This is a genomic window from Cryobacterium adonitolivorans (assembly GCF_004402695.1).
GTDB lineage: Bacteria > Actinomycetota > Actinomycetes > Actinomycetales > Microbacteriaceae > Cryobacterium > Cryobacterium adonitolivorans.
This window is the reverse complement of the sequence record NZ_SOFL01000001.1, coordinates 1-57,671: the sequence shown is the minus strand read 5'-3', so window position 1 is coordinate 57,671 and position 57,671 is coordinate 1. Positions and strand designations below refer to the sequence as shown.

At 67.4% G+C, this 57,671-nt stretch carries 49 protein-coding genes, 3 tRNA genes and 1 pseudogene (1 of these 53 running past the window's edge); 31 read left to right on the top strand and 22 right to left on the bottom strand.

Going from position 1 to position 57,671, the window contains the following annotated elements; all coding sequences use genetic code 11:
- Positions 1-258 carry part of the coding region annotated (locus E3O42_RS00260) for a DEAD/DEAH box helicase (protein WP_241984534.1) on the top strand (this coding region is incomplete at its 5' end). The annotated region extends 1,276 nt beyond the left edge of the window, so 258 of the 1,534 annotated nt are shown.
- Positions 259-482: 224 nt separating this feature from the next.
- On the opposite strand, the gene E3O42_RS00255 is transcribed toward E3O42_RS00260, so the two are convergent.
- Positions 483-1,097 carry a substrate-binding domain-containing protein gene (locus E3O42_RS00255; RefSeq protein WP_134451950.1) on the bottom strand — a complete coding sequence of 205 codons (615 nt, stop codon included), beginning with the start codon at positions 1,095-1,097 and terminating at the stop codon, positions 483-485.
- A gap of 191 nt (positions 1,098-1,288) precedes the next feature.
- Here E3O42_RS00255 and E3O42_RS00250 point away from each other — a divergent pair, with 191 nt between their 5' ends.
- From E3O42_RS00250 to E3O42_RS00210, 9 genes are all read left to right on the top strand, one after another.
- Positions 1,289-1,903 (top strand): hypothetical protein, encoded by a 615-nt coding sequence (locus E3O42_RS00250; protein ID WP_134451949.1) that lies wholly within the window; start codon positions 1,289-1,291, stop codon positions 1,901-1,903.
- A gap of 151 nt (positions 1,904-2,054) precedes the next feature.
- The gene (locus E3O42_RS00245; protein ID WP_134451948.1) at positions 2,055-2,717 is read left to right on the top strand and encodes a YcnI family copper-binding membrane protein; all 663 of its coding nucleotides are present in this window, start codon (positions 2,055-2,057) and stop codon (positions 2,715-2,717) included.
- Between the two features lie 8 nt (positions 2,718-2,725).
- Positions 2,726-3,376, top strand: a complete 651-nt coding sequence (locus E3O42_RS00240; protein WP_134451947.1) for a copper resistance CopC family protein — start codon at positions 2,726-2,728, stop codon at positions 3,374-3,376.
- A 216-nt stretch (positions 3,377-3,592) separates the two neighbouring features.
- A complete protein-coding gene (gene recQ, locus E3O42_RS00235; protein ID WP_134451953.1) occupies positions 3,593-5,518 on the top strand; it encodes a DNA helicase RecQ in 1,926 nt (641 codons plus the stop codon).
- Positions 5,519-5,731: 213 nt separating this feature from the next.
- On the top strand, positions 5,732-7,828 hold the full coding sequence (locus E3O42_RS00230) for an acyl-CoA dehydrogenase family protein (RefSeq protein ID WP_134451946.1): 2,097 nt from the start codon (positions 5,732-5,734) through the stop codon (positions 7,826-7,828).
- Positions 7,829-7,992: 164 nt separating this feature from the next.
- Entirely contained in the window at positions 7,993-8,955 is a 963-nt protein-coding gene (locus E3O42_RS00225; RefSeq protein ID WP_134451945.1) for an ABC transporter ATP-binding protein, read from the top strand.
- On the top strand, positions 8,952-9,782 hold the full coding sequence (locus E3O42_RS00220) for an ABC transporter permease (protein WP_134451944.1): 831 nt from the start codon (positions 8,952-8,954) through the stop codon (positions 9,780-9,782). The genes E3O42_RS00225 and E3O42_RS00220 overlap by 4 nt, the downstream gene beginning before the upstream one ends.
- Positions 9,783-9,857: 75 nt before the next feature.
- Complete coding sequence (gene pip / locus E3O42_RS00215) at positions 9,858-10,814, top strand: prolyl aminopeptidase (RefSeq protein WP_134451943.1); 957 nt, start codon at positions 9,858-9,860, stop codon at positions 10,812-10,814.
- A gap of 52 nt (positions 10,815-10,866) precedes the next feature.
- Positions 10,867-11,496 (top strand): hypothetical protein, encoded by a 630-nt coding sequence (locus E3O42_RS00210; RefSeq protein ID WP_134451942.1) that lies wholly within the window; start codon positions 10,867-10,869, stop codon positions 11,494-11,496.
- On the opposite strand, the gene E3O42_RS00205 is transcribed toward E3O42_RS00210, so the two are convergent.
- Genes E3O42_RS00205 through E3O42_RS00190 form a run of 4 tightly spaced genes read right to left on the bottom strand, consistent with a single transcriptional unit; the run spans position 11,445 to position 16,321 of the window.
- The gene (locus E3O42_RS00205) at positions 11,445-12,482 is read right to left on the bottom strand and encodes a glycosyltransferase family protein (RefSeq protein ID WP_134451941.1); all 1,038 of its coding nucleotides are present in this window, start codon (positions 12,480-12,482) and stop codon (positions 11,445-11,447) included. The genes E3O42_RS00210 and E3O42_RS00205 overlap by 52 nt on opposite strands.
- A gap of 53 nt (positions 12,483-12,535) precedes the next feature.
- Positions 12,536-13,498 (bottom strand): glycosyltransferase family protein, encoded by a 963-nt coding sequence (locus E3O42_RS00200; protein ID WP_166787841.1) that lies wholly within the window; start codon positions 13,496-13,498, stop codon positions 12,536-12,538.
- Entirely contained in the window at positions 13,495-14,754 is a 1,260-nt protein-coding gene (locus tag E3O42_RS00195; protein WP_134451939.1) for a DUF1972 domain-containing protein, read from the bottom strand. The genes E3O42_RS00200 and E3O42_RS00195 overlap by 4 nt, the downstream gene beginning before the upstream one ends.
- 1 nt (position 14,755) lies before the next feature.
- Complete coding sequence (locus E3O42_RS00190) at positions 14,756-16,321, bottom strand: sugar transferase (RefSeq protein ID WP_134451938.1); 1,566 nt, start codon at positions 16,319-16,321, stop codon at positions 14,756-14,758.
- 442 nt (positions 16,322-16,763) lie between these two features.
- Here E3O42_RS00190 and E3O42_RS00185 point away from each other — a divergent pair, with 442 nt between their 5' ends.
- From E3O42_RS00185 to E3O42_RS00145, 9 genes are read left to right on the top strand one after another with little or no spacing between them, the layout of a single operon-like run.
- On the top strand, positions 16,764-17,846 hold the full coding sequence (locus E3O42_RS00185) for a Gfo/Idh/MocA family protein (protein ID WP_134451937.1): 1,083 nt from the start codon (positions 16,764-16,766) through the stop codon (positions 17,844-17,846).
- The gene (locus E3O42_RS00180) at positions 17,843-18,838 is read left to right on the top strand and encodes an NAD-dependent epimerase/dehydratase family protein (RefSeq protein WP_134451936.1); all 996 of its coding nucleotides are present in this window, start codon (positions 17,843-17,845) and stop codon (positions 18,836-18,838) included. Before E3O42_RS00185 ends, E3O42_RS00180 begins: the two co-directional genes overlap by 4 nt.
- Positions 18,835-19,986 carry a DegT/DnrJ/EryC1/StrS family aminotransferase gene (locus E3O42_RS00175; RefSeq protein ID WP_134451935.1) on the top strand — a complete coding sequence of 384 codons (1,152 nt, stop codon included), beginning with the start codon at positions 18,835-18,837 and terminating at the stop codon, positions 19,984-19,986. Before E3O42_RS00180 ends, E3O42_RS00175 begins: the two co-directional genes overlap by 4 nt.
- Positions 19,979-20,620, top strand: coding sequence for a NeuD/PglB/VioB family sugar acetyltransferase (locus tag E3O42_RS00170; RefSeq protein WP_134451934.1), 642 nt, complete (start codon positions 19,979-19,981; stop codon positions 20,618-20,620). The genes E3O42_RS00175 and E3O42_RS00170 overlap by 8 nt, the downstream gene beginning before the upstream one ends.
- Entirely contained in the window at positions 20,617-21,771 is a 1,155-nt protein-coding gene (locus E3O42_RS00165; RefSeq protein WP_134451933.1) for a DegT/DnrJ/EryC1/StrS family aminotransferase, read from the top strand. Before E3O42_RS00170 ends, E3O42_RS00165 begins: the two co-directional genes overlap by 4 nt.
- 26 nt (positions 21,772-21,797) lie before the next feature.
- On the top strand, positions 21,798-23,381 hold the full coding sequence (locus E3O42_RS00160; protein WP_241984532.1) for an acyl-CoA ligase (AMP-forming), exosortase A system-associated: 1,584 nt from the start codon (positions 21,798-21,800) through the stop codon (positions 23,379-23,381).
- Positions 23,378-24,604: a pyridoxal-dependent decarboxylase, exosortase A system-associated gene (locus tag E3O42_RS00155; RefSeq protein ID WP_134451931.1), complete on the top strand. Its 1,227-nt coding sequence runs from the start codon at positions 23,378-23,380 to the stop codon at positions 24,602-24,604. The genes E3O42_RS00160 and E3O42_RS00155 overlap by 4 nt, the downstream gene beginning before the upstream one ends.
- 29 nt (positions 24,605-24,633) lie before the next feature.
- Positions 24,634-24,891: an acyl carrier protein gene (locus E3O42_RS00150; protein WP_134451930.1), complete on the top strand. Its 258-nt coding sequence runs from the start codon at positions 24,634-24,636 to the stop codon at positions 24,889-24,891.
- Between the two features lie 25 nt (positions 24,892-24,916).
- On the top strand, positions 24,917-25,909 hold the full coding sequence (locus E3O42_RS00145; protein WP_134451929.1) for a right-handed parallel beta-helix repeat-containing protein: 993 nt from the start codon (positions 24,917-24,919) through the stop codon (positions 25,907-25,909).
- Positions 25,910-25,917: 8 nt separating this feature from the next.
- Here the strand turns inward: E3O42_RS00145 and E3O42_RS00140 are convergent, their stop codons facing one another.
- Positions 25,918-26,784, bottom strand: a complete 867-nt coding sequence (locus E3O42_RS00140) for a hypothetical protein (RefSeq protein WP_174844197.1) — start codon at positions 26,782-26,784, stop codon at positions 25,918-25,920.
- 167 nt (positions 26,785-26,951) lie between these two features.
- On the opposite strand from E3O42_RS00140, the gene E3O42_RS00135 reads away from it, so the two are divergent.
- Entirely contained in the window at positions 26,952-27,605 is a 654-nt protein-coding gene (locus E3O42_RS00135; RefSeq protein WP_134451928.1) for a polysaccharide deacetylase family protein, read from the top strand.
- Positions 27,606-27,611: 6 nt separating this feature from the next.
- Here E3O42_RS00135 and E3O42_RS00130 read toward each other — a convergent pair whose 3' ends face one another.
- Positions 27,612-28,559 (bottom strand): glycosyltransferase family 2 protein, encoded by a 948-nt coding sequence (locus E3O42_RS00130; RefSeq protein WP_134451927.1) that lies wholly within the window; start codon positions 28,557-28,559, stop codon positions 27,612-27,614.
- A gap of 268 nt (positions 28,560-28,827) precedes the next feature.
- Between E3O42_RS00130 and E3O42_RS00125 the strand changes: the two genes are divergently transcribed.
- Genes E3O42_RS00125 through E3O42_RS00115 form a run of 3 tightly spaced genes read left to right on the top strand, consistent with a single transcriptional unit; the run spans position 28,828 to position 37,083 of the window.
- Positions 28,828-34,536 carry a DUF4082 domain-containing protein gene (locus E3O42_RS00125; protein WP_134451926.1) on the top strand — a complete coding sequence of 1,903 codons (5,709 nt, stop codon included), beginning with the start codon at positions 28,828-28,830 and terminating at the stop codon, positions 34,534-34,536.
- A 16-nt stretch (positions 34,537-34,552) separates the two neighbouring features.
- On the top strand, positions 34,553-35,620 hold the full coding sequence (locus E3O42_RS00120) for a glycosyltransferase family 2 protein (RefSeq protein WP_134451925.1): 1,068 nt from the start codon (positions 34,553-34,555) through the stop codon (positions 35,618-35,620).
- Positions 35,617-37,083, top strand: a complete 1,467-nt coding sequence (locus tag E3O42_RS00115; protein ID WP_166787840.1) for an oligosaccharide flippase family protein — start codon at positions 35,617-35,619, stop codon at positions 37,081-37,083. Before E3O42_RS00120 ends, E3O42_RS00115 begins: the two co-directional genes overlap by 4 nt.
- A gap of 94 nt (positions 37,084-37,177) precedes the next feature.
- Here the strand turns inward: E3O42_RS00115 and E3O42_RS00110 are convergent, their stop codons facing one another.
- From E3O42_RS00110 to E3O42_RS00090, 5 genes are all read right to left on the bottom strand, one after another.
- Positions 37,178-38,554 (bottom strand): glycosyltransferase family 4 protein, encoded by a 1,377-nt coding sequence (locus E3O42_RS00110; RefSeq protein WP_134451923.1) that lies wholly within the window; start codon positions 38,552-38,554, stop codon positions 37,178-37,180.
- A gap of 122 nt (positions 38,555-38,676) precedes the next feature.
- A complete protein-coding gene (locus E3O42_RS00105; protein WP_134451922.1) occupies positions 38,677-39,513 on the bottom strand; it encodes a glycosyltransferase family 2 protein in 837 nt (278 codons plus the stop codon).
- 121 nt (positions 39,514-39,634) lie between these two features.
- The gene (locus E3O42_RS00100; RefSeq protein ID WP_134451921.1) at positions 39,635-40,816 is read right to left on the bottom strand and encodes a hypothetical protein; all 1,182 of its coding nucleotides are present in this window, start codon (positions 40,814-40,816) and stop codon (positions 39,635-39,637) included.
- A gap of 151 nt (positions 40,817-40,967) precedes the next feature.
- The gene (locus tag E3O42_RS00095) at positions 40,968-42,323 is read right to left on the bottom strand and encodes an O-antigen ligase family protein (protein ID WP_134451920.1); all 1,356 of its coding nucleotides are present in this window, start codon (positions 42,321-42,323) and stop codon (positions 40,968-40,970) included.
- Positions 42,324-42,326: 3 nt separating this feature from the next.
- Positions 42,327-42,986 carry a hypothetical protein gene (locus E3O42_RS00090; RefSeq protein WP_166787839.1) on the bottom strand — a complete coding sequence of 220 codons (660 nt, stop codon included), beginning with the start codon at positions 42,984-42,986 and terminating at the stop codon, positions 42,327-42,329.
- Between the two features lie 138 nt (positions 42,987-43,124).
- Between E3O42_RS00090 and E3O42_RS00085 the strand changes: the two genes are divergently transcribed.
- The 3 genes from E3O42_RS00085 to E3O42_RS00075 all read left to right on the top strand — a co-directional run bounded on the left by E3O42_RS00085 (position 43,125) and on the right by E3O42_RS00075 (position 45,869).
- Positions 43,125-43,844 (top strand): hypothetical protein, encoded by a 720-nt coding sequence (locus tag E3O42_RS00085; protein WP_134451918.1) that lies wholly within the window; start codon positions 43,125-43,127, stop codon positions 43,842-43,844.
- Between the two features lie 108 nt (positions 43,845-43,952).
- Entirely contained in the window at positions 43,953-45,182 is a 1,230-nt protein-coding gene (locus tag E3O42_RS00080; RefSeq protein WP_134451917.1) for a glycosyltransferase family 1 protein, read from the top strand.
- A gap of 432 nt (positions 45,183-45,614) precedes the next feature.
- Entirely contained in the window at positions 45,615-45,869 is a 255-nt protein-coding gene (locus E3O42_RS00075; protein WP_134451916.1) for a hypothetical protein, read from the top strand.
- Positions 45,870-45,877: 8 nt separating this feature from the next.
- On the opposite strand, the gene E3O42_RS00070 is transcribed toward E3O42_RS00075, so the two are convergent.
- From E3O42_RS00070 to E3O42_RS00050, 5 genes are all read right to left on the bottom strand, one after another.
- A complete protein-coding gene (locus E3O42_RS00070; RefSeq protein WP_134451915.1) occupies positions 45,878-46,894 on the bottom strand; it encodes a TolB-like translocation protein in 1,017 nt (338 codons plus the stop codon).
- Positions 46,891-48,150, bottom strand: coding sequence for an MFS transporter (locus E3O42_RS00065; RefSeq protein WP_134451914.1), 1,260 nt, complete (start codon positions 48,148-48,150; stop codon positions 46,891-46,893). Before E3O42_RS00065 ends, E3O42_RS00070 begins: the two co-directional genes overlap by 4 nt.
- A 164-nt stretch (positions 48,151-48,314) precedes the next feature.
- Positions 48,315-48,968 (bottom strand): hypothetical protein, encoded by a 654-nt coding sequence (locus E3O42_RS00060; RefSeq protein ID WP_134451913.1) that lies wholly within the window; start codon positions 48,966-48,968, stop codon positions 48,315-48,317.
- 1 nt (position 48,969) lies between these two features.
- Complete coding sequence (locus tag E3O42_RS00055; protein ID WP_134451912.1) at positions 48,970-49,593, bottom strand: acyltransferase; 624 nt, start codon at positions 49,591-49,593, stop codon at positions 48,970-48,972.
- A 98-nt stretch (positions 49,594-49,691) separates the two neighbouring features.
- Positions 49,692-50,483, bottom strand: a complete 792-nt coding sequence (locus E3O42_RS00050; RefSeq protein WP_134451911.1) for a transglutaminase-like domain-containing protein — start codon at positions 50,481-50,483, stop codon at positions 49,692-49,694.
- Between the two features lie 179 nt (positions 50,484-50,662).
- Between E3O42_RS00050 and E3O42_RS00045 the strand changes: the two are divergent.
- Positions 50,663-51,076 (top strand): annotated as a pseudogene (locus E3O42_RS00045) (IS1380 family transposase); the annotation flags it as partial.
- Between the two features lie 937 nt (positions 51,077-52,013).
- Here the strand turns inward: E3O42_RS00045 and E3O42_RS00040 are convergent.
- Positions 52,014-52,973 (bottom strand): hypothetical protein, encoded by a 960-nt coding sequence (locus E3O42_RS00040; protein WP_134451909.1) that lies wholly within the window; start codon positions 52,971-52,973, stop codon positions 52,014-52,016.
- Between the two features lie 85 nt (positions 52,974-53,058).
- On the opposite strand from E3O42_RS00040, the gene E3O42_RS00035 reads away from it, so the two are divergent.
- The gene (locus tag E3O42_RS00035) at positions 53,059-53,682 is read left to right on the top strand and encodes a MerR family transcriptional regulator (protein ID WP_166787838.1); all 624 of its coding nucleotides are present in this window, start codon (positions 53,059-53,061) and stop codon (positions 53,680-53,682) included.
- A 172-nt stretch (positions 53,683-53,854) separates the two neighbouring features.
- Here the strand turns inward: E3O42_RS00035 and E3O42_RS00030 are convergent, their stop codons facing one another.
- On the bottom strand, positions 53,855-54,190 hold the full coding sequence (locus tag E3O42_RS00030; RefSeq protein WP_241984531.1) for a hypothetical protein: 336 nt from the start codon (positions 54,188-54,190) through the stop codon (positions 53,855-53,857).
- 87 nt (positions 54,191-54,277) lie between these two features.
- Here E3O42_RS00030 and E3O42_RS18675 point away from each other — a divergent pair, with 87 nt between their 5' ends.
- Positions 54,278-54,406 (top strand): hypothetical protein, encoded by a 129-nt coding sequence (locus E3O42_RS18675; protein ID WP_255454861.1) that lies wholly within the window; start codon positions 54,278-54,280, stop codon positions 54,404-54,406.
- Between the two features lie 264 nt (positions 54,407-54,670).
- Here E3O42_RS18675 and E3O42_RS00025 read toward each other — a convergent pair.
- From E3O42_RS00025 to E3O42_RS00015, 3 genes are all read right to left on the bottom strand, one after another.
- Positions 54,671-54,743: transfer RNA gene (locus E3O42_RS00025), tRNA-Phe, on the bottom strand.
- A 68-nt stretch (positions 54,744-54,811) separates the two neighbouring features.
- Positions 54,812-54,888 (bottom strand) — tRNA-Asp (locus E3O42_RS00020).
- An 84-nt stretch (positions 54,889-54,972) separates the two neighbouring features.
- Positions 54,973-55,045, bottom strand: a tRNA-Glu gene (locus E3O42_RS00015).
- A gap of 316 nt (positions 55,046-55,361) precedes the next feature.
- Between E3O42_RS00015 and E3O42_RS00010 the strand changes: the two genes are divergently transcribed.
- Positions 55,362-56,777: a peptidoglycan DD-metalloendopeptidase family protein gene (locus tag E3O42_RS00010; RefSeq protein WP_134451907.1), complete on the top strand. Its 1,416-nt coding sequence runs from the start codon at positions 55,362-55,364 to the stop codon at positions 56,775-56,777.
- Positions 56,770-57,671: coiled-coil domain-containing protein (locus E3O42_RS00005; RefSeq protein ID WP_134451906.1), on the top strand; the 902-nt coding region annotated here is incomplete at its 3' end. The genes E3O42_RS00010 and E3O42_RS00005, both read left to right, overlap by 8 nt.

Sequence of the window (57,671 nt, the reverse complement as noted above, 5' to 3'; positions counted from 1 at the left end):
ACCGACGTCGCCGCCCGCGGCATCCACGTCGACGACATCGACCTGGTCATCCAGGCCGACATGCCCGACGAGTACAAGACCTACCTGCACCGCGCCGGCCGCACCGGCCGCGCCGGCAAGTCCGGTACCGTCGTCACGCTGATCCCCAAGCAGCGTCGTCGTCGCATGGAAGACCTGCTCGACCGGGCCGAGATCGCCTCCAGCTTCACCACGGCCACGCCGGGTGACGCGTCGATCACCGCTCTGGCGAACCTGTAACATCAGCGAACAACCGGCAGGGCATCCGCTTCGGCGGGTGCCCTGCCGGCATTTAACCGGCGCGCGAATCCGGCGCGCACCGACAGTGGTGCGGTACGGTTTCCTCGTCCGTGTGCTCCCTCACAATTCGGGTTTGTGACAGCGCGCGCACAGGATGTCTGTGGGGCATCCGCGCGGTGCCCCACAGATATCCGCCCGACGGGTCGGCCCGGCGGACGCGCGGCTCAGCGGATGCTGTCGACGGCGTCGGGGTACTCCTCGCAGGCGATCAGGTAGCTCACGAGCAGCAGGGGATACACGCCGGACGTGGAGGTGCGGTCGACATCCACCACCAGGTCATAGGGGTTCTCCCGGGTCTCCAACGGTGACGCATCGATGATGGCCGCAGCGGCCTCGGTGGAATAGTCGACGAACTCGTCGCCCACCTGCAGCGCCGCCACGGACAGGTCGCCGACCCGTGACGCATCCGCGTAGCCGATGGTGCTGCTGCCGTTGGCGACGGCGCTCACGACGCCGGAATTGGCCTGGGCGCCCTCACCGGGATAGGGGTACGCGTCGGCGGGCTCGGTCGGCCAGATCTCCGGCACGTTTTGGTGCAGGTAGTCGGCGAAATTCTTTGCCGTGCCCGAATCATCCGAGCGGTGCACGGCGGAGATCTGTTCGTCGGACAGGGTGGCGTCGGGGTTCAGGGCGACGAGTGCGGGGTCGTTCCACCGTGTGATCGCTCCCGAGAAGATGTTCGCGATCGCAGCCGGATCCAGGCGCAGGTCATCCACGCCGCCGATGAACTGTTCCCGGCCCGATCCGGAGCCCGTTGGGTCGTAGTTGATGGTCGTCACCTGAGCCGTTGGCGGCGCAACCCGACAGGAGCAGGGCGGTCACCGCGACTGACGTGCCGAGGATCATGGCCGGGTGCCTGTGTGTTGCCATCTCGGTTCCCATTCTGCCCGACGGGCGCCGCATGTTCTCCGAGAGGCAGCTGAATGGAGCGGTCCTGATAGATTCAAGGCACCGTAGTAAAGGGAGAATCATGACCACACGCTGGGCGCGATTCGCCCGTGGGTGGATCGTCGCGGCCTTCTCCACCTTTGTTGCCGCGTTGTCGCACACCGTGGGAGTCGGCGCCGTTCCTGGGCTGCTGGCCGTGGTCGTGTCCCTGGCCTTCGCGGGGATCGTCTCCGTCGCCCTGTCCGCCCGCACCCTGTCCACCTGGCGACTGAGCGTGGCGGTGCTGCTGAGCCAGCTGATTTTCCACACACTGTTCTCGTTCGGCAGCGCGGGCGGCGCCCTGGTGACCACGGATGCGGCAACCGCCCACGCGAATCACGCGGGCAGTGTCGCCGTGTCGGCGATGCCGCCCGGCAGCATGTCCGGCGTGGACCACGGGCTGATGATGGCCCTCGCCCACGTCCTCGCCGCCGTCGTGACCGTTGTGGCGCTGCGTTTCGGCGAGCGGGCGTTCTGGGGCCTGTTCAGCACCGCGACGATGGCCCTGAAGACCCTCGTGCGGGTCATCGTGCTCACCCCGATCCCCAACGCCCCCCGCGCTATCGCGGCGTCGTCTGCCGCTCTGCCGCCCCGCGATCTCCTGGTCCTCCTCAGCTCGATGCGGCATCGCGGGCCGCCGGTGCGCGTGTTCGCCTGAGGCTCCGCCCTCAGATTCAGCTCCGCACCTTCTTTTTCGTCGAACGCGAGTGATGATCCCCGTCGTGCCCCGCCGTGCCCTCAGGCACCGCGCAGCCCAGACGATGTTCGAACTGTCGCGTAACGACCATTCACCATCCCAAGGACACACCATGAAGCTCTCCACGCCCGTCTTTGCCGCCACCACCCTCGCCGGTGCGGCACTCCTCGCCCTGTCCGCCCCTCTGGCCGCCAGCGCCCACGTCGATGTCGAACCCTCGTCGACCGCCGCCGGCTCCCACAGCCTGCTCACCTTCTCCCTCGGCCACGGCTGCGACGGGTCGGCCACCACCGGCATCACCGTCGACATCCCCGAGTCCATCACGAGCGTCACACCCACCGTCAACCCGGGCTGGGACGTCACCCCGCTGACCGCGGGCCAGGTCAGCTACACGGCTCTCACCCCGCTGGCCGACGGACTGCGCACCACCTTCGTCCTCAGCCTGCAGATCCCCGCCGATGCCGCCGTCGGCGACACTCTGGCCTTCCCGGTGCTTCAGTCCTGCGAGGTCGGCGAAACCGACTGGTCGGACACCGCTGTGGAGGGCGAGGCCGAGCCGGCCCACCCTGCCCCGTCGTTCACCGTCACCGAGGCCGGCGCAGAGTCCGGCCACGGTCACGGGGCCACCGACGACTCCGCAGCGAAAGGTGCTGCAGCGACCGAAACTGCGGCCGCCGACGACGTCCTGGCGCGGATGCTCGGCATCGGCGGCCTGGTCGTCGGTGCCGTCGGCCTCGTCGTGGCCGTCGCCTCCCGCCGCAAGAACGCGTCCTAGGTCTCCCGGTGGCACCTCTCCACGACAGCCGACGGCCTGCCCGCACCCGAATTCTGAAGGGTGCGGCGCTGGCCGGGGTCGTGTGTGCCCTGGCGACACTGGGCGCCTCGGCCGCCCCGGCGTTCGCGCACAACTCTGTGCTCAGCACGTCACCCGAGGCCGGTTCCGTGGTCACCGAACAGCCCGGGGTCATCACCATCACCACGAATGACAATCTGCTGAACCTCTCGGGCGAGGGCGAGAGTAGCGCCGCCATGCAGGTGAGCGGGCCAGTCAATACGCCGCGGTTCTTCGGCGACGGCTGCACGACGGTATCCGGGCCGAGCCTCGAGGCCGAGGTGCAGCTCGGCCAGCCGGGGTCGTACACAGTGGTGTGGCAGACGGTGTCAACGGACGGCCACTCGATCTCGGACAGCTTCACGTTCACCTGGCAACCCGACGCGACCCAGGTGCTCGCTGAGGGTTCCGCGGCCGCTCCGGAGTGCGCCACCAGCGGCTCGGCTGCTCCGGCACCCGCCGAGACCGATGCGGCTGGCACCGACGCCGCGGAGTCCGACGTTCGTGGCACCGACCTGCTCTGGATCGGCGGAGCCCTCGTGGCGGTCCTCGCCGCGATCGGCGTGACCCTCCTCGTCTTGCGCCGTCCCACGCCGAAATAGCCGCACCACCCACCGCTGGGCGGGCCCGTCTCGTTGCGGGTGCCCGCCGCCGGCGCTCCACAGGGTTGCGCGCCGGCCGGTGGCGTCGGTGGGCGCGGGTAGAGTTGGCGGGTGAGTTGGAACGCCGAGATACCGTGGGATCCTGACGAGTTCGAGCCACCGGACGACTTCGATGCCCCACCGCCCCCAGACCACCACGGTCAGGGTGGCTTCGCCATGCCCGCACCGGGCCCGGCCGGCTCCGGTCCCGTCGACTTCGGCGCCCCCGCCGGCGGCGCGACGCTGCTGGCCCCGCCGCCGCCCAAGCGAGCCACCGCCAAGTTCGCCACCGCCGCCGAGGCGCTACACACGGTCTTCGGCTACGACTCGTTCCGCGGCGAGCAGGCCCAGATCATCGACCAGCTCATCGAGGGCGGCGACGCCGTCGTGCTCATGCCCACCGGTGGAGGTAAGAGCCTCTGCTACCAGATCCCGTCGCTCGTGCGCGAGGGCACCGGTATCGTCATCTCACCGCTGATCGCGCTCATGCAAGACCAGGTGGACGCGCTCACCCTCGTCGGCGTGCGCGCCGCGTTCCTCAACTCCAGCCAGGACTCCGCCGCTCGCAGTCAGGTCGAACGCGACTACCTCGCCGGCAACCTCGACCTGCTCTATGTCGCCCCCGAGCGGTTGTCCAACGAGGCCACCAAACGGTTCCTCGACCGCGGCACCATCGCACTGTTCGCCATCGACGAGGCGCATTGCGTGTCCCAGTGGGGTCACGACTTCCGCCCGGACTACCTCGCGCTGTCCGAGCTCGCCGACCGCTGGCCCGACGTGCCCCGCATCGCGCTCACCGCCACGGCCACCGACGCCACCCACAAGGAACTCACCGAGCGCCTGCAGATGGGGCAAGCCCAGCACTTCGTCGCCAGCTTCGATCGGCCCAACATCCAGTACCGCATCGTGGGCAAGAACGAACCACGCAAACAGTTGCTGAGCTTCATCAAGACCGAGCACCCCACCGACGCGGGCATCGTCTACGCCCTCAGCCGCAAGACTGTCGAGCAGACCGCCGAGTTCCTGCGCGCCAACGGCCTCAACGCGTACCCGTATCACGCCGGGCTCGACCAGGGCCTGCGCGCCCGCACCCAGTCCAGGTTCCTCCGCGAAGAGGGCGTCATCATCGTCGCCACCATCGCGTTCGGCATGGGCATCGACAAGCCGGATGTGCGCTTCGTCGCGCACATCGACCTGCCCAAGTCCGTCGAGGGCTACTACCAGGAGACCGGCCGGGCCGGCCGTGACGGCCTCCCCTCCAACGGCTGGCTCGCCTACGGCCTGCAGGACGTGGTGCAGCAGCGCCGCATGATCGACGAGTCGCCCGGCGACCTCGCCCACCGCCGCAAGATGAGCGCGCACCTGGACGCCATGCTCGCGCTCTGCGAGACCGTGCACTGCCGTCGCGTCAACCTGCTGCGCTACTTCGGCCAGGCCAGCGAACCCTGCGGCAACTGCGACACCTGCCTGCAGCCGCCCGAGGCCTGGGACGGCACCGTACCGGCCCAGAAACTACTCTCCACGATCGTGCGCCTGCTGCGCGAGCGCAACCAGCGTTTCGGCGCCGGCCAGCTTATCGACATCCTGCGCGGCAAGACCACCCCGCGCACCACCCAGCACAGCCACGACCAGCTGGCCACCTGGGGCATCGGCGCCGACCTCACCGACCAGCAGTGGCGCGGTGTCGTGCGGCAGCTCCTCGCCCAGGGCTTCATCGCCACCTCCGGCGAATACGGCACCCTGATCCTCGGCGAGGCCGCCGCCGAGGTCCTCGCCGGGCAGCGCGCCGTGCAGCTCCGCAGCGAACCCGACAAGCCCGTCAAGCGCACCCCCGCCGCCCGCGCCGCCACCGCCAAGGCCGGTCTCGCCGAGCTCAGCCCCGAGCAGGAGACCTTGTTCCAGGCCCTGCGCGCCTGGCGCAGCACCACCTCACGGGAGCAGGGCGTTCCCGCCTACGTGGTCTTCGGCGACGCCACCCTGGTGGCCGTCGCGGCGGCGAAGCCGCGCACGATGGCGGACCTCGACGGCATCACCGGCGTCGGCGCCAAGAAACTCGAATCCTACGGCGAGGCCCTGCTTGAGGTCGTCGCCGCCAACGCCTGACACGACCGCTACGACGGGGGCGACGGAACGCAGCCGTCGCCCCTTTTGTCGGCCTTGGTAGGTTCTGGCACCGCATTGTTGTAGAAGAGCTACAGTCCGAGTGCGCCGCTCCGCGCCCTTCTTTGTAGCCCCGTCACGCACTATTTCCTCACCCGGCGCCCTCGATCTAACGTGGTCGAACACTCGACACTCGCGCCGACGTTAGGACCAATGATGGTTGACACTGCCCAGCGCCCCACCCCCGCCAGGCCGAACGCGGTCGGCACCGACACCGGGCCCGTCCGGGTCGCCGGCGACCCGCTCGCCCCGCGCATCGACCTGACCGCCCTGTCACGCACCCTGCTCGGCACCTGGGCCGACGTGCGGCTGAAGGCACGGAAGCTCACCGCCCGCCCCGACCTGCAGCGCATCGAGGGGCAGTCGATGGCGGACCACCGCCTGCGGGTGCTCGGCCAGCTCAAGATCCTCGCAGACAACGGCCACGTGCACCGTGCGTTCCCGAGCTCGCTCGGCGGCTCCGATGACCACGGCGGCAACATCGCCGGTTTCGAAGAGTTGGTCACCGCCGACCCGAGCCTGCAGATCAAGGCCGGCGTGCAGTGGGGGCTGTTCGGCGCCGCGGTGCTGCACCTGGGCACCACCGTGCACCACGAAACCTGGCTGCCCGACATCATGACCCTCGCCGTGCCCGGTGTCTTCGCGATGACCGAGACCGGCCACGGGTCGGACGTCGCCGCCATCGGCACCACCGCCACCTTCGACGTGGCCACCGGCGAGTTCGTCGTGCACACTCCGTTCCGCGCCGCCTGGAAGGACTACCTCGGCAACGCCGCCATCGACGGCACCGCCGCCGTGGTCTTCGCCCAGCTGATCAGCCTCGGCGTCAACCACGGCGTGCACGCCTTCTACGTGCCGCTCCGCGACGAGACCGGGGTCTTCCTGCCGGGCATCGGCGGCGAGGACGACGGCCTCAAGGGCGGACTGAACGGCATCGACAACGGCCGGCTGCACTTCGACCAGGTGCGCGTCCCGCGCACCAACCTGCTCAACCGGTACGGCGACGTCGCCGCCGACGGCAGCTACAGCAGCCCGATCGGCAGCCCCGGCCGCCGCTTCTTCACCATGCTCGGCACCCTCGTTCAGGGCCGGGTGTCCCTCGACGGCGCCGCCACCCAGGCCGCCGCCCTGGCTCTCACCATCGCCATCCGGTACGGCAGCGAACGCCGCCAGTTCACCGCCGGCAGTGACACCGACGAAGAGGTCATCCTCGACTACCAGCGGCACCAGCGCCGGCTCATCCCGCGCCTGGCCACCGCCTATGCGCAGACCTTCGCCCACGATGAGTTCCTGGTCAAGTTCGACCAGGTCTTCAGTGGCGCCGCCGCGACGGATGTTGACAGGCAAGACCTGGAAACCCTCGCCGCCGCCCTCAAACCGCTCTCCACCTGGAACGCCCTGGACACCATCCAGGAGGCCAGGGAGGCCTGCGGCGGTGCCGGCTTCCTGGCCGAGAACCGGTTCGTCGGGCTGCGCGCCGACCTCGACGTGTACGCCACGTTCGAGGGCGACAACAACGTGCTGCTGCAGCTGGTGGCCAAGCGGCTCCTCACCGACTACAACCGCAAGTTCGCCGGTGCCGACGCCGGGGTGATGGCTCGGTATGTGGTGCAACAGGCCGCTGGACGCGCGTACCACGGCACGGGCCTGCGCACACTCGGGCAGTCCGTCGCCGACTTCGGCTCCACGGCGCGCAGCGTGGGCCAGCTGCGGGAGACCGGCACCCAACGAGCCCTGCTCACCGACCGGGTCGAGACCATGATCGCCGGCATCGCCCAGTCGCTGCGGAACGCCAACAAGTTGCCCAGGAAGGAGGCGGCCGACCTCTTCAATTCCCACCAGAACGAGCTGATCGAGGCGGCCCGCGCCCATGCGGAGCTGCTCCAGTGGGAGGCGTTCACCCGCGCGGTCGAGTCGACCACCCACGCCGGCACCCGGCAGGTGCTCACCTGGCTGCGCGACCTGTTCGGGTTGCGCCTCATCGAGGAGCACGCGGCCTGGTACCTCATCAACGGTCGGCTCTCCGGCAAACGGGCGCTGGCCGTCACGGCCTACATCGACCGCATCATCGCCCGGCTGCGCCCGCACGCGCTCGACCTCGTGGACGCGTTCGGCTACGCCCCCGAACACCTGCGGGCACCAATCGCCACCGGTGCCGAACGCGAACGCCAGGTCGAGGCCCGCGCGTATTACCGCAACCAGCGCGCCACCGGCACCGCCCCCGTCCCCGAAAAGCCGGCCCGCCGCCCCTGACCGGCGGCGTGCCCTGACCGGGGGCGGGTCAGGCCACAGGATGAGGGACGGCGGCCGGTAACCATCCGCTCGACGGATGCGTCCGTGTGGCCCGTCGCCATACTCTCGTCTGTGGGGTCGACGCGGCACGCGTGGTCCCCGCCGCCGACGGGAAGAGGAACCGGATGATTCAGGCACAGTCCCTGACCAAACGCTACGGAAGCAAGACCGCGGTTGATGCCGTCGACTTCACAGTGCAGCCCGGCCGGGTGACCGGGTTCCTGGGACCGAACGGGGCAGGCAAGTCCACCACCATGCGCATGATCGTGGGCCTGGACCGGCCCACCCACGGCTCGGTCACCGTCAACGGCAAGCAGTACCGTGAGCACAAGGCGCCCCTGCGCGAAGTGGGGGTGCTGCTCGACGCCAAGGCCATCCATACCGGACGCAGCGCCTACAACCACCTGCTCGCCATGGCCGCGACCCACTCCATCCCGGCCAGCCGGGTAAAGGAGGTCATCGAGCTGACCGGGCTCGAATCCGTCGCCCGCAAACGAGTCGGCGGCTTCTCGCTCGGCATGGGGCAACGGCTTGGCATCGCCGCGGCGCTGCTCGGCGACCCGGCCACGCTGATCCTCGACGAACCCGTCAACGGGCTCGACCCCGAGGGCGTTCAGTGGGTGCGCCACCTGGTGCGCCACCTCGCTGCCGAGGGTCGCACCGTCATGCTCTCCTCTCACCTGATGAGCGAGATGGCCGTCACCGCTGACCACCTCATCGTGCTCGGCCGCGGCCGGGTTATCGCGGATGCCCCGGTGGCCGAACTGATCGGTGCCGCCACCCGTAAGACGGTGCGGGTGCGCACCCCGTACGCCCCGGAACTCGCCGCTCTGTTCCAGAGCGCCGACATCACCGTCACCGGCACGGGGACCGACCTGCTCGAGATCGTCGGCATCTCCGCCGCCGAAATCGGCAACCTGGCTGCCCGCGCCGGAATCGCCCTGCACGAGCTGACCCCTGTCAGCGCATCCCTCGAGGAGGCATACATGGCCCTCACCCAAAACGACGTGGAGTACCGCACCGGCGGCACACCAGACGACCCCGCCGCCGAACACACGGCCGCCGACCTCCAGGAGAGTGTCCGATGACCACCATTGCCCCGGCACCAGTCCCCGTCCGCGCCTTCGTCCCGACCGGCTCCGGCCTCAGCTTCGGCGGCGAATTGCGCTCGGAGTGGATCAAGCTCCGCACGGTTCGTTCCACCATCTGGTCGTACGCCACGGTCATCGTGATCTCGCTCGGCATGGCCGCACTCATGTCGGCCGCGCTGGACCTCGGCGGCAATCCGGTCCCCGCCGACGCGCAGGCGACCTTCCTCGCCCAGGCCGCTACCTTCGGCGTCTTCTTCGGCCAACTCGTCGTGGCGGTCCTCGGGGTGCTCGCGATCAGCGGCGAATACAGCACAGGCATGATCCGCTCCAGCATCACCGCCACCCCCAGGCGGCTGCCGATGCTCGCGGCGAAGGCCGTCGTGCTCTTCGTCTGCACCTTCGTCGTCGGCCTGGTCAGCACTGTCGGCTCGTCCCTCGTGGCCGCGCCGATCCTGGCCGGCAAGGGCGTCACCGCCAGCCTCGTCGACCCTGACCTGCTGTTGCCGCTGCTCGGCGGGGCGTTGTACCTGGCCCTGGTGTCGGTCTTCGCCCTCGGCGTCGGCGCCATCCTGCGCAGCAGTGCCGGCGGCATCGCCGCGGCGCTCGGCATCGTGCTGCTGTTGCCTATCGTCCTGTCGATGATCCCCGCCACCTGGGCCGCCGACCTGCTGCCCTACCTGCTCTCGAACGCTGGCTTGGCCATCTTCGGCCTCGACCTCGGCTCGGCGGGGCTGGAAGTATGGCAGAACGTGCTCATCGTGCTGGCCTGGGTGGCCGTCTCGCTGGCCGGCGCCGCGGTGCTGCTCAAGCGCCGGGACGCCTGAGGCACCTCTGAGTCTCGCGGCCCATCCGGCGAGGGGTGCGCCGCGAGCTCCCGGCCCGGGCCGTAGGCTCGAGGCATGAGAGAGTTCTACCCCGAGATCGAACCGTATGACACCGGCATGCTCGACGTCGGCGATGGCCACGCCCTCTACTACGAGGTGTCCGGCAATCCGAACGGCAAGCCGGCCGTCTACCTGCACGGCGGGCCGGGCGGCGCCTCCAGCGCCACCCAGCGGCGGGTGTTCGACCCGGAGAAATACCGCATCGTGCTCTTCGACCAGCGCGGCTGCGGCCGCAGCACCCCGCACGCCAGCGCGCCGGATGCCGACCTGACGGCGAACACCACCTGGCACCTGGTCGCCGACATCGAGCATCTCCGTGAGCACCTCGGCATTGACCGGTGGCTGGTCTGCGGCGGCTCCTGGGGCAGCTCCCTGGGCCTGGCCTACGCCGAGGCGCACACGGAAAAGGTCACCGAACTCGTGCTGCGCGGCATCTTCACCCTGCGCCCGATTGAGCTGGACTGGTTCTACGAGGGGGGAGCCGCGGCCATCTACCCGGATCTGTGGGAGGGCTTCATCGCGCCGGTACCCGTCGACGAACGGGGGCGTCTCATCGAGGCGTACAGCCGGCTGCTGCACGACCCCGACCAGTCCACGCGTGAACGCGCCGGTGTGGCCTGGTCCACCTGGGAGTCCTCGACCATCACCCTGCTGCAGCAGCCGGAGACCATTGAGCGGTTCACGGAACCGGCCTTCGCCGTGGCGTTTGCCCGTATCGAGAACCACTATTTCATGAACAAGGGCTGGTTCGAACCCGAGCAGTTGCTCCGCGACGCGCATAAGCTCAAGGACATCCCCGGGGTCATCGTGCAGGGCCGCTACGACATGTGCACGCCGGCGTTCACCGCCTGGGCGCTGCATCAAGCCTGGCCGGAGGCCGACTTCCAGATGATCCCGGATGCCGGCCATTCCTTCGAGGAACCCGGCATCCGCGCCGCCCTCCTGGACGCCACCGACCGCTTCGCGAACTAGGCCGGTCGGTGGCGCCCTTGGCAGTGAGCCGGGTCCGTGCCTAAATGGCGGGATGAGCGAAACCGACCATCGCGGCACGAACCAGCGCGGCGCCGACCCTCGCGGCGATGACGAGCAGGCTTGGTACCTCTGGCAGGGGGTCGGCGTTGTGGGCGTCATCGGGGTGGCCATCATCCTGTTCGTCGCCACACTGTGGCTGGCCGAGGGCACGGGGTCACCGTCACAGGCCGGCACCTCCGCTGTGGCGAGGCGGGCCGCACCGGCCGCCGCTACTGCGACGCTGGAGCTTCCAGCGGTGCCGTTGACCGAGCACGTGTCTCCGGTGCCCGGGGTGGTCTTCGGGGTTGGTGGGCTTCGGTCCGTCGGGGTCGACGACCCGGCACCGGGCGAGGTCGGGGCCCCGGCCCTGCGCGTCGCCGTGACCCTGCGAAACGACACCGACACCACGGTGTCGCTGGGATCCACTGTCGTGAACGTCTACGCGGGAACCCACCAACTCCCGATGCCCGGCCTGTCTGAGTCGGCTGGCGCGCCCCTGCCGGAGCAGGTCGCCCCCGGAGCCACTGCCACGGGAGTCTTCCTCTTCGCCGTGCCTGTCGAGGATCGGTCGTCGGTGAAGATCGCCGTCGACTACGCCGCCGGCGTGCCGAGGGTCGTCTTCGCGGGCGCGGCCCCACGGTAGGGCCGTCCCGCCAACTGCAGCGCGGTGATGTACGCCGTCCGGTGCTTGTCGGCGATGACCGCCCACGCGTGTGCGGACAGGTTTGGTCGGTCCGCCCTGTCCCGCTGTTCGTCCCGACACCGGGCGAGCGCATCATGAATTGCCGCTGTGGTCAGCGGTCCGGCATAGGTGAACACCCAGCCGCGGCCGACTTCGGCCGCCAGCGCCCGGGTGGCCGCGTTCGACGGCACCAGGACCGGCCGGGCACACGACAGGGCGAGCACCGAGGCCTCCGACCCGTACAGGTCCTGGTACGGGAGGATGACCAGTTCCGCCTGGGCGACCTCTGCGGCCAGCTCCTGGTTGCTCAAATGCCCCAGCGACACGGTGACGCGGTCGTCGGCCAGCGCGGCAAGCAGCACTTCAGCGCCAATGTCGGTGCTGGTGGGCGTGCCGACCACGCGCAGGGAGACCGACCCACCATCCGTCCCGCCGTCCGTACGACCATCCGGGCCGGTGGGAAGCGCGGTGAAAGCCCGGACGAGGTCGGGAACCCCCTTGTGCGGACGAATAAGCCCGAAATACAGCAGGCGGCCCGGTACCAGGGCTCCGCCGCCGACGGCCTCGAACCAGGCGCGGTAGTCACCGTGCTCAATGGTGTGTGCGTTCGCTCCGTGCGGGAGGGGGGTGGCCGGGCTGGGACAGATCCACAGGGTGGTGAGCCGGTCGAGGCGCGCCAGCAACGCCCGGTCAATGCGGCTGCCGGTCCGCTGGCCGTGTGCGTCGTGCAGGGTCCGCACCACCGCGATCCGGTGCCGACGCAGCCAGAGTCGCAGCAGCAGGGCACGGAACAGTCCTCGCTTGAGCCGGCTCCGCCCCGAGGACGAGCCGAGCAGCAGTGAATCAGGCCAATGCACGTGGAAGACATCGTAGGGCGCGGAGAGGGCGCGGCCCCAGCTGAAACCGAGGACCTCCGTCTCCGGGCCCAGATGCGTGCCGAGCTGCACCAGATAAGGGTTCGTGGCGTCCGGGCCGGTCCGGAGCGACTGCAGGACCCGCATCACCCTGTCGCTGTCTTCGCCGCCGGAGCACGGCGACGTTCGCCAGGACCGAACGTTTCGCCGCCACTCGGTGCGAGCATACGGAGGGCCAGCGCGATGCCGGCCGCGGTGCCGCGGACGGCCGCGGCCACGAGCCTGCCGCCGTGGCGCGCACGACCAGCACCGTTCGGGCTGCGGAGCACGTCAGCGGCGTACCCCGGACTGAACAGCAGCCAGCCGAGGAGCTGCCGGCGGCCCAGGTGCCGTGCCGCGAAGACCAGCCGATTCCGGCAGGCCGAATAGACGTGCAGCGGCGACGAGCCATCGCAGAGCCGGCCGCCGTCGCCGCGCACGGCCCTGACATCGTCGCGCACGGCCGGGGAGCCTCCGGCGGCCGCGCACCGCCACGACAGGTCGATGTCATCCCAGTGCAGAAAGTAGGTTTCGTCGAATCCGCCCACCCAGTCCCACAGGCCGGCGTGGATCATCATGCACGCTCCGCTGACCCAGCCGGCCGGCGCGGCGCTGGCCGCGGCGGCGGCTCCCAGGGGCCGGCCCCGACGGAGGTCCACCGTGCCGCCTCCGAACCACAGGGAGCCGTCGGGCAGGTCGATGCGAGGGCTGAAGATCCGTTGGGGATCCGCGGCGCAGGCCTGAGTCAGGGCGAGGACCGCCTGCTCGTCGATCCGCACGGCCGGATCGAGCACCAGCAGCAGGTGGCACCCCCGAGAGCGCAGCATGCGCACCCCGGCGTTGACCGCGGCGCCGAAGCCCAGGTTGAGCCCGGGCGCGAGCACGGTCCAGCCTTCACGCGCGCACAACGCCGTCGTGGCTTCGCGCTCGGCGAGCCCGGAGAAGTTATCCACCACGACGATCCGCTCGCGCGGCATCCGTCGCCCGAGACCCACAAGATTCTCTTCGAGAAGATCGGGGTAGCCGTAACTGACCACGACGATCCCGAGGCCAGCGGGCAGCGACGTCACAGGGTGCCCCGCGCCGCTGTGCTCGGCGGGCGTGCGCCATCGGGTCTGTTCCAGTGCGACCGGCTGGCCCGGCCCGGGCTCAGGCCGTGGGTGCTGTAACCGGAGACCAGGCGCTGGGCGAGATCTTCGTAGCCGTCGGTGACATGGCCCCAGTTGTACAGGGCGGCGGCGCGACGCTGCAGCGCCGCACTGACCTCCAGGGTGTGGTGGGGGTTCAGCTCGGCGTCTTCGATCAGAGCGGCGAGCGTCGGGGCGTCCCGGAAGTACGCCCCATAGACGCCGAGCACGTCGCGGTTGAACCTGACATCCCAGGCGATAGCGGCGGTCCTGGCTCCCATCGCGCGCAGGAGCGACGGATTCGTTCCCCCAACCGAGTGGCCGTGCAGGTAACTGACCGAGTGGGCGTATAGCTGGTCGAGCTGATCCTGGTCCCACAGCCTGCCGAGCAATCGCACGCGCGGGTCTTGAGCCAGGGCGGCGATCTTGCGCGCATGCGTGCCCTGCGGTGCGGCGCCCACCACCACCAGGGGGAGCACGGCGCTGCTGCGCAGGTAGCCGTCGATGATCACGTCGACGTGGTTCTCTGGTTCAAAGCGGGCGACGACGAGGTGGTAGCCGCCCGGTCGCAGTCCAAGCTCGGCCAGGCGCGTCGCCGGGCAGTTCTGCAGGACATGGGTTCCATAGGCGATCAGCTCCGTGGGGATCGCGAACTCTGTGCGGTAGTAATCGACGATGCCCGGCGCGTCGGCGATGAGGGCGTCGGCGGAACGCACCGACTGTTGCTCGGCCCAGCGGTAGTAGCGGCGCGCAGTTCCTCCCCATTTGTCACGCTTCCACTCGAGGCCGTCGACGTGGACGGTGGTCGGGATGCCGCGATTGCGCAGGAACGGCACGAACGGTGCGTTTGCCGAGTTGAAGACGAACGCGGCGTCCGGGCGTGCTCCGGTGGCGGCGTGCAGCACAGAGAATGCCGAGTGGCTGAGCGCTTCGAGGGCGCCCAGCCTGAGCGCCGGCAGGTGCACGAGCCTCATTCCCAGATAGGCGGTGGCCGGCGGGACATGGTCCGGCGCCGACGTGCGGGATCGGCAGTAGACGGTCACGGCGTGCCCCCGATCGACCAGACGGCGACCGACTTCCTCTACTGCCGTCTCGAATCCGCCGAAGCCGGCCGGCACGCCGCGGGTTCCGATCATCGCGATCCGAAGCGCACGCACGCTGGAATGAGCGGCCGGTTCGGTGCTGTCGGGGGCCGCCATGTCAGTACGCCCCCTGGGGCCGGAGGACGATTTTGACGGTTCGCCAGATGATCATCAGGTCACCAGCCAGCGACCAGTTCTCGACGTAGTAGAGGTCGAGCCGGACGCTCTCCTCCCAGCTGAGGTTGGAGCGCCCGTTGACCTGCCACATGCCGGTGAGTCCCGGCTTGATATACAGGCGACGGTGCATGTGCGACTCGTAGTTTTCGACCTCGGCGGGCAGCGGCGGGCGCGGCCCGACGATGCTCATCTGGCCGACCACGATGTTCCACAGCTGCGGCAACTCATCGAGGGAGTATTTGCGCAGGACACGGCCGACCCGGGTGATGCGGGGGTCGTTCCGGATCTTGAAGAGCACCCCGGCGCCTTCGTTCTGGTCGAGCAGCCCGGCCAGGTCGTCTTCGGCGGTTTGCACCATCGAGCGGACCTTGAGCATGTGGAAGGTGCGGCCATTACGCCCGACCCGCTCCTGCCGGAACAACACGGGACCCGGGCTGTCCAGTTTGACCAAGGCGCCGAGCACGATGAGCAGCGGGCTGATCACGATCAGCGCGGCAACGCCCAGAGTGACGTCCAGAGCGCGCTTGAGCACGTGCTTGGCGCCGTCATACTGGGGGATTTCCACGTGGATGAGGGGAAGTCCCTCGACGGGGCGGAAGTGGATCCGCGGACCGGCGACGTCCGTCAGCCGGCTCGAGAGAACGAGCTCGGCCGACGTCTTCTCGAGGTCCCAGCCCAGGTTGCGGATGAACGTGTTTCCGAGGCTCGGATGCCCGGCCACGATGACGGCATCGACCCCGAGTGACTGCGCCGCGGCGGCGACGTGCGCGAAGTCGGACACCACGGGAACCCGGTGGCCGGCCGACGTGACACTCGTCGTGTTCTCACCCTCCAGCGCCGCACCCACCACCTGATAGGCGGCGCCGGACTTGTCGTTGATCTGCCTGACGACGTACTCGATGTCCTCCCTGCCACCGACGACGATGGCGCGGGCCAGGTAGTGGCCGAACCTGCGCTGCCGAATGAGCCACTTGCGCCAGAGCCACCGCTCCAAGACCAGGGCCGCAACTCCGAACGGCAGGGCGAAGACGAAGTAGGCGCGGGCGGTGTCCACTTGTAATAGAAGGAACGCGATGGCGAGCATCCCGAACGCCAGGGCGCTGGCATTGATCACGTGTTTGTACTCGGTGGCTCCCACCGCGACGACCCGTGGGTCCCTGGTGCGGAAGGTGGAGAGGGTGACGATCCAGGTGCCGATTACGAGGCCGATGATCGCCCAAGCAGAGAGCGGGATCGGGGTCGTGGTCGCGATCGGGGTTCCCAGGGCGAACCGTGCCAGGAAGGCGGCGGCGACGGCGGCGACGATCACCGTGGCATCCGTGAGCTGAAGCTTGGTGCGATAGCTCCGTGCCCACGCCGCGCCGGACAGCCCGACGGCGGCTTCCGGCGCGGCGTGGGCATGCGGGGCCGGCGCTGTGGCGACGGGGGCGGTCCTGACCAGGTGGAGCGGGGCGCGGTAGGCGCCCGCGACACCTCCGGCAGGGGAACGCTGCTTCGGCGTGCTCATCGGAGGCCGGCGCTTCCGGCCGTAGGCCGGGCAGGCCGAGCGCTGGCGACGCCTGCCGTTGGCGGCATTGGCGCTTTTTTGGGTCGACGAATAGGTCGACACGTCACAGACGTATTCACGGAAAGTCCCCTGCAGTTCGGGTTTACAGGTTCGAGCGGGTGATGGAACTGGTGGCGCGGTGACACGGAAGTGATGCGAATGGAGCGAATTCAACTTGATCAGTCACGTGAGGGAATCTCAGCAACTCACGATGCGACCATACCCCGCTCCTCAATTGATGCGCTGTGACCTGAACGGGGGGCGGTCCTCGGCTTCCAGGGTTCACCCCCGGTTGGGGGCACGCGAATCGCCCACCTCGGTGGCATTGTGACTGTTTGAGCGACCCTCAGCTTTCTGAGTGGTCGTAGCTCGTGCCTTCAGCATCAAGCCATAGGGGTTCACTGTGACCGATACGCTACGGATCGCCGTCATCGGCGCTGGGTACTGGGGGCCGAATCTGGCCCGGAATTTCCGGGCCAGCCCGCACTGGGAACTCGCGGCGGTCTGTGACCTCGACCTTGACCGGGCGGGGCGTCTCGCCGGTCCTGGAAGCGGGGTGCGGGTGACATCCTCCGTCGAGGCCCTGCTCGCCGATGACACTTTGGATGCCGTCGCCATCGCCACGCCGGCGGCGACACACCACGACATCGCGTGCGCGGCGCTCGCCGCCGGAAAACACGTCCTGGTGGAAAAGCCGCTCGCGGACACGAGCGGGCGGGGTGAGGCGATGGCGAGGGCGGCTGCCGAGAACTCGTTGGTCCTGATGACCGACCACACGTACTGCTACACCCCGGCGGTGCTCAAGATCCGGGAGTTGATCGAAGAGGGCGCGCTGGGCGACATCCTCTTCATCGACTCGGTCCGAATCAACCTGGGCTTGATCCAGCCGGATGTCGACGTGTTCTGGGATCTCGCCCCCCATGACCTCTCGATCATCGACTTCGTCCTTCCCGGTGGTCTGCGCCCGCTCAGCGTCTCGGCGCAGGGTGCCGACCCGCTCGGCGCGGGCAAAGCCTGTGTCGGCTATCTCACCCTGCCGCTCCAACACGGAGCCATCGCTCACGTCCACGTCAACTGGCTGAGCCCGACCAAGATCCGCACCATGATCATCGGCGGGACCAAACGCACCCTGGTCTGGGACGACCTCAACCCGCAGCAGCGGGTCAGCGTCTACGACCGCGGGGTGGATCTTCAGACCCAGTCACTGGACGGAGTCGAACGACGAGCCGCCGCAATCTCGTACCGGCTGGGCGACACCTGGTCGCCCGCCCTGTCGGAACGAGAGGCGCTGGATTCCATGGTCGCGGAGTTCGCGACGAGTATCCGGGAGCGGCGCGCTCCGCGCACCGATGCCGGATCCGGTCTGCGAGTGCTGGAGGTGCTCGAGGCAGCCAGCCGGAGCCTGGCCCAAGGCGCAGTGGTGACCTACCCGATCGCGCCGCACGCCACGGAGCTGCACGCCCAGCTGGCCGGAGAGCTGGCATGACCGCGCTGAACGGCGCGCGAGTGCTGGTCACCGGGGGCGCGGGCACGATCGGTTCCACCATCGTGGATCAACTGCTCGACGCGGGGGTCGAACACATCGACGTCCTTGACAACTTCGTGCGTGGCCGGATGGTCAACCTCGACACCGCGATGGCCGACGGTCGGGTCTCCGTGATCGACGGCGACATCCGTGATGCCGCCCTGGTGCACAAGGCCACCACGGGCAAGACCCTGGTGTTCCACCAGGCGGCGATTCGCATCACCCAGTGCGCCGAGGAGCCCCGCCTCGCCAACGAGGTGCTAGCCGACGGTACGTTCAATGTTCTGGAGGCTGCTGCGGCACACGGTGTCGACAAGGTCATCTCGGCGTCCAGCGCCTCGGTGTACGGCCTGGCTGAGATCTTCCCCACTCCCGAGAGTCATCACGATCACAACAACGACACCTTCTACGGCGCAGCCAAGTCGTTCGGCGAGGGGATGCTGCGAAGCTTCCATGCCATGTATGGGCTGGACTACGTCGCCCTGCGGTACTTCAACGTCTACGGTCCGAGGATGGATGTGCACGGCCTCTACACCGAGGTCCTGGTGCGCTGGATGGAGCGCATCGCCGACGGGAAGCCGCCGCTGATCTACGGCGACGGGCTGCAGACCATGGATTTCATCTTCACCACCGACATCGCCAGGGCGAACCTGTTGGCCGCCGCCAATGATCGTACCGAGGGGGTCTACAACGTCGCCAGCGGCACCGAGACCACCTTGCTGGGGCTTGCCGAATCGCTGCTGGACGTCATGGGCTCCGACCTGGCGGTCGAGCATGGGCCGGACCGTGCGGTCAACGGTGTCACCCGGCGCCTCGCCGACACCGGGGCGGCGCGCAACGACCTGGGCTTTGAGGCGCGGGTCGGATTGCACGACGGCTTGCGAGCCCTCGTTGACTGGTGGCAGCCGCAGCGGGACGAGATCGCCGCCGGTCGTGTGAGCGTGGCGTCATGAACCGCATCAATGTGATGAAGCCGTGGATGGGTGCGGAAGAAATTCGTGCGCTCAGCGAGGTGATCGAGTCGGGGTGGGTGGCACAGGGGCCCAGGGTCGCACAGTTCGAGCGCGAGTTCGCGGCCTCGATGCAGGCCGGGCACGCCGTCGCGACCTCGAACTGCACCACTGCCCTGCACCTGGCGCTGATCGTGGCGGGGGTCCAGGCCGGTGATGAGGTGATCGTGCCGTCATTCTCCTTTGTCGCCACGGCGAACGCGCCGACGTACGTCGGGGCGCGGCCGATCTTCATCGACGTCGACCCCGGTACCGGGTGCGTCACGGCGGACGGGGTCGTCACCGCCATCACCGAGCGCACGCGTGCCGTCATCGTCGTTGACCAGGGCGGCGTTCCGGTCGACCTCGACTCGATCCGCGACGTGTGCGATCCGCTGGGCATCGTGGTGATCGAAGACGCAGCCTGCGGTGCCGGGTCCACCTACAAGGGCCGCCCCGTTGGGGCAGGTGCCGTGCTCGCAGCGTGGTCCTTCCACCCGCGCAAGCTGTTGACCACGGGGGAGGGCGGCATGCTGACGACCTCGAATGCGGAATGGGCCGGGCGCGCCAGACGACTGCGGGAGCACGCCATGAGTGTCTCGGCGACTGACCGGCAGGCGAGCGTTCTCGCGCCGGCCGAGGAATACCTGGAGGTCGGATTCAACTACCGGATGACCGACATGCAGGCGGCCGTGGGGATCGTGCAGCTGGGACGCCTGCCGGAGATTGTGCAGAGACGCCGTGAGATCGCCGAGGGTTACACCGCGGCACTGGCCGGAGTCGCCGGGCTGCGCCCGGTGCGCGACCCGGAGTGGGGCACCTCGAACTTCCAGTCCTACTGGGTCGAGGTCGGCGAGGACTATCCGCTGGACCGGGAGACTCTGCTGCTACATCTGGCCGAGGCCGGAGTTTCGGCTCGTCGCGGCATCATGTCGGCGCACCTGCAGCCGGCGTACGCGGGGAGCCCGTCGCAGCGTGTCCCGCTGCCGGTCTCGGAACGACTCACCGGCACTACCCTGATCCTGCCGCTGTATCACCAGCTCGAAGCGGCACAACAGGCCATTGTCATCGACGCGTTGCTCGCCCCGCTGACGGTGGTCGCACATGGTTGACGTGCTGCTCGTCGCGGCGAGCGGCCTGGCACGGGAGGCGCTGTCGGTGCTGCGGCGCTCAGGAGAGCACACAGCGATCGGCTACCTCGACGACGACCCAACCCTGTGGGGCAAGAGCATCGACGGACTGCCGATCCTGGGGGGAACCGAGCAAGCCGCCGATCACCCGCGGGCCAGACTGGTGATCTGCGCCGGGCGCGGGGTCGCGCGGGCTGCGATCGCGGCTCGCCTGGCCGGGCACGGCCGCACCAACGACGACTATGTCAGCGTCATCGACCCCAGCGTGAGCGTACCGGACGACTGCACCGTGGGGGTGGGCAGCATCCTGCTCGCCGGCGTCGTGCTGACCACGAACGTGGAACTCGGTCGCCACGTGGTCGTCATGCCGAACGTCACGCTGACCCATGACGACCTTGTCGAGTCATTCGCCACCCTGTGCGCGGGAGTCGCGCTCGGAGGCCACGCGTGGATCGGTGAGGGTGCCTACCTGGGCATGAACGCGAGCGTGCGCGAGGGCGTCCGCGTCGGGAGGTACGCGGTGCTGGGAATGGGCGCCGCGCTGACGCAGGACTTGCCGTCGGAGGAAACCTGGCTGGGAGTGCCGGCCCGCCCACGAGAGGTGGCGTCAGCATGAGAGTCCCGTTTCTCAACCTCATCGCCCAGCAGGCGGAGATCGCCGACGAGGTGCTTCCCACCTGGCAGGCGCAGTTCATCTCCGCCGCGTTCGTCGGCGGCGCCGAGGTTGCCGCGTTCGAGCGGGAGTACGCCGCATACATCGGCACCCGGCACTGCGTCGGTGTGGCGAACGGTACCGACGCCGTCGAGCTCGCACTCCGGGCCGTCGGGGTCCGCCCCGGCGACGAGGTCATCATCCCCGTCAACACGTTCATCGCGACGGCCGAGGCCGCGACCCGCCTCGGCGCGATTCCGGTCTTCGTCGACGTCGACGACGAGTTCCTCCTCATCGACCCCGCTGCCGTCGACGCGGCGATCACCGCGCGCACGCGCGCGATCGTGCCCGTTCACCTGTACGGCCAGACCGCACCGATGGATGCGCTCATCCCGATGGCGAACCGGCACGGTCTGGTGATCGTTGAGGACGCCGCGCAATCGCAGGGAGCCTCCTCGACGCTCGGCCGAGCCGGTTCGCTCGGCCGCGTCGCCGCGACGAGCTTCTACCCCGGCAAGAATCTCGGTGCCGCCGGTGACGCAGGCGCCGTGCTCACCGATGACCCGGCCGTTGCGGAGTTCGTCCGGAACTTCGGCGCCCATGGCAGCTCGGTGAAGTACGTGCACGACCGGGCGGGCGTGAACTCGCGTCTGGACGCCGTGCAGGCCGCGGTGCTGCGTGCGAAGCTGCGCCGGCTCGACGGCTGGAACGCTGCCCGCCGCGCGGCCGCCGGCCGGTACGCCGAGATGCTTGCCGACGTGCCCGAGGTGCGCCTGCCGGCCATCCGGCCCGGCAACGAGGACGTCTGGCACCTGTACGTCGTGCAGGTCGACGAACGCGACCGGGTGCTCGCCGAACTCGGGGCCGCAGGGATCGGCGCTGCCATCCACTATCCGACCCCGCTGCACCTCACGGCCGCGTACGCGGGCCTCGGTTACCGGCCAGGCCAGTTTCCCGTGGCCGAGGCTGCCGCGGGCCGGATCCTCTCCCTGCCGATGTTCCCGCACCTCACACAAGCGGAGCAATCGTTGGTCGCCGACTCGCTCACGAGCAGTGTGACCTCAAGAACACGGGTGGGGTCGGGTTCGGGCCTCGTCGATCGGGCGCTGTCATGAGCACCGGGCCACAAACGGACCAGCGGGTGACGATCCCCGCCAGGACGAGCCTCCACCACCTGCTCCGCCAGGCGGCCGCCGCAACCCCGGACGCCCCGGCGTTGAGCTACCGCAATTCCACCATCAGCTATGCCGAGGCCTGGCGCATGGCCCGCGCCGCCGCCGCGCAGCTGCACACGATGGGCGTTCAGCGTGGTGATCGCGTGGCGGTCTACCTCGAGAAACGCTTCGAAACCGTCGCCTCGATCTTCGCCGTCTCCGCGGCCGGGGGCGTCTTCGTTCCGATCAACCATGTGCTCAAGGCGCCCCAGGTCCGCCACATCCTGCGGGACAGCGGCGCCGGAGTGCTCATCACCTCGGCCGACAGGCTCTCCCAGCTCGCGTCGGTGCTGCCGGTCACCGAGGTCGCGCACGTGATCGTCGTGGGCGCTGCCGTGCCGGATCCCGCAGCAGCGTGGCAGGTCCACGGTTGGCATGACGGGCAGGCCGCGGCGCAAGACCCGCCCCTGTCGCCGGCGATCGACCTCGATCCGGCCGCGATCCTGTATACCTCTGGCAGCACCGGCAAACCCAAGGGTGTCGTGCTCAGCCATCGCAACCTGATCGTCGGGGCCGAGAGCGTCAGTTCGTACCTGCGGAACTCCAGCGACGACGTCATTCTCAGCGTGCTGCCACTGAGCTTCGACGCGGGGCTGAGCCAGGTGACGACGGCCTTCTCGGTCGGCGCCCACTGCGTCCTCATGAACTACCTGCTGCCGCTGGAGGTGCCCAGGCTCTGCGAGCAGTACGGCGTCACCGGCCTCACCTGCGTGCCACCGCTCTGGTTGCAACTGGCCGAGGTGAACTGGCCGGCGGCGGCAACCGGACGGATGAGGTACTGGGCGAACACGGGGGGCAGGATGCCCCGACCGACGCTGGATCGGCTGCGGGGGATCTTCGCCGCCGCTGACCCATACCTCATGTACGGCCTCACGGAGGCGTTCCGTTCGACGTACCTCGATCCCTCGGAAATCGATCGACGCCCCGACTCGATCGGCCGGGCCATCCCCAATGCCGAGATCCTCGTCCTCCGTCCGGACGGGACGCCGTGCGCGCCAGGTGAGGAAGGGGAACTCGTGCACCGGGGCGCTCTGGTCGCGCTCGGCTACTGGAACGACCCGGTCCGGACGGCGGAACGTTATCGCACCGTGCACCACCCGCAGCAACCGTGGCGTGCCCCCGAGCGGGCGGTCTGGTCGGGGGACACCGTGGTGGCCGATCAGGAGGGATTCCTCTATTTCGTCGGCCGCAGTGACGACATGATCAAGACGTCGGGGTACCGGGTGAGCCCCAGCGAGATTGAGGAGGCCGCGTACAGCACCGGTCTGGTGCGCGATGCCGTCGCCCTAGGCGAAGACGACCCGGCGCTGGGTCAGCGGATCGTGCTGGTGGTCACGTCGACAGCGCCAGAACTCGATGTCGCCGCGCTCGCCGCCGCACTCAAGCAGTGCCTGCCGCTCTACATGGTCCCGTCCCGCCTCGAGGTCCGCGACTCGTTGCCCCGCTCGCCCAACGGTAAGTACGATCGGGCCGTCCTCCACGCCGAGCTCATGTCGGGGGTATCCGGATGATGCCGCACGAGCACGTGGCCGGCTTCGGCACCGTGGACGGCGAACTCCGGGTCGGCGGGATGACCGTGTCCAGGCTCGCCGCACGCGTCGGTTCGACGCCGTTCTTCGCCTACGACCGCGCATTGCTCGACAAGCGTGTCAACGAGCTGCGTTCGGCACTGCCCGCACGGGTCGAGCTCAGCTTTGCGATGAAGGCGAATCCCATGCCCGCCATCGTGCAACACCTGGCCGGCCGGCTCGACCGGATCGACGTCGCGTCCGGGCTGGAGTTGCAGACCGCACTGGACACCACGATCAGCGCCGACAAGGTCAGCTTCGCTGGTCCCGGCAAGTCGCCCGCGGAGATCCGGCAGGCCGTCGCGGCGGGCATCCTCATCGAGGTCGAGTCCCGCACTGAATTCAGCCGCGTGCTTGCTGCAGGCGACGAGCTCGGCCTCGCACCCAACGTCGCCGTGCGCGTGAACCCCGACTTCGCCGTCAAGGGATCGGGCATGCGGATGGGCGGTGGACCACAGCAGTTCGGCATCGACGCCGAGGAGGTACCTGGCGTGCTGCGTGACTTCGCCACTGCGGGAGCGAACGTGCTCGGCTTCCACGTCTTCGCCGGCTCACAGAATCTGAACGCGGCGACCATCGCCGAGGCGCAACAGCGCACGGTCGACCTCGTGAGCGGCCTGGCAGAGCACCTGCCCACGCCGGTGCGCTACCTCAACCTGGGTGGCGGGTTCGGCATCCCGTACGTCGAGAAAGACCAGCCGCTCGACCTCGGCGCCGTCGCCCAGAACCTCCACCAGCTGGTCGACGGGCCGATCAGACAGCGGATGCCCGAGGCGCGTCCGGTCATCGAGCTCGGCCGGTATCTCGTCGGGGAGTGCGGGGTCTACGTCACCCGGGTGCGTGATCGCAAGGTCTCGCGCGGGACGACCTTCCTGGTCGTCGACGGGGGTATGCACCACCAGCTCGCCGCCTCGGGGAACTTCGGCCAGGCCATCCGCCGCAACTATCCTGTCGCGGTCGGAAACCGCGTCGAGCACGCCTCCGCTGACACCGTCACCATCGTGGGATGCCTGTGCACCCCGCTCGACCTGCTCGCGAAGGATGTCGAGCTGCCCCCGGCGGACGTCGACGACCTCATCGTGATCTTCCAGGCGGGGGCGTACGGCCTGACTGCCAGCCCGACCGCATTCCTCGGACATCCCGCACCCGCGGAGGTCCTCGTGTGAACCAGACCTCGTCTCACAAAGGAACAGTAATGACCGACACCCTGAACGCCGTCCGCACCGTGCTGATCGAGGCACTCGAGCTGCAGCAACGCCCGGAAGACCTGCGGGAGGAAACCGCGTTGTTCGGGTCGCTGCCGGAACTCGATTCCTTCGGGGTCGTCAGCCTCGTGGCCTCCCTCGAGGATCGCTTCAACATTACGGTCGACGATGACGAGTTCGGCGCAGAGATCTTCGACACCGTGGGCACCCTCACCGGGTTCGTCGATGCGAAACTCGCCGCGGCCTAGGGAGACGACAAGGAACGGACAAACGATGACACAGCCCCCCGATGCCCTGGCCACCGTTCCGTCAGGCAAGACCGCTTTCCGGCGGAGACGCCTGGTGGCCGTCGTGGCGATCCTTCTCCTGCTGGCCGTGCCGGCGGGCCTGTGGATCGCGGGTTTGATGCAGCCGACGCAACCCCGGGACTCAAACGCCGGGTCGTCCTCCGGCGATGCGACCGAGACGGAGGCCGGCATGATCCCCGAGAACTTTCCCTCGGCGGACACCACGGGACTGCCGCGAGGGACAGAGCTCTCGGACTACACGGGTCCATGCCGGATCACGACGGCGGACACCGTGCTGGACGCGAAGCGGGTGGACTGCTGGCCCCTGCTGATCGAAGCGTCCGGGGTGGTGATCACGCGGTCGCAGATCAATGGATTCGTCTACTCCGGTGACGAGGGCTCCGGATCCTTCACCATCACCGACAGCGAGGTCAACGCGGGCGACAATCCCGTCACGGGGATCGGTGACGTTCGCTTCGAGGCGGTCCGGGTGCACGTGACCGGCGGCAAACGATCGGTCATGTGTCACCGGGACTGCACCGTTGAGGCGTCCTATGTGCACGGGCAGTTCACCGACGCGTCGGGGTATTACCACGAATCCGGAATCCGGATGGGGTCGAACGCTGTCATTCGCGGCAACACCATCGCCTGCGATGCACCCGATGTGCCCCCGGACGGCGGGTGCTCCGGAGCGCTCACCGGGTACGGCGACTTCGCGGTCATCCAAAATAACGTCATCGACGGCAACCTGTTCCTGGCGGGGTCAGGCGGCTACTGCACCTACGGGGGTTCAACGACGGGCAAGCCGCACTCCGCCGGAACCCGGGATATCCGCTTCACGAACAACGTCTGGCAACGTGGAACAACGAGTAAGTGCGGCGACTTCGGGCCGATCACCTCGTTCGACTCCGACGCGCCGGGCAATGAGTGGAGCAACAACCGCTGGGACGACGGCGCATCCGTCGCCGCCGCGAACTGAGGCTCCACCTACCATTCAAGCAAGGTCAGCTCGCTGTAGAGGTAGTCGATGGCACCGGCCGGCATCACCTGGCTGCGGAACATCTTCGCCCGCGGACTCCCGAGATCGACGCCGAGGGCGGGGAGGAAACCGAGCACGCGGCGCTCTCCCAGCGTGGCGAGCGCCGCATGCCGCAGCAGCAGATGTGAGCCGACCTGTGGCCACGCCGATCGGAGCAGTTCGCGGCTCCCTCCGACGTACAGCGGTGATGCAAAGAACGGAAGTCGTTTGCGGCGGTCCTTGCGGACGACGAGATAGCCGTATTCGCCCTGTGAGATCACGACGATGTGACGGGCGGCCGGCGCATCCTTGTGGTCCTGGTACGCGCGGGCATCCTGCCCCGTCAGGACACCCGCGACACGTCTCGGGTCGTCCGAAACCGTGACCCCGCGTCGCGGGAGGCGTGGCAGGTTCGGCGCCAACCGGGTGGCGGTGTCCAACAGGGCGAAGCCGAGCCTCTCATTGAGGGCCACGACATTTCCGCTGGGCGAGAAGTCGGTGAACTCGTATCCCTGCTGCGCCAGGATCGTCCGGATGAGCCTCAGGCTGTCGGCCCGATAGTCCTCCAGCACGCAGAACGCCGCGAGGTTGCAGAACCTGCGCAGTTCGCCGTCGACCTCGCGCTCGGAGTAGACGGCCACGTAGGCTCCGACGACAATGCCGCCCGCGACGAGCTGGAACCCGTGGTTGGGCGCCTGGACGCTCCACGGTGGAGCCAGGAGAGCGCCCCACGCCGCCCGGCCGACCTTCGGGTTCAGGTGATTGTGGAGGAACTCGGAGACTGTGTTGGCATCCTCGTTCGTAATGGGGCGAACAATCGTTCTCTCCCGATCCATGAGCCGATCGTACGGCACAAAAGGCCCCACGCGGGGTACTGTGCACAGCGAATGCCCCGTCCCGGTTTGTCGCCTCCGTCTCACCGAAAGGAACCCATGCTGAAAATCGTGATCGGCGCGCACCAGGACTCACCTCGCGAGGCGTCGGCGACGAACGGAGCATCGGCATGAACATCAACCTGTGCTTCCACGGCATCGGAACCATCGACAGTGAGCGGGAGCTTGGCGAGTCCCAATACTGGGTGAGGGAAGCCAATTTCCTCCGCATCCTGGATGAGGTTCGAGGCAGACCGCAGGTGAGGCTCAGTTTCGACGATGGCAATCGGTCGGACATCGCGGTCGCGCTTCCGGCCCTGCGCGAGCGTGGGCTGAGTGCGTCGTTCTTCCCGCTCGCCGGACGGTTGGATGACCCGGCAAGTGTCTCTTCGGCCGATCTCCGTGAGTTGCGCGGCGCCGGCATGGAGATCGGAAGCCACGGCTGGACGCACGCGCCCTGGCGAGGGCTTAGCGAGGCGGAGGCCCGCCGGGAGCTGGTGGATGCCCGAACCATTCTCGCCGAGGCCAGCGATGGGGAAATCGAGGATGCCGCACTGCCGCTCGGACGGTACGACCGTCAGTTGCTCGCGCAGCTGAGGAGCGCCGGCTATCGAACGGTGTACACGAGCGATCGGCTCCCTGCGCGCTCCTCGGTGTGGCTTCAGTCGCGCTACAGCGTCACCGCGCACGACACGGCGGAATCCATCCGATCGGTCATCACGCACCGTGCCGGCGTGCGGGATGTGCGCAACCTGCTGGCCAGCGCGGTCAAGCGGATGCGCTGAGCGCCGCTACGAGGGCAGGAACGCGGAGTTCGCGCGGAGCTGCGGGGGGCGCAGCGAGGGCCTCAGCAGCGCATGTACCGTCGTCCAGGACGCACGTTGTCCGAGGACCGCCCGCCGGGTTTCGACGACGACGGTCATGCCGAAATAGAGCCAGGCCCTCAGGTCGCCGGTGCGGCGGCGATACAGGCGCACACGGTTGAGCATCTGCATGGTGTGCGTTGTTGCGCTTTCGCCAGAGCCTCCGCCGACATGCATCGCGCCGGCACGGGGTGTGTAGACGGTCGCCCACCCGGCGTCACGAGCCCTGAGGCTGAAATCGGTTTCCTCCGAGTACAGAAAATAGGACTCGTCGAGGCCCTTCAGCGCGTCGAAACACCGTCGGTCGACAAGCAGGATCGCGCCCACCGCCCAGTCGACCTCATGTTCGCTCTCATACTCGCCAGGGATCTCGATTCGCTCAGCGAATACCGCCAGGCGGGTGAAGCTCAACCCGCCGACGCGGCCGAGAGTCGGTCCACGCCGCAGCGTGGGGGAGAGGCTGCCGTCCTCTTCGCGCACGCGCGGTGCGACGATACCGGCACCGGGGCGTCGCCGAAGGACCTCGAGCAGCTGTGGCACGGCGTCGGGGTCGAGCGTGGCGTCGGGATTGAGGATGAGGACGGTCGATGCCTCGGGTGAGGCGAGCACGGCTCTATTGATTCCGGCAGCGTACCCATCGTTCAAGGCCTGGACGACAGTGCAGTCGGATCGACCGGCCAGCAGATCCGGTGTGCCGTCGGTCGAACCATTGTCGACCACGACCACCGAATAGGTCAGGCTGCCAAACGCATCCGGCAGGCTGTCGAGCAGCGCGGCGACGTGGCGGGTGCTGTTGTAGGTGACGACGACCGCAGCAACGTCAACCACCACCTGCTCCCCGGCGCGAGGCGCTTCATCACTCTCGCGAACGGTCAACGGTGGCGTCCCTTCTCGGTTCGGTTCAGCTTGCCGACAATATCCGCAATCGCACCCGACCGCTGTAGCCCCTTAGGGGGTCAGGCCACCCGCGAGCACTCCTTCGACCACGGCGGGTAGGTGGCACTCGATTGGGGGGTGCGTGGGGGGTGGCTTGATTTGAACAATCCTCATAGGTTCTCATTATCCGAGTTGCGGGTCGCGCGATCTCTTGCCCTGAATCGTGTGACCTCCTCCCCATGACCCGACATGAGCGGCAGGAATACCGATGGCGTCACTACCGAGCACCGTTCAGCACGGTCCATCCGTGTGGCGCCGAAGCCGGCTCGCTATTGCGGCCGCACTCATCGCCGCCCTGGTCTTCACCGGGCTCACCGCCTCACCTGACGCGGCGAACGCGGCGAGCGGATGCCGGGCAGCGGCCAACCCCGTCGCCTGCGAGAACGCGAAACCGGGCACGAATCCCAACATCTGGGACATCAGCGGCGCCGGTAGCCCCAGCATCCAGGGTTTCAGCACCGACATCTCGGTGGAAAACGGCGCCACGATCGGCTTCAAGATCGACACCAACGCCAGGAACTACACAATCGACATCTACCGAACCGGCTGGTATCAGGGACTGGGGGCGCGCAAGGTGGCGTCCGTCACCCCTTCAGCGGCCCTGCCCCAGACCCAGCCTCCGTGCCTGTCCGACCTGGCCACGGAACTCTACGACTGCGGCAACTGGGGCGTCTCGGCGAGCTGGCTGGTTCCGGATGACGCAGTCTCCGGCGTCTACATCGCCCTGCTCAACCGGCCGGACACCGGTGCCCAGAGCCACATCATCTTCATTGTGCGCGACCAGAGCTCACGCTCCGACGTATTGTTCCAGACCTCCGACACGACCTGGCAGGCGTACAACGCATACGGCGGCTCTGACTTCTACAAGGGCGCCGCCAACGGGCGGGCCTACAAGATCAGCTATAACCGCCCGTTCATAACCCGTGAGGGCACGACCAGACGCGATTTCTACTTCAGCAGCGAATTCGCCCAGGTGCGCTTCATGGAGCGAAACGGCTATGACGTCAGCTATTTCAGCGGCGTCGACACCGACCGGTACGGCTCACTCCTGGCCAACCACAAGGTGATTCTCTCCGTCGGCCACGACGAGTACTGGTCCGGCGCCCAGAGGGCGAATCTCTTCGCCGCCCGTGACGCGGGGGTCAACATCCAGTTCCTGACCGGGAACACGGGGTATTGGCGTACGAGGTACGAGCCGTCGACAGCGAGCGGCACGCCAACGAACTACCGCACCCTGGTCTCCTACAAAGAGACGTGGAGCAATGCCAAGGTCGACCCGTCGACCCAGTGGACCGGGACCTGGCGTGATCCCCGATTCGCGTCGCAACAGGCCGGAGGTGGCTTGCCGGAGAACGCCCTGACGGGCACCATGTTCAAGGCCAACCACGATGACCTACCGGTGACGGTATCCGCGCAGGAGGGCAAGCTCAGAACGTGGAAGAACACCGCACTCACCAATCTGGCAGCCGGTACCTCGGTCGGGCTGGCACCGCACACGGTTGGCTACGAGTCCGATGAAGACGTAGACAACGGGTACCGGCCGGCGGGCCTCATCCACCTGTCGACGACGGTCGGTCCGACCCCCGAGTACGTCACGGACTATGGGAACACGGTCGTCCCCGGCACCACCACGCACAATACGACTCTGTACAGAGCGCCAAGCGGCGCGCTGGTCTTTTCGGCGGGAAGCGTGCAGTGGGCCTGGGGTCTCGACGAGACGCACGACGGTCAGGGTGCCCCGGCCAACGCCGCCATGCAGCAAGCGCAGGTGAATCTCCTCGCGGACATGGGCTCGCAACCGGCAACTCTGATGTCCGGACTCGCGTCGGCGCAGAAGAGCACCGATACCACCGCTCCGGTCGCCACGGTGACGTCGCCGGTCACGAATTCGACGATCGCTGCGGGTACTCGAGTGACGGTCACCGGCACGGCATCGGACGTTGGCGGCGTCGTGGCGGGGGTCGAGGTTTCGGTCGACGGCGGTGCCACGTGGCGGGTGGCGACGGGAACCACGTCGTGGTCGTACGTTTACTACCAGACCGGCCTCGGCTCCGGCGACATCCGCGTCAGGGCGATCGATGACAGCGCCAACTACCCGTCGACGCCCGCATCCGTCAGCCTCGTCGTGACCGGCCCCACCGGCGTGTTCGGCCAGGTGGTGCCGGCTATCCAGGACTCCGCCGACGGGTCAGCCATCGAGGTCGGCATGCGGTTCAGGCCGGAATCGAACGGGTTCGTTTCGGGCGTGCGCTTCTTCAAGAGCGCTGCAAACACGGGCACGCATGCCGGCTCGCTGTGGGACAGCACCGGCACGAGGCTCGCGTCGGTGATCTTCTCCGCCGAAACTGCAACGGGGTGGCAATACGCGAGCTTCAGCGCGCCGGTCGCCGTGACAGCCGGCCAGAACTATGTCGTGTCGTACACCGCACCGCAGGGACGCTACTCAGTGGCTTCGTATTACTGGCCGTATTCGACGAGGAAGAGCTCGCCGATAACGGTTCCGAGCGGTTTCGGCGAACCCGACCCGGGCATCTACGGTGTGCCGGGGGCGTTTCCCGCCCAGACCTATCAGGGCTCCAACTACTTCGTGGATGTCGTGTTCAACACTGTCGGGACCACGCCGCTCACCGCAGTCGGACAGGTGCCGGCTCCCGATGCGACGTCGGTGCCGACCGGCACGACGATCAGCGCACGCCTCTCGAGCGACGTGAACTCCTCCACTGTTGCCTACTCCGTGCAAACCGCGGCAGGTTCGGCCGTCGCCGGAACGACGACGTACGACCCGAACTCCCGGACGGCGCTGTTCACCCCGGCCAGCGCGCTTGCGCCGAACACCTCATACCGCGTCACCCTGGCGGCGACCGGAACGAATGGAAGCCCCATAATGGCGGGGGCGACGTGGGCGTTCACGACGGCAGCGAGCGCCGCAGTGTGCCCCTGCTCGCTGTTCGATGCGGCCGCGACACCCGCCATTGCGCAAGTGAACGACAGTCCGGTCACCCTCGGGGTGCAGTTCACGGCGGGCGCCACCGGCGCCATCGCCGGAATCAAGTTCTACAAGGGTCCCGGCAACACAGGCGTGCACGTCGGCACCCTGTGGAGCAGCACCGGTCAGGCTCTGGCCTCCGCGACATTCCTGGCGGAATCCGCGGCCGGATGGCAAACCGTGTATTTCGCCCAGCCGGTTCCGGTCCAGGCCGGATCGAGCTACACCGCCTCCTATCAATCCACCACCGGCAAGTATTCGGCGACGATCGGCGCATTCAACGCCGGGTTCACGCGAGGCCCACTGTCCGTGGCCGCCACTGCCGGGCGCTACACATACGGAACCGGAACCCCGACGTCAACGTCGTCGACGAACTACTTCGTCGATGTCGTCTTCGTGACCGACGGCGTGATCCCGCCCCAGCCGGTTTCCGTCTCCCTGGTCAGCCCCGCAGCGAACCAGACCGCGGTACCACTCTCGAGCCTGGTGACGGCGGTACTGTCCGCCGCCGTGCCCACCGGCACAATCCCGCAAATCGGATTGACCACCTCGGCAGGGGCCGTGCCCGGCACGTCGACCTACGCTCCCGCCACCCGCACGATCACCTTCACACCGTCCTCCGTCCTGGCGCAGTCGACCGCGCACACGGCGACGGTGTCTATCTCCGGAACCGTACCCGCAGGGGGCAACTGGTCGTTCACAACGGCCGCTGACACTCCCGTGGAGGGCACGTTCACACTGCTGGGCACGGAGACCCCCACCGTCCCGTCCACAGATGACAGCGGGCCCGTCGAACTGGGTATGGCCTTCGCCGTCTCACAGCCGGGACAAGTCACCGCCATCCGTTTCTATAAGGGAACAGGCAACACCGGAACCCACGTCGGCACCCTCTGGTCGGCCGCCGGAGCAAAGCTCGCGTCGGTGACGTTCACCGGTGAAACGGCCGGTGGATGGCAGACGGCCACCCTCGCGACGCCATACACCCTGACGCCAGGGGTGCGCTATGTCGTCTCCTACCTGGCACCCAACGGACGCTACTCGCACACGCCCGACTACTTCTCGCTGCTTCGAAGCCAGGGTCCGCTGACCGCCGACACCGCAGCGAACGGCCTATACCTCTACGGGGCGACCGGCGGCTTCCCGACGTCAAGTTGGAAGGCATCGAACTACTTCGTCGACGTGCAGTTCCGAACTTCTGCCACGCCGCCGCCTCCGGCTCCGGTGACGGTGACGTCCACCGCACCCGCCGCGAACGCGACGGCGGTCAGCCCATCCGGTGCGGTTACGGCCGTGCTCTCTGCCGGAACTCTCCCGCAGGACCCTACACTCGCACTCAGCGGGCCTGCGGGTAATGTCGCCGGCACCTCGTCATACGACGCGGCGACCCGAACCGTCAGGTTCACGCCGGCCGCGGTACTCGGCTGGGCCACCCAGTACACGGCGACGGTCGGGATTGCGGGCAGCGTGCCGTCCGGCGGAACGTGGTCGTTCACAACCGCCACTGCGCCGGCGCCGAGTGGGGAGTTCACCCTGCTGGGAACGACGACGCCCACGATCGACTCGGTCAACGACGGCACAACGGGGATCGAGCTAGGCACGGCATTCACCGTCTCCCAGCCGGGTTCGGTGACCGCGATCCGCTTCTATAAGGGCAGCGGAAACTCTGGCACCCACACGGGTTCCCTGTGGTCGTCGACCGGCACCAGGCTGGCAACCGTGACTTTCACCGGGGAATCCGCCAGCGGTTGGCAGACAGCCTCCCTCGCGACCCCGGTGGCGCTCACTCCCGGCGAGCGCTACGTCGTGTCGTACTACGCACCGGTTGGCCGTTACTCCGCCAGTGCGAACTACTTCGCCACGCAGAGGACGAGCGGCCCGATCACCGCGGACACCGTCACCAACGGGCGCTACGCCTACGGAGCGGGAGGGGCGATGCCCGCGTCGAGCTACAGGGCAACCAGCTACCTGGTAGATGTCGTCTTCACCACCGGAAGCGCGGTGCCCCCAGCCGCACGGGCCATCCCGGCGCCGGCACCCGAGACGACGCCGACACCCACACCCGAGCTGAAACTGACACCCGAGGCCACGCCGACACCCACACCGACGCCCGAGTCGACGCCGACACCCACCCCTAGCGAGAAGTCGACGCCGACGCCGACGCCGACACCCACACCGACGCCCGAGTCGGCTCCAGAACCTCCGGGCGTATCCGCGTCTTCCCCTTCCGTCGACGCCACAGGGGTCAGCCCCACCGTCGTGGTGTCGGCGACGGTATCCGGTGTGAAAACCGCGTCGATCGCCGTCACGGGCCTGGCCGGCGACGTCGCCGGTGAGTCGAGCTACGACCCGGTCACGGGCGTCGTGCACTTCACGGCGACGGACCCGCTGGCGTGGGCTACGAGCTACCGGGCGGCGGTGACCGTTGACAAGAACACCATTTCTGATTGGCGTTTCACCACGGCCGACGTGCCGGCCATCGAGGACTCCGCATCCTTCCTGCCGGAATCGCTCTCCCGCACCGATGACGATCCGGCCCTGCAGGTCGGCACGCGTTTCACTGCCTCCGTTGCGGGCGCTGTCTCCGGCATCCGGGTGTACGTGGGCGCTGACGATCAGGAATCTCACACCGGATACCTGTGGGGCCCCGACGGAAAGCTGATCGCGACGGTCGCATTCACAGAGAAGGCGAAAAACGGATGGCGGACCGGCGCGGTGAGCCCGGCGATCGAACTCACCCTCGGTGCGGAGTACCGCGTCACGGTGAGCAGCCCGAACGGAAGATACGCGCGGGTGCCGAACGGTCTGGCCCTCCCGGTCGTGAACGGCTTCCTGTCATCGGCACCGTCAGCGGGCGTCTACGGCTACGGAAATCCCGATCAGGCCTCGAACGACAGCTTTCTGGTCGACGTGCTCTTCAGCAGGACCCCGTGACCGGAAGGGGGCGCTCATGAAGCTCGTGCGGCCAGGCCGGCCTGGCCGTCGCGCCTCGGTCACAGTGGTGATCCCGTGTTACAACTACGGCCTATTCCTGCCGGATCTCGTCGACAGCGCACTTTCCCAGAGCGATGTCGACGCCCACGTCATCATCGTCGATGATGCGTCACCCGACGGATCGGGCGATGTCGCTCGACGGCTCGCCGCGGCCAACCCGTCCCACGTCAGCGCGATCATCCACTCCCGAAACCGCGGACACATCCAGACCTACAACGACGGACTGGCCGCCGTGAACACCGAGTACATCACACTTGTCTCGGCCGACGATCTGGTGGCCCCGGGTGCGCTCGGCCGCGCTACCCGGTTGATGGACCGTTTCCCCGGTGTCGGGTTGGTCTACGGGCACGCCTCGGTCTTCTCTGACGACCCCGTGCCCCGACACCGGCCGTTGCCGGAGACCTGGAGCGTGTGGGACGGGCGAGAGTGGATCGACTGGACCGCCTCCCGGGGTCGCAACCTGATTGTGTCCCCCGAGGTCGTCATGCGCACCCGGGCGCTTCGCGAGACCGGCGGCTACAACCCCCTCCTGCCGCATTCCGGTGATCTCGAGTACTGGCTGCGCACGGCGGCACGATGGGACGTCGCACGGGTGAACGGCCGCCCCCAGGCCTTCTACCGAATGCACGGGGCCAACATGCACCTCACGCAGTTTGCGACGATGGCCGTCGACATGCGTCATCGGCTCAGCGCCTTCGAGGTCATCAACGGCCCGGAGCTCGCACCGTTGGTGCCGGCTTCGGATCGACTTATTGAACGGACGAGGCAGGCAATCGCCCGGCAGGCCAGCGTCCTCGCGCAGCGTGAACTCGACCGTGGGGCGCGCCTGGGCGAGATACAAGCCCTGCTCGCCCTGGCCGAGGAACTGTCGCCGGGATCGGCGTCCGCCCGGCGCATCAGCTGGAGGGTCTCACGACAGTCCAGTGGCAAAACACCCGCTCCCACCCAACGGGCGATCGAGCGCGGCCGCACCCAGCTCGACAGGGTGCGCGGTGTGCTCTCCGAGGTTGCTGGGATCGCGTGACCAGGGCGGACGTCACTCCGGAGCTCTCCCTCCGGTCCCGGGTACAGGGGGGATCGGCGTGGGGGTCTCTCAACGTCGCGCTTTCCAAGCTCCTCCAATTCCTGACGACCCTCATCCTCGCCCGCATCCTTGCCCCAGAGGAGTTCGGGGCCCTCGCGGTCGCCCTCGTCGCACAGACCATCGCGCTGAACATCACCGAACTGGGCACGACGGCGTCAATAGCCCGGGGTGACCGCAACCCGGACGCGATAGCACCGACAGTGTTCACCCTCTCGCTGGTCACCGGCGCACTGCTCACCATCACCATGGTCGTGACCGCGCCATGGCTGGCGACTGCACTCGGTGACGCGAGCGCCACCCCCGTCATCCAGGTCATGGCGCTGAGCGTGATCCTCGCATCCTTCGCCTCGGTGCCCACGGCGCTGGTCTGGCGGGACTTCCTGCAGAAACGACGGCTCGTCGTCGATATCGGTGCGATCGCAGTCACGATGCTGATTGCGGTGCCGCTTGCCATGATCGGCTGGGGGGCCATGGCCCTCGCCTGGTCCCGAGTGATCGGGCAGACGGTGTCCACCATCGGCTACTGGATCATCGTTCCCCGCCGCTACCTCCCCGGCTGGAACCGCGTCGAGTTGCCGGGTCTGCTCAGACTCGGCCTGCCCCTAGCTGGAGCGAATTTCCTGGCCTTCATACTCTTGAACGTCGACTACATCGTCGTGGGGCGGGAGCTGGGACCCCAGGAGTTGGGGCTCTACCTCATCGCGTTCAACCTCGCCGCGCTGCCGAGTACCGTGCTGACGACGATCATCCGCACCGTGGCGGTGCCGGCGTTCGGGCGCCTTGCCGCCGGTGGGCAGCTGGCCGCACTCACTCCTCGTCTGGTGCAGGGCATCGCCTGGGCGGCGTTCCCGGTGTGTGCGATGATCGGCGCCCTCGGCACCGCACTGATGACGGCCCTCTACGGAGAACGCTGGGCGCCCGCCGCGGTGGCGCTGCTCGGCCTCGGTGTCTTCGGCGCAGCCCGGATCCTGTCCGAGCTCTTCGCCGACCTCAGTGTCGGAGCTGGGCGCACGGGCGGTCTGCTCTGGGTGCAGGCCGTCTGGCTGATCGCTCTCATCCCGGCCATGATGCTCGGGGTTGAACTCTTCGGCATCGCCGGAGCGGGCTGGGCGCATGCGGTCGTTGCGTGGCTCGTGGTGGTGCCGCTCTACATGGTCACAATTTCGCGGGTGCTGGGCGCGCGGGTGTCCGCTCAGCTCTGGGCGTTCCTGCCCCTGGCCGCGGCAGCCGTTCTCGCCGCGGTCATCGCGGCGCTCGTTGCGTCGTTGGTCGACAGCCCCTGGCTGGCGCTGATTGCCGGCGGACTGAGCGGCCTGCTGGCCTACCTGGCGGTCACGGTCCCCGTGTGGAGGAAACTGTGGCGCGAAGCGCGGGCCGTTCCGGACCAGCCTGCCGGGGCCTAGCTGAACGGTGCCGGTTGATCCACGCCCGTTTCGTCGCCCAGCACACCTCCGGGAGCGCTGCGCCACCCGCATAGCGGCGCGGCACCCGCGGCTTCTAGTCGGTGTCTCTCGTGACCAGGGGTGCTTCGGCGACTCGCACCGGCAGGGCGCAACGGTCCTGGATGAAGCGCGCCAACTCAGTCTCGTCGTCCAGATCGACGTACCGTGCGGTGGCGGGCAGCTCCTTCTCTGAGCTGCCGAAGGGCCAGGCCGTGAGCTTGGTGGCGTCGGGCGGTGAGTCCAGCAGGGAGTCGAAGACGCCGACGTAGGCGCGCGCCTGGGGGCGCCAGTCGAGGTGCTCAGAGACCCGACGTCGTGCGGCGAGACCGAGCCGGACGCGACGCGCCGGGTCGTCGAGGAGCGCTTCGACCGCGTCGGCGAATGCGCTGATGTCGCCCGAAGCCACGAGGACGCCGGCGTCGCCCGCCGAGACGCGGGTCTCGACCAGATCGACCGAGACGGACGGGAGGGCGTATGCCATGTATTCCATCGTCTTGTTCATCGTGGAAAGGTCGTTCAGTGGGGTCTTCTGGTCGGGACCGATGCCGATGTCGGCCGCGCTCAGATACTGGGCGATCTCGGACGGCCCGACCCGACCGGTGAAGCGCACGTTGCCGTCGAGACCCAACTCCGTGCTGCGGGCCTTGAGGTCCTCGAGGCAGTCACCAAAGCCCAGCAGCACAGCGTGCAGGCCCACACGGCCCCGTTTGTGCACCAGCTCGTGCATGAGGTCGAGCATGGTCTCTACGCCGTCCTGTGGCCCCATGATGCCCAGGTAGCACAGCAAGGCGTCCGCGTCACCACGGATGGCCGGGTCGGGGTAGACGGGCCGCATGACCCGGGTGTCCGGGCCGCTGCGAACCACGGTCACCGTCGCAGGGTCGCGATGGCCTCTCCTCTCGGCCACTGCCTTGTAGGAGCCGTTCGTAGAGATCACCCGGTCGGCGATCCGGTAGGTCATTCGCTCCAACCACAGCAATCCCCGATACTCGATGCGCGCCGCGGGCGATGACGGCTTGCCGAACCGGGAGAGAAACAGCTCGGGGTTGAGATCGTGCTGATCGAAGATGAATCGCACGCCCCGTGCCCGCCAGAGCCAGGCCAGCAGCCAGTACGTGTCTGGCGGGTTGCAGGCCTGGATGACGTCGAAGCCGCGCTCGCGGCGCACCCGGAGGGACAGCAGAGCAGTGAGAATCCAGCACCAGGTGAACTCCAGTGCGAATCCGAACACGCCCCGCGCCTCCGGACTGGGCCGGTACTTGTAGATGGCGATGCCGTCGAGCAACTCATACGAACCATCACCCGGCCCCTTCGGACAGATCACCGACACCGTGTACCCCTGCGCGGCGAGTGCGTTGCACTCCAGCCAGACGCGTCGATCCAGGGGCACCGGCAGGTTCTGCACGATGATGAGCACTCGATTTGTTGGCACAGGTGTGACTCCCCTCGGCGCACGCGTCCTGCGTGGTGGCGCACACAGTAGCGAACCTTGCCCGCACCCGCCAGTGGGAGGTGAGTCTTCCTCGGCATCCGGGTCGGGTGGTTGCGGAGCGCTCAGTGAGCCTCGCGCGAACTCGCATCGCGTTCCCAGCCCACATTGCTTCCGGCGCGCGCGAGCATCCTCGCGTAGGCGATGGTCACGACATACACGCCGACATCGACGATGCGCATCGGATTCCTACGCAATAGCGCGCGGATGTCACTGAGCTGGCTGGCCCGCCCGCCAGTCGGGGAGACCGCGGGGGCAACCTCGCCCTGCGTGCGGTGATGCCGTCGAAGGATGCGCAGAAGATCGGCGGTGCGTCGCGGCGTGGTGATGACCACGGGGTCGGTCGCGACGATGACGATCTCGTCAGCGGAGAACAGGCTGTGCACGAAGAGATCGTCGGAGAGGATGTCGGGGAACTCGGTGAATCGGGCGCGTCCGCCTTCTGAGAGGGCATAGCAGCCCGCACCCCACAAGGTGCCCGAGATCGACGGCAGGCTCTGTCGCAGGGCGTACCAGCGTCGCACGACCCAAGCCGCGTGGTGCACATCGAAACTGCGCGGCGGGCGCGCGGCCAGGGCGCCCGTCGTGAGCGCCGCGGCGACATCCGTCGCGGCCCGGCTGGTCAGGACGATGTCCGCATCGAGGTAGATACGTGCTCCGGGGCCGGCCAGGCGGTCGCCCTCTCGCAACGCGGCGACCTTCGAGGCGATGTCGAGTTCGACCACGGTGACCCCGGCGAACCCGCGCGCGATCTCCGCGGTGCGATCGGTGCAACCGTTGCACACGACCAGCACCTCGAACCCGCCCGAGCGGATGCTGGGCGTCAGGGCTTCGAGGGTGCGGGCAATGACCTGCTCCTCATTGTGCGCGGCGATCACTATGGACGCACGGATATCATTCATCGCTGAGCCCAGCGAGGATGCTGCCACAGCGGACAACGGATCATGTTTGCCCCTTGAGTACACAGACGGCGGCACCCCGGGAGTCCGGGATGCCGCCAGTGTACTTACGGGGCTGAACCCGTCAAGGGGCCGTGACTGCTGTTCCGTTCGCCATGGCGTTGCCGGACCACACGTTGCCGGCACCACCCGCGTCGAACGCGGTCACCGGGCCGTAGTAGCCGCACTTGGGGTTCTTTTCACTACCGAACGTGTTGTCGAGGAACTGAACGTTCGAGGAGGGGCGTGCCGCGTTGCCCTTGTCCTCGCCGCCGCCGTAGACGCAGTAGCCGCCGCCGTTGAACAGGTTGCCCTGCACGAGCGTGTTCGTGAACGCGTCCCACTGGTTCAGGAAGGAGAGTGCAGCGGTGAAGTTGCCCTCGTTTCCGGCGTCGAGACGGTTGTTCACGATCGTGAAGTTCGGGCCACCGAGGCTCAGGATGGCCTGGTTGTGCGAATCACCCGAGACGGGGATGTCGTGAATCCAGGAGTTCTTGATCGTGACATTCGAGTCGAACATCGCGCCGTCGCCCCACCCGTGGATGTTGACGCCATCCGCGGTGAAGTTGTCATAGCCGATGCCGGGGTACTTCGTGGTGTAGCCGGCGCCGGGGCCGGCGATCTCAACCCGCTGCACCAGCAGGTTCGCATAGGGAGCGCGGATGTCGATGCGGCCGTTGACCTTGGAGTTGCGGATGGTCACGTTGTTGGCCTCGATCGTGACGTCGCCGTTGAACTCGACACCGTCGTAGACGGCACCGTCAGTCGTGACCGTGATTCCGTCACTGGGCTTGAGGTTGGTGCCGGCCGGATAACCGGTCGTCGCCGCGGTCGGCCACGTCCCGGACTGCGCCGGGGCGGCGACGGCCGGGGCGGCCACTGCCGGGGTGGTCACGGCCGGGGTGGTCACCGGCTGCGTGGTCACCTGCGGCGTGTCGACGGGTGACGTGGTGACCGGTGGGGTGGTCGCGGGCGGTGTCGTCGGCGTGGGCCGGTAGGGCTGGGAGCTTCCCGCTGTGCGCTTCTCGGAGTCGTGGCTTCGCCTGTCATTCGTTTTGTCCTGCCACCAGCGCGAGTCGCTGGAGCTCTTCTTTTGAACCGACGCGGATGACGTGGTCGAGTCGCCATTGTCATTGTGTGCGGAAGCGGCTATGCTGCCTCCTGTAACGACAGCGATGACCACCGCAGAGGTGATCGCGGTGGCGATCAGCGGACGTTGCCGAGTCTTCGTTGTCGTGTACTTCGATGCTTTGCCGATATGTGTCATCGGGTGGATCCTCCTACGCGACCGAATTGGCCGCATGTTTCTGATAGCGGATTCAGGCGTGGTCCTGACCCCCTTTGGGGGTGGTGCCTGGTGTAACCTCGGCAATGCTAAACCACGAACTCCGTGACCCCAAATCAAAAATGAGTTTGCATCAGATATTTTGCGTGCCCTGGGGCCCTCTCGCGGGCGTCCGGTCCGGCAGGGAAATGCCAGGAGTGAGTAGCCGGCGGTACGCTCCGCATAGCCCGATCACCAGGAACAGAGTGCCCGCTGCCTGCGGAAACGAGAGGGCGTCAAAGAGCGCTAACAGCGCAGCCCCGGCGGCCAGGGAGGCGATCAGGGCTACACCCACATCGCGCGTGAAAGTGTCCTGGGAGCGTGTGCGCGCACGCAGCACCCCGACGATCGCGGCGACCAGGAGTCCGATCACGGCGACCAACCCGACGATTCCGATCTCCATCAACAGCACCAGGTACTCATTGTCGAAGATCCGGTAGGCGGGCAGGAACGTGCCGAATCCTCGCCCGGTGAGGGGAAAGTGCGGGAAGAGCGTCTCGATCACCGAGTAACTGGAGGTTCGGGACTGCACGCTGGGGTCGTCGGCGCCGGCCACGAACAGGTACCGCAGGTTGGTCAGAGCCCGGGGCGCGACAACGTAGACGAAACCGCCCAGCACGACACCGCCCACGATGATCCACCGTCGTGCTACGCGCCCGAGCCCGAAGACCAACGGAATCACGGAGGCCGCCAGGCCGACGTAGGCCGATCGAGAGCTCGAAAGCATGAGAGCGAGCACGATGAGCCCCGCCGTCACCCACAGGGCAACGCGGCCACGTCGTGCATGCAAGGCACAGACCACGGTGACGGGAAGAGCCATCGAGAGGATGACGGCGTACTCCAGCGGGTGCACTGACGTGCCGGCCGGGCGCGTCAGGCCGCCACGCAGCACCAGGCTGGAATAATCCGCCGACGCCACGAAACCGGGAAGGGGAATCTGGTCCACCAACGATTGCTCGGTGATGAACTGCACCAGTCCGAGGGCCGCAATGAGCCCCCCGGCGATCGCGAACCGATGAATGAAGACCATGAACCGCTCCATGCTCGGCGGCCCGTCCAAGGCGAGCAACGCGACCCCGATGAGCGCGGCCGCCCGGAGCATCCCGGTGTCGGCCGGGCTGATTTCGGAGGAGGGAATTGCCCGGGTCATCGCCGCGAGATAGCTCAGCAGCAGCGCGCCCCCGAGGACGAAAACGCCGATCCGCGCCGGATTGTTCCGGGCCTCATCGAGAGGGATGCGCAGCTGAACCCGGTACCAGGCCCACCAGATGAGGGTACCGAGGCCCACAAGAATGCCGATGGAGCCCATGCTGCCGAGGGTGCTGATGCGCAACGTCGACGGAATGCCGTAGAGGACGATGAGATAGAGCGTGAGCATCGTGACCGCATCGGGTGCAGCCTGCAATGTGGCACGGCGCCGCAACTCGGTTCTGGCGCGGAGGGAGCTCACCGATCACGCCGTCGCCGGGTCATCGGTTGCCGCCGTCGACCGGTACACCGGTTCGCGCAGGCGATCGTCCGCCTGGATGGCGTCGAGTTCCTCCAGCTCGGCCTCGGTGCGATCGCGCCTCCGGCGTGCGAGCCCATCGACGAGGCCGATGAGTAGAACGGTCAGCGCGAGACCCGCAGTCGCAACGATGGCCGTGAGCTGAATGCGCGTCTTCGGGTTGAGTGTCGCCACCGTGTCGACGGTGATATCAGACTTCGTGATGAGGGCATCAGACGGTACGTCGAGGTCCCGTTGCATCGCGACCAGTTCGAGGGGAACCTGAGCGTGAAGTTCGCGTGCGAGTTCGAGAGCCTCATCAGCCGTTGGTGCGTCCACTTCGATGAGGATCACGGGCGCCGGTGAGCCACGGTCTGTCCCGACGGTGAACTCGGCGCCGCTGTAGCGCTCCTCCGCTGAGGTGTGAGCGTCCTCGGCGTCAAGCCGTTTGGCCAGCACATCCGACGCCTGCCCGAGTCCTCCGAGAAAGAGGTACGGATTGCCGGTTTCACCGACGACCGTCGCGGGCGGCAGGATCAGGACGCTCGCCCTCGCGGTCCAGGACGCGGGCACCAGGATAAAGACGGCCGCCGCGAGGCCAGCCGTTAAAACGATTCCTACCAGCACTAACGGCCAACGCCGCACAAGGCTGAGACCGAGATCGCGGAAGTACATCTACTACCCACTTCCACTCATAGGGGGCTTGAGGTCCCCACAATAGACTGAAAGTGCCGATTCCTGAAGGTTCGAACTAAGGTGCTGGTCATGACAATGGTTCAGCTCCTTCGCGTGATCGCCCGGCAGTGGCTCGTCGTGCTAGCCGTTCTCGTGGTTTCGGCGCTCTGCGCCGTCCTGGTGGCCCGCATGCCTGGGGTGTATTCGACACAGGCCTCGGTGCGGCTGCTCCCGCCGCCGGCGCTGACCGAGGGCGCCAACGCCATCGGGGAGCGCGCGGAGGAGTTGATCGATTTCGCCGCCCTCGTGGAGAAGCAGTACAACGGCAACGCTGCCCAGCTCCGATTCGCGTCGCCCAATGCCACCCTGGCCGGTGCCGGCATCCGATCGGGCGTCAGTGTACGGCTGGTCAACGACGGGAATCAGTGGAACCTCAACTTCCGGGAACCGGTGCTCCTCGTCGATGTCGTTGAGCCGGATGCCGAGCGCGCCCGAGTCGTGTTGGACGCCACCGTGACCGAGCTGCTCAACATCGTCACTGAGCGTCAGAACCGGAGCGGCGTCGAGGGTGGCTATCGGGTCGGGGTCCTCGTGTCACCGAGTTCGGCCGATGTCGTGAACGTTACGGGCAATCCCGTGCGAGCGGTCGCGGTGACCGTGCTGCTGGGCCTGTCCGGGGCGGTGTTGATGGCGCTGGTCGTCGACCGCGTGTTCGTCAATCGCCGCCCGCGGCGGCCGCATGCTCTGAGGCGTCCGTCGCGCCGGGAGCCTCGAACGGGGGGGATCGCGGTACCTGACATCGGTGCATAATCGCTGCACAGCACCAAGAACCGAGCGTCATTCATCCCACCTGGGGGATCACGGAGCCGATTGTATGAGCAAGAACGACGTCCCGATTCGCCAGGTCCGGAACTACCGATGAAGGCGACGCCGGGGTTCAGGGAAATTGCGCAGCGTGCACGGCAGGACGGCCTGACCGACGCGACGAGGCGCCTGGTCCGGCGTCTCTCGACCCGCATTGATGTCGGAGCCCTCGACTTTCCGCTGCTCGACTCGGACATCGCGGATTCGACCCGTTTGGTGCGCTCGCCCAGCGAGCCCGTCCCGCAGGGCAGCGCGCTCACGATCGCGTGGGTGTGCACGCCGCCCAGCCCGGGTTCGGGCGGGCACACCACACTCTTTCGCATGGTCGAGGCGGCGGAGCGTGCTGGGCATCGCTGTGTCGTCTTCTTGTACGACAGGCACGGCGGCGACCATGAGCGGCACCGGCGGGTGCTGCGTCGGTTCTGGCCCGGGGTTTCGGCCGAGGTGCGGGACGCGACGCTCGGGATCGGCGGGGCGGATGCCTATGTCGCCACCTCCTGGGAGAGCGCCCACGTGATCGCCTCCCGGGTACGAACCGCCACGGCGATGCTGTACTTCATCCAGGACTTCGAGCCCTACTTCCACGCCAAAGGCACTCTCTACGCACTCGCCGAGGACAGCTACCGATTCGGCTTCGTCAACATCGCTCTCGGCGAGCTCGTGGCCTGCGAGCTTGCGGATCGTGGCATCGACCATGCGGTTGTCCCGTTCGGTTGCGACACCGACGTCTATCGCCTCGACAACCCTGATCGGGAGCGCTCCGGCGTCGTCTATTACACGAAGCCCGGCTCGGACCGGCGCGGTTACCTGCTGGGACGACTCGCCCTGGAGGAGTTCCACCGCCGACACCCCGAGGAGCCCATCCATATCTACGGGGACGCCGTCGACGACTGGCGCATCCCTGTCGTGCAACACGGGCGTCTCTCGCCGAGCGCCCTCAATGAGCTATACAACTCAAGCAAAGCCGGTCTTGCCATCTCGTTCACGAACATCACGCTCGTGGCGGAAGAGATGCTTGCCGCCGGCGCGATTCCCGTCGTCACCGAAGCCCCGTACGCGCGCAATGTGCTTCCGAACCCCGATGTCCAATGGGCCGCCACCACCCCGGGGGCGCTGGCCGACGGGCTCGGCAGAGCCGTTGGCCGGGGCTTGTCAGCGGCGGAGCGAACGACGATGGCGCACAGGGTCACCCGCGGCTGGGGTGCAACGTCCCGCGAGACAGTAAGACTGATCGAGCAGGCGGCCTGGGCGCCGCGAAACGAGGATTCGAGGACCCGTACGTGAGCACAGACAGCCGGCTGGGCGTCGTCATCGTGACGTGGAACGCCGAGGAAGACATCCCCGGGAGGAGTCGCTGCTGAAAAGCTGTGTCGACGGAGCGAATCTCAGGGTCGTTGTCGTCGACAACGATTCGCACGACGGCACCGTCGGCACGGTGCGCGCGCTCGCTCCCGGGTTCGACGTCGTGCGACTCGGGTGCAACGGGGGATAAGCCGCCGGTGCGAACGCCGGGATCGCACACCTCGGGGACTGCGATGCGTACTTTGTGCCCCGATACCGCGCGTCCACGAATGCCGACGCCGCGATGTTCGTGTCTCGGGAGTGCGCGCCTGCTGTGGGGCAGTGGGACGAGTCCTTCTACCTTGCTCTGAAGAAATCGACTTCGCGCTCCGAGCACGCGACCTCGGTTTCGTGCTGCGGTATACCCCGGTGGCGGTGGCCCTGCATGCCGAGGGCGAGTTCAAACAGTCGCCGTCGTTGTTCTCCAGACTCACCGCCAACCGGGTCAAGTTGTACGGCTCCCGGCACGGCACCGTCGCCAGCGCTCTCTTCTCCGCCGGAATCGGTCTCGGCCTGATGCTCCGCCTGGGACGGCGGACGCATCGCGCGGGGCTTCTCGCCCTCCTGGGCCGGCCGGGCATCGCCCAAGCGCCGACGATGCCATTGCCCATGGCCGACCACGCGTCGTAGCGGCAGGGCTACCGGACGACGGATGGCGACCACGCGTGGGCAAGGAAAAGCTCGGGGACGGCCGTCCCGTCGGCGGACACCGACCAGACATCGCTGTCGCCGACAGTGTCCTCCCGGGCGAGCCCGTAGAGAAGAGTGTCGTCGTCCAGCCAGAGCACCTGGTCGTCGACGTTGCGTTTCTCGTGCAGCAACGTCTCGGTACCTGTGGCGAGGTCCAGCACGGCGATCGACCACTGCGGCGTGACGGAGGTGGATACCTCCTTCTTGTAGGCGATGCGCCCGCCGTCGGGTGACAGCGACGGACATTCGGCGGTGTCCCTGATGGCCGTGAGCGTTCGGGCGGCGAGATCACCGCGCACCAGCCAGGTCTGATTGTTCGAGGCGGCCGTTGCATAGAACGTATTGTCGTCGTCACTGAACGTGACCCCCCAGACATTCCGATCGGCAGCGGTGATGAGCACGTCGTCGACTAAGAGTGCGAAGTCCTCGAGGTTGCCGTAGTCCTGGCTGCCGTCGGTCCGTGAGATGGTCGTCATGGTGGCGAATCCGACGGTGCCGTACGCCTCACCCGTCACAAACGACGTGGCGGCGACCAGCCGCGAATCGGCCGAGATGCGGGTGCGGCTGGGCACCCCGGCCAGCGGCCAGGAGCGCGTTTCTCGTCCGGAGGCGTCGCTCAGGGTGCCGTTGAAGGTGGTGACCACCCCTCGGTCGATGTGCAGGCAGGACTGCACGGCGGCAGTGGCGTAGACGCGGTCGCAGGCCAGATCGGTGACGCTGCGCGCAGCCGACGGATCGGACAGCGGTACGGATGCGACGAGGCCGTACCCGGCGCCGAGGGCGGTATTGCGGAAGACGATCCGGGCTCCGGCCGGCCGAACATCCGACGCCACGGACTCCACCTCGCTGGGGGCCGAGGCGCGGGCGCGGTGCTCGGCCCATGCCACGATTCCGTACCCGGCGGCACCGGCCAATAAGAGGATGCCGATGATGGCTGCCAGCCAGAACCGGCGGCGGGCGGTCATCGCGCCGGCTGCCGTGAGACGACGCCACGCAGGAGTATCGCCACCACCGGGATCACAACGGCCAGGGCCGCGGCCGCGACCAGCATCGCGTTTTCACGCCCCAGTGCGAACCAGAGCAATCCGAAGCCGGTCGATGCGATCAGCCGGGTGAGCGCGACAACCGTCTGTGCGGCCGCGATGCCGCTGGCGCGGGCCTCCGGGGGCGCACACTGTGAGGCGAGTGCGGCCAGGATGCCGTCGGTCGCGGCGTAGAACGTGCCGAGCAAGACCAGGCAGAGAATAGTCACGAGCGGGCCGGCGACCGGGAGGGCAGCGCTGACGTACGCTGCCAGCAGGGCGATGTGGCCGATGATGAAGATGCGCCCACGCCCGAACCGATCGGAGAGTCGGCCCAGCGGGATCGCCAGAAGCAGGAATGCGACGTTGGTTCCCACGTACAGAAGGGGGAACCACGCCGCGGCGAATGCGCCCCTGCTCTGCAGGACCAGGTAGATGAAGCCGTCGCCGATCGTCAGGACGCCGAGGAGCCCGGCGCCCAACAGCAGGCGGCGGAGTCGCGGGTCGGTCAATTGGCGCCATCGGAAGCGCGCCGGCGGGCGTTGGTCGGCGGCCAGGGCTGCCCGCTCCGCCCGCGGCCTCGTATTGGGAACGACGATGCCGAGGATGGCGACACCCAGGATCGCGAAGGCCAACGAGACCACGAAGATGGTGCTGTACCCGTCGGGGATGAAGAACAGAATCACGAACGCCAATAACGGACCGACCGCGGCGCCGACAGTGTCGAGCATGCGGTGCACGCCGAACGAACGGCCGAGGTTTTCCGGTTCGGAGGACGCAGCGATCAGCGCGTCCCGCGGCGCGGTGCGCACGCCCTTGCCGAGCCGGTCGAGAGCGAGGACGGCGATCAGGGTGCCGAACCCCGCGGCGAACAGCAGGCCGACTCTGGCGATGGCGGACACTCCGTAGCCGAAGAAGGCGACCCATTTGGGTTGGTCTCCGTGGTCGGCGGCCCAGCCTCCGGCGATGCGCACGAAGGCGCTGATCCCCTGGTAGAGCCCGTCGATGAAGCCGTAGGCGACAGTCGACAGCCCGATCACGCCGGTGATGTAGAGCGGGAGAATGGCCGCGACGGACTCGGAGGAGATATCTGTGAGCATGCTCACAACGCCAAGGCTGACGACGACCGAGGAGACCTTGGCGGCCGTTTTCGGTGGGGTGGTGACCCCGCCTCTACGGTCCGAGAACGAAATGTACATTCTTCTCCCTGCATTTTCCGGATCACAGGCGGTGTGACGGCTCACCCCTCAGGACGCACCCGGGTTCTGCACTGAGTTGGCTCAATGATGGTTTCGTGACTGTAGCGCGGGCAATGGTGGGTGCCTGTCCCCAGAGCGGGGGGAGTGTCGGCCACAGTTCGGTGTCAGCTTTCTGCGGAGAAGGTGCCGAAAACCGTGTATTGGGAACCGTTCTCGATCGGTGTGACGGTGAGCGTGACGGTGTTCAAGCCTCGGGTGAAAGCGAGCGCCGTCGATCCGTCGACCGCCGGTACCGGGGCGTCGACCAATCCGACTTCAGCCAGGGTTGTGCGGTAGAAGTCCAACACCTCCAGGGGGGTGAGGGATGTCTCGGCCGACAAGGTGGCCTGCAGCCTGGATCCCTCCGCCGCAACCGAGCTGGAAGCAATCGTGGATTGCGGCGCAGCGGGAAGAACGCGATCCGGGAAACCGGCCACAACCGAACCGACCGCGCTTGACGTGTCAGGCAAGGGCAGTGTCACCAAGGCCGGCAGCGGTGTGGATCCAGGTGGGGTGTCGACCGGTGCGTCCGGTTCGGTCCCCCGCGCCTCGGTGGATTCGCCGGGTGCGGCGCTCGAGGAGGATCCTGGCAGGGCAGCCGGCGGACTCGTGGACGGTGACGGTGTTTCCCTGGAGGACGGTGGCGGCTCGTTTCCGCTGCTCACCGATGTTGCCGAGGGAGCGGTTGCGGTGCTGGCCTGCTGGAGAACGAGCACCCCGCCGGTTGTGACGAGGAGGACTGCGGCGACCGCGATGCCGGCGGCGAGTCTGCGGCGCATCTCAGGTCTCCGTGCCCACGAGTGTGCCGTCCAGCTCGCGATACGAGTCGCCGGTGGATGGGCACCTGTAGAGGTCGCCACCGGCGGCGACCAGGGGGATTCCCGCCGTTCCGACCCAACCGATCCGCCGGGCGGGAACCCCGGCAACGATGGCGTGATCCGGGACATCCCGAGTCACCACGGCGCCGGCGGCGACCAGGGCCCACCGACCGATCCTGACCGGGGCGACGCAGACGGCTCGCGCGCCGATCGAGGCTCCGGTGCCCACGCTCACCCCGACAGCGTCCCAGTCCGCCGCGCTCTTGCGGCTGCCGTCGACGTTGATCGCCCGGGGGAACACATCGTTGGTGAAGACGACGGCCGGCCCGACGAAGACGCCGTCGCCCAGCACAGCCGGTTCGTACAACAGGGCGTAGTTTTGCACCTTGCAGTTCGTACCGAGGATGACACCGGGGCCGACGTAGGCGCCGCGGCCCAGGCTCGACCCCGACCCCAGCTGCGCATCCTCCCGGACCTGGGCCAGGTGCCAGATCGTGACGTCGCTGCCGATCACCGCGCGGGGGTCCACATCCGCGGTGGGCGCGATCTGCGCGGCGTGGGCGATCTGGTGGGTCTTCTGCGTCATGAGGGCCGTCCCGAATAGTCATTCAGACAGGGTCAGTGCATCTAGTCGCCCTCAGTATGCCCGGATTGGCGGAACTCGGCGAGACCCCGCCCGAACGACTAGCTCAGCCGGGCCAGCCGGGTGACGTCATCCAGTGGCAGTACATCGGCCACGGCCGTGACGGTGAGCACGTTCAGCTGAACGGCGGCGCCCGCCGAAAAGAGGAAGGCGGTGTCTGCGGCGTCCCGACCCGTGGCGATACGCATGAGCGACTGACGCGGAGCGAGCCCGGTGGCGTCGACGACCTGCCAGGCGCCGTCGAGGTACGCCTCGGCCACCGCGTGGAAGTCCATCGGTGACAGGCCGGGGGCATAGACCGACACCAGGCGGGCCGGCACGTCGTGCGAGCGCAGGAACGCGATCACGAGGTGCGCGTAGTCGCGGCAGACGCCCTGCCGGGCCAGCAGGGTGCGCACCGCTCCATCCGTCGGCAGGCTGGCACCGGGAACGTAGTTCAGGTGCCGGCCCACCCAGGAGGTGATCGCGTCGAGCAGGACGGTGCCGGTGAGCCCACGGAACTCGGCCTGTGCGGTGGGCCAGAGGTGGTCGGATTCGCAATACCGGCTGGGCCGCAGGTACCGCACGATGTCGATGTCGGACACCTCCGCGGCCTCGGATTCGCCCGACACCTCGACCGTGTAGTCGATGTCGATGCGGCCGGCCTGAACCGAGACGAGCTGAAGCCGGGTTCCGTGAGCATCGAGGGTCTCCCGATACGCCAGCGTGGTGCCGTTCTGCACGATGGTGAGCAGCTCCGTGGCGCTCGCGTCCGCGGCGACGGCGACGGACAGGACCAGCTCGGCGGGCCCGAGGGCAACCAGTTCGAGATGCGCGGAAGCGGAGCGTTTCATGCCCACATCGTGGCATAAAAAAGAGGCCACCTGCGGTAGAAGCCCGCAGATGGCCAAGTGGCCCCGACCGGCGTCGATCCGGTGACCATTCGAGTAAGAGCACGGCTCTTTCAGGAGTTATTGCGGACTGCCGGCATCTTCGACCTGCGTTTCGCTGTGCCTGAGTTCCTTTAGGGATGACCGCCGCCCGCGTTCTACTCCGCACCGATTCCTTGTTCTACGGTTACGCCACGATGAGCGCAGCGATCAAAGCGGGCGCGGCCGTGTTGGTGACAGCGCGGATGAATCCGGCCGTGAAACGTGCGATCGCGGCCATCCCCAATGACACCTGGGAGGCCATTGAATGCACCGACACCATCTACGACGAGGCCGCGAAAACACTGGACCAGTGTCACCATTTCACGGTCGCCGCGGACAAAACCCACCGGGCTCACGCGCTTATCGAACTCGTCGATGCAGATCTGAATAACAGCGTTCTGGCCCACCTGCCCTCGGGCGTCTTCACCACCAACGCCGCCTGGCTGGTTTTGGCCGTGACGGCAAACTTCACCCGCGCCGCAGCGACCATCGTCGGCGCCGCCCTGGCCAAAGCGATCTCGGAATCTCCGGGCTTCTTCGGGGCGAGTAGCGTCACTGCGGCCCTCGGCGGGTTCCCTGGAACGGTTCTGCGACGGCCGCCACAGTGCGCAACAAAGTCAAGTTGAAAACGTCGGTTTTCTCTTGACGCACCGACGTCTCCCAGGCTATGCATCTCTGCCGGGACAGCCGCCGAACCGCGAATCCGCCTTCTGCCCGGACTGGCCGCATTCCAAAGTCACGGTGAAATGTGTCGAAAACGTTCGAATGCGTGGCGCCGTTCTGGCACCGCTGAATGTCACCCCCTGTCGCCAGCCAGCCGTCTGTCGCGCACAAGTGGATTGGGGTGTCGCATCCGTGCAACCGAAAGTTCACTTCGGTCGTGGCTCTTTATCCGGCCCGGGTAGGGCACAAACGTCACACGGATTCACAGCGTTCCGATGGCGTCATCCAGCCTTGTGCCAGTACGCCGGAGTTGCGCGATTTTTTCGTTCAGCTGAGACCGCTGCTGGCGAAGGTCTGACGCCAGCTCGGGCTGTTTCTTGACGCCACGTACTGCCGGGTTGGGCACCGGATCGTGTCCCGAGCCAACGTCGGCGACAGCGGGAACGAGGGCTGCTGGACGTCGTTCCTGCGGCCCGAACTCTTCATCAAGCAGGCATGTCGCTCACAGCCATCCAGCGCAACGGCAACCCCCAACGACGCGAATGTGGCGTGCACCCCTGCTCGATATGCCATGCACTGCACCACTGCTCGGACCGAGGATCCGAGCGGAACCAATGGACCCAAAAACAGCCTAACGAACGCAGAAGAACCAACCCAGCCACACAGGCACCCTCATAGGGTCACGGACCGCTCTTTCCTTTCGGCTCCATTTCGAGGCCAATGGATTGCGCGACTCCCAATCGACCGCACGCTTCGCGGCAAGGGCATGCGCCGCGCACCGCCGGAGGGTCACGGTGCAGTTGGCGAATGTGCCTTCTTGCGGGCGGCACGGAGAATTAGTGCAGTTGCGAGGGTGGCGCCACCGAAAAGTGCGGTGGCGGCGACGGCTATGGGGATGCTTGGCGTGATTACCGATTGACCAATGGTCGCTTGAACTTCAAGGACGACTAGAGCGCCAAAGTACAGCGCGGCTGTTGTCGCAACGAGACGCGTCTGTGTGGCTGGATCGCGAAGCAGAGGAATTTTCCGCGCGGCGATCGCGAGGAGCAAGGCGACGAGCGGGAGGACTTGAACTGCGTGCATTCCGACGAAGTGGGGGACTCGGAGATCTCCTCCGATGGTGCTCCACCCGAGCAAAAATAGCCCGGGACCGGCATCGCTTGTGCCCACCGCGTGGGCGCCTTCAACGCCCGAAGGGTTTCGGAGTTGTTCGGATGTGGGTTTGGCCATCTGGAATGCGAGCGCCATTCCCACGAGGGAAAGGGCAACGCCTGCTCTGATGGCGATTGACCGTGCGGGGCTTCCGAGGTCAGTGCGAAACAACAGCATTGCGACAGCCATCGAGGCGACCCAGGCGGCAACCACGGACCCCGCCATGACGCTCCAGAGGGCGATATTGAAGGGTGTCGACACGTTGAAGTGGCTAGTCGTGTTGGCCAGGACCGCTCCGATAATGATGACCATCTCTATCGCGAGAACTATTGCAGTAAGAGTGCCCGCCCACCACGCCACGCGGCGCCAGCGCCGGAGCTGTCCGATGAGCCATGCAAGCGTCACGGAGTAGACGCCGATCGAAAGCGCAAATTTCAACGGCTTCGCCCACGCGGCCGCCCCGACGAGTTCGCGCTGATCAACCAGTAGACCAACAGCACTAGCGACAGCAGCGCCCGCCATCAACAAAGCAAGGGCGAGGAGAGGCCGATGCCAGTCTCCGAGAAGAGGTCCCGATGGTGGGGCGGTGATGCGCATGATTTTCCTTTCCACGGCGGAGTCCCATAGTGTTATTGATAGCGACACTAACGGTAAGTGTCACTAACAGTAAGTGGGACTATCAGTGAAGATATCAGAACTCAGCACCCTGGCCGGTGTAAATGTAGCGACGATCAAGTTCTACATTCGCGAGCAGCTTCTGCCCGCGGGGGAGTTGGTCAAGCCGAATCAAGCCGAATACGACGACTCACATGTTCGACGACTGCGTTTGGTTCGTGCTCTACTCGAAGTTGGCGGTGTCCCGATCGCTACCGCTCGAGATGTTCTCTCCGTTGTGGACTCCACGGAGTCGATTTTCCGTGCCCTCGGGGTCGCGCAGAAGTCAGTCTCACCTGTAATCGATCAGACCGCGATCTCGCCCGCCTCATTGAAGAGCGTCGATGCGGTGCTAACGGGTTGGGCAATCGAGCCTCACAACCCTGGTCGCCTCGCAGCCGCACAGGTCTTTTCAGCATTTACCGAAGACGACGGATCGACCGGCGTGAGTGAGAGTTGGTATGCGGCCTACGCAAAGGCAGCGCGCGACGTTGCGGTAGCGGACATGGCCGAGGTTGATCGCCGCCCCGATCGTGCCAGCAAGGTCGAAATGGTCATCATGGGCACGGTGCTTGGTGATGTCCTGTTCGCCGCCTTTCGACGGGCGGCGGGGGAGTCGGTCGCGGCTGGGGCCCAGCAGGCTCAGTGCTGAGGAGGGATACCGCGGTCCATTCGCCCTGCAACAACAGTGTTGCGGTAGCCGCACTGGGCGATCACGCGATGCTCCTCTCGTTCGATCGTTATAGGTCAGATATGAATCGTCGATCGGCATCGCGAATTAGAGAATTCCGACAGCTCCCCATCTAGCGGGCCGGCGGGCGCCGCTATGAAGTGAGCAGCCACACCAGCGCCACTGCGTTGGCCAGGGCAGTGAAAGCCGGTCCAAAAGTTTTGACTCGGTCGGCACGCAGGCCCCCGATCACGGCATCGAACGATTGCACCGCAATCATGGCTATTGCAGCAGAGGCCGCAAATTCAGTAGAGGCACTGAGGATGGAAACTGCAGCCACGACCACGAGAGCGGCGCTACGGGCGAGCGCATACTGCGACGGAACACGGGATGCCTCCGTTGAGGACCGCACCCCCGCGAGGGCGTAGCCGAGGCTCACCAGGGAGCTGATGAGAGTGAGAAGAACGCATATCCAGAATGCCAGCGACATGAAGCCACGCTAGTCGCTTGGAGCCTATGGCTGTACACACGAGAGGCAGCGAACACGACCTGACGACGATGCCCTAAGGATTCTCTCGTGGGTATCGTCATCCAGATTTCTGGTGCGCTCCTTGTTCTTGCCGACTTATATTTCGACTCGGATCTGGAAATGCTAACCGAGGGCGCCAAGCGCGTAGAGCACAGTCCCTTGCATGCCTCGCGCTGACGAAAGCAACCGCCCTGCGAATAAGAAAGCCTACGCCCCGCCGCGGCGGCAACCTGGTGGCGGACTCGGCATGCTGGTCGCACAAGACGCCAGCTGTGCGGGCAGAAGGGCTCGTCGTCAAGGGATCGAAGCGGGCGGCCGAAGTGATGGGACAGCGACGTGAAGGCCTGATTTGAATGTGCGGGGTGTATCCAGGGCGATCGACTGAAAACCATCGCAGAAATGAAGAAATCCCCGCAAGTAGAAGCCTCACGAGGATTTCAGTGGCCCCGACCGGCGTCGATCCGGTGACCTTTCGATTTTCAGTCGAACGCTCTACCAACTGAGCTACAGGGCCAGAAGGCGGCTGCGAGAGACGCCTTCAGAAGGACGAAAAGCCCCTTCTTTCGAAAGGGCTTGTCGCCTTGGCGACCCTGACCGGACTTGAACCGGCGACCTCCGCCGTGACAGGGCGGCGCGCTAACCAACTGCGCTACAGGGCCAAACGATGATGCTTTTCTTGCGATCTTGCGATCTTGCTATCTTGCTGTCTTACTTTTCGTGCCGAGTACAACCTACAGTATGCGTAGCCCCAACGGGATTCGAACCCGTGTTAACGCCGTGAAAGGGCGCCGTCCTAGGCCGCTAAACGATGGGGCCTTGCTTTTCGGAAGCTGATGACTTCCGACGCATAATCATAAGTGCTGAAAGAGGGATAGTTCAAATCGGCCACAACGGCCGGCACCTGCGGCGCGGGGCCGCGGGCCCGTGCGCCGCGTGATTCCGGGCCGGAACCCGAATCGGGCCCGCTCCGTACCCCGGCGTGTCGCTTTTCACCGCGCCCACGAATGGGCGGGGAGCCGGGGCCTGGGAGGGTTAGGTTTTATGCAACCCTCGGCCAATCAGCGGGGTTTGTTATTGTGACCAGAGTTACCACAGTGACGAATGTGACGAGCACAGACCCGATCGGGGAGTTATGAAGCGCACGGCAACCGTGATCAGCCGCGGAGTTCGCGCCGGCCTGAACCGGCTGCGGCCTAACCGGCAGCAGCCCACCCGAAGCAAGCGAATCGGCACCCGCCAGGCGACGATGGGCGTGACCGGCTTCGCCGCGGCCCTGGGCCTCGCGGTGACCCTGGCCAGCCCGATCAGCCCGGCCATGGCCGTGGACTATCCCAGCTGGGATGACGTGCTCGCCGCAAAGTCCAACACCAATGCGGCCTCCGCGCAGGTCACCGAGATCCAGAATCTCATCGCGGGTCTCCAGACCGAGGTGGAACGCACCCAGGCAGAGGCCGAGGCTCGGGGAGTCGAGCTCGAGGTCGCCCAAGACAAGTTCGATGACGCCAGCCGTCGCGCCAGCGACCTGCAGGCCCAGGCGGACACCAGTAAGACCGAGGCCGACGCCGCCACCACGCAGGCTGGCCAGCTCGCCGCGCAGCTCTACCGCACCGGCGGCACCGACCTCAGCGTCAACCTCTTCATCGACGGCCAGCAAAGCGGCGAAGGTGCCGACGAACTGCTGTCGAAGCTCGGCAGCATGAGCAAACTCGTCGAACGCAGCAGCGACGTGTACGAGCAGGCCCAGAGCGCCAACAACACCGCCCAATCGCTCGGCGACCAGGCCACCGTCGCCCGCGCCGAGCGCGAGGCCCTGCGCGTCGAGGCCGAGGCCGCCATGGTCGCGGCCCAGGACGCGGCCGATGCGGCGGCGGGAGCCCTCGCCGACTCCGAGGCCCAGAGCGTGATTCTCGAGCAGCAACTCCAGTTCATGCAGGACGCCCAGGCCACCACGACCGCGGGCTACGAGGCCGGCGTCGCCGAACGGGCCAGGATCGCCGCGGAAGCCGAGAAGGCGCGCCTCGCCCAGGTCGCGGCGGAAGCCGCACGCGCCGCGGCCGCCAGGCCCAGCTCGTCGGGCGGGGCGACCGGATCGGCCGGAGCAGGCCTCAGCGGCGGCCAGGTCGGCAGCCAGGGCTGGGGTGTGCCGGCCGGCGGACGCATCACCGACGGCTACGGCCCCCGCTCCGTGCTCTGTGGCAGCGGCGGCTGCAGCAGCGGTTTCCACTACGGCACCGACATCAGCACCGGTTGCAGCGCGCCGATCTACGCCGCCGCAACGGGAACCGTCATCTACGCGGGCCGCCAGGGCACCTACGGCAACTTCGTGCAGATCAGCCACGGCAACGGTGTCGCAACGGGCTACGCCCACATCCGCGACGGCGGCATCTTCGTCTCGGTCGGCCAGCGCGTGGAAGTAGGCCAGAACATCGCCAGTTCCGGCACCACCGGAGCCTCCACCGGCTGCCACCTGCACTTCGAGGTGTTCACCGGCGGTAACCGCATCAACGCCGTTCCGTTCATGTCCGACAGGGGAGCCCCACTTGGCTGAGCACACGTCCACCCGCCGCTCACGGCGCACCTCGGCCGCGCTGTTGTCGGCCGCGATGATCGGCTCGGTGACCGCCGCGGCCGGCGTGGCCGTGCCGGCCTTCGCCGACCAGGACTATCCCAGCTGGGACGAGGTCGCCAAGGCCAAGCAAAGCGAGGCCACCAAGGCGAAGGAGATCGAGAACCTCACCGGCCTGCTCGAGGGCCTGCAGGAGTCGTCGGCGGCCGCGTCGCAGGGCTCCCAGATGGCTGCGGAGGCCTACAGGGTCACTCAGGACGACCTCGATGCGGCTACGGCCCGCGAGGAGAGCCTGGACAGGCAGTCCGCCGTGGCGCAGAAGGCCGCAGACACCTCGAAGATGCGAGCCGGCCTGATCGCCGCGCACCTGGCCAAGACCGGCGCCCAGGACCTCTCACTCAACCTGTTCCTCAACGGCAATACCGCCGACAACCTGCTCAGCCAGCTCGGCACGGCCAGCAAGCTCAGCGAGCAGTCCGAGACCATCTACCGGCAGGCCGTGCAGGATAAGAACACCGCGGAATCGCTTATCGCCCAGGCCGCAGCCGCCACGGCGGAACGCAAGCGCCTGAGCACCGAGTCCAAGGAGAAGTACGAGTCGGCCAACGACGCCGCCCTGGGCGCCCAGGCCGCACTCGACGTCGAGCTGAAGAAATCGTCGGAGCTCTACGAACAGCTGGCCCTGCTGAAGGACACCACCGCGGACGCGGAGCGTGAGTACCAGACCGGGCTGGATGCCGCTGCATCCGCCGCCGCGCTGGCCAAGGCCCAGGCCGCCGCCGCTGCCGCCGCCGTCCGGAACAACCCGCCCGCCGCGTCCGCACCCGCCGCTCCAGCCGCTGCTGTCCCGGCCGCTCCGGCTCCCGCCGCTCCCGG

Bases quoted from the DNA above. Each gene is read 5' to 3' on its own strand.
- E3O42_RS00250 (WP_134451949.1), top strand. From the start codon at position 1,289: ATGACCACACGCTGGGCGCGATTCGCCCGTGGGTGGATCGTCGCGGCC.
- E3O42_RS00245 (WP_134451948.1), top strand. From the start codon at position 2,055: ATGAAGCTCTCCACGCCCGTCTTTGCCGCCACCACCCTCGCCGGTGCG.
- recQ (WP_134451953.1), top strand. From the start codon at position 3,593: ATGCCCGCACCGGGCCCGGCCGGCTCCGGTCCCGTCGACTTCGGCGCC.
- E3O42_RS00230 (WP_134451946.1), top strand. From the start codon at position 5,732: ATGGTTGACACTGCCCAGCGCCCCACCCCCGCCAGGCCGAACGCGGTC.
- E3O42_RS00225 (WP_134451945.1), top strand. From the start codon at position 7,993: ATGATTCAGGCACAGTCCCTGACCAAACGCTACGGAAGCAAGACCGCG.
- E3O42_RS00220 (WP_134451944.1), top strand. From the start codon at position 8,952: ATGACCACCATTGCCCCGGCACCAGTCCCCGTCCGCGCCTTCGTCCCG.
- pip (WP_134451943.1), top strand. From the start codon at position 9,858: ATGAGAGAGTTCTACCCCGAGATCGAACCGTATGACACCGGCATGCTC.
- E3O42_RS00210 (WP_134451942.1), top strand. From the start codon at position 10,867: ATGAGCGAAACCGACCATCGCGGCACGAACCAGCGCGGCGCCGACCCT.
- E3O42_RS00195 (WP_134451939.1), bottom strand. From the start codon at position 14,754: ATGGCGGCCCCCGACAGCACCGAACCGGCCGCTCATTCCAGCGTGCGT.
- E3O42_RS00190 (WP_134451938.1), bottom strand. From the start codon at position 16,321: ATGAGCACGCCGAAGCAGCGTTCCCCTGCCGGAGGTGTCGCGGGCGCC.
- E3O42_RS00180 (WP_134451936.1), top strand. From the start codon at position 17,843: ATGACCGCGCTGAACGGCGCGCGAGTGCTGGTCACCGGGGGCGCGGGC.
- E3O42_RS00175 (WP_134451935.1), top strand. From the start codon at position 18,835: ATGAACCGCATCAATGTGATGAAGCCGTGGATGGGTGCGGAAGAAATT.
- E3O42_RS00170 (WP_134451934.1), top strand. From the start codon at position 19,979: ATGGTTGACGTGCTGCTCGTCGCGGCGAGCGGCCTGGCACGGGAGGCG.
- E3O42_RS00165 (WP_134451933.1), top strand. From the start codon at position 20,617: ATGAGAGTCCCGTTTCTCAACCTCATCGCCCAGCAGGCGGAGATCGCC.
- E3O42_RS00155 (WP_134451931.1), top strand. From the start codon at position 23,378: ATGATGCCGCACGAGCACGTGGCCGGCTTCGGCACCGTGGACGGCGAA.
- E3O42_RS00150 (WP_134451930.1), top strand. From the start codon at position 24,634: ATGACCGACACCCTGAACGCCGTCCGCACCGTGCTGATCGAGGCACTC.
- E3O42_RS00145 (WP_134451929.1), top strand. From the start codon at position 24,917: ATGACACAGCCCCCCGATGCCCTGGCCACCGTTCCGTCAGGCAAGACC.
- E3O42_RS00140 (WP_174844197.1), bottom strand. From the start codon at position 26,784: ATGGATCGGGAGAGAACGATTGTTCGCCCCATTACGAACGAGGATGCC.
- E3O42_RS00135 (WP_134451928.1), top strand. From the start codon at position 26,952: ATGAACATCAACCTGTGCTTCCACGGCATCGGAACCATCGACAGTGAG.
- E3O42_RS00125 (WP_134451926.1), top strand. From the start codon at position 28,828: ATGGCGTCACTACCGAGCACCGTTCAGCACGGTCCATCCGTGTGGCGC.
- E3O42_RS00120 (WP_134451925.1), top strand. From the start codon at position 34,553: ATGAAGCTCGTGCGGCCAGGCCGGCCTGGCCGTCGCGCCTCGGTCACA.
- E3O42_RS00105 (WP_134451922.1), bottom strand. From the start codon at position 39,513: ATGAATGATATCCGTGCGTCCATAGTGATCGCCGCGCACAATGAGGAG.
- E3O42_RS00100 (WP_134451921.1), bottom strand. From the start codon at position 40,816: ATGACACATATCGGCAAAGCATCGAAGTACACGACAACGAAGACTCGG.
- E3O42_RS00085 (WP_134451918.1), top strand. From the start codon at position 43,125: ATGACAATGGTTCAGCTCCTTCGCGTGATCGCCCGGCAGTGGCTCGTC.
- E3O42_RS00080 (WP_134451917.1), top strand. From the start codon at position 43,953: ATGAAGGCGACGCCGGGGTTCAGGGAAATTGCGCAGCGTGCACGGCAG.
- E3O42_RS00070 (WP_134451915.1), bottom strand. From the start codon at position 46,894: ATGACCGCCCGCCGCCGGTTCTGGCTGGCAGCCATCATCGGCATCCTC.
- E3O42_RS00065 (WP_134451914.1), bottom strand. From the start codon at position 48,150: ATGTACATTTCGTTCTCGGACCGTAGAGGCGGGGTCACCACCCCACCG.
- E3O42_RS00060 (WP_134451913.1), bottom strand. From the start codon at position 48,968: ATGCGCCGCAGACTCGCCGCCGGCATCGCGGTCGCCGCAGTCCTCCTC.
- E3O42_RS00055 (WP_134451912.1), bottom strand. From the start codon at position 49,593: ATGACGCAGAAGACCCACCAGATCGCCCACGCCGCGCAGATCGCGCCC.
- E3O42_RS00050 (WP_134451911.1), bottom strand. From the start codon at position 50,483: ATGAAACGCTCCGCTTCCGCGCATCTCGAACTGGTTGCCCTCGGGCCC.
- E3O42_RS00040 (WP_134451909.1), bottom strand. From the start codon at position 52,973: ATGCGCATCACCGCCCCACCATCGGGACCTCTTCTCGGAGACTGGCAT.
- E3O42_RS00030 (WP_241984531.1), bottom strand. From the start codon at position 54,190: ATGTCGCTGGCATTCTGGATATGCGTTCTTCTCACTCTCATCAGCTCC.
- E3O42_RS00010 (WP_134451907.1), top strand. From the start codon at position 55,362: ATGAAGCGCACGGCAACCGTGATCAGCCGCGGAGTTCGCGCCGGCCTG.